We start from the raw sequence: 56110 nt of genomic DNA, 5'->3' as shown, positions 1-56110 counted from the left end.
GAGGGGGTGTGCGCTCCCGCCGCGTGCGTCTTTCGGAGTGCGGCCCGCCACGCCAGGGCGACCGCCGCCTCGGCCAGGCCGAGCAGGACCAGCCACAGGCCGAGCAGCCGGGTCAGGGCACGGGCCGACTCCGCGGGCAGGGCGAGCACCACGATTCCCGCGACGATGCCCAGCATCGCCGCCCCGAGCACGACGCCGCGGTGCGGCAGGTCCTCGGCGACGATGGCCGTGTAGAGGCTGAGAATCCCGGACACCAGCCAGACGACGCCGGTGACCAGCGAGAGCACGGTGATCGTCTGCAGCGGGTTGCGCAGGCACAGCACTCCCGCCAGCACGTACACCACGGCCATCAGCAGCCCCGGCAGCCGTTCGCCGTGCTCCTTGCGGCCGAAGACGGCCACGAACCGGAACATCCCGTTCACCAGCAGATACAGCCCCACGAGGACGGCCAGGACGTGCAGGGTCGCCTCCGGCCAGACGAGGATCAGGACGCCCGGCACCAGGGTCGCGACGGCCGAGCCCATGAGCCAGGTCCATGAACGGCCCAGTCGTTCCAGCCCGTAGGCCGTGCCGTACGCCGGAGCGAGGACTGCCCCGTCGGACCGGTGTTCCTGCCCGGGGAGCGGTGTCGGACCACGCGACATGGTCATGGCTCCTCCTCGCGTGATCGATCGGTTGTCTCGGGACCGCCTGCGGGGCGGTGTCCGAAGGTGTGACAGGGCCTGTGCGCAGCTCCGCCGGCTCCAGACTCCCGCGTGCCGCCGGGTGCCGGGGTCACCCGCCAAGGGTGATCTGCCGGTGAGCCCGCGAGCGCGGCGACGGCGCCGGTCACTCGGAACGGGCGCCGGCCATTGATCTGATGTCCAGTCAGCTTGACTCCGGATCAGGGGAGTTGATGACGCACAGCAGGACGAGAGGGTGCCGGGCCGGTCACGTCACTCGGGCACCGGCCGCATCTCCACGACGCGCAGTCCCAGTGACTGGCAGCGAGCCAGCAGCCCGTACAGGTGCGCTTCGTCCACGACATGGCCGAACAGGACGGTCTGGCCGGCCATCACCACATGGCCCAGCTCCGGAAAGGCCTTCGCCAGCGTTTCCGACAGGTGTCCCTCGACGCGGATCTCATAGCGCACGAGCTTGTCCTCCCACAGAGCACGGGACAGGCGGACGGCGCCCTATGTGTCATCGTCCGCCTCCGTCACGGCACGGACCTCACCCGAAGGAGGTGACCCGCCGGGTGACGAACCCCGGGCTCAGTGCTTCAGCACGATCTTGAAGGCGACGATGAGCAGGCCGAGCAGCAGGTTGACCGACGCGGTGACGGCCATGAGCCGGGGCGAGGCACCGGCACGGCGGGCCGCCGCCACCGACCAGCCGATCTGGCCGACCACGGCGACGCACAGGGCGAGCCAGAGGGCTCCTCGGACGTCCAGCCCCAGGAGCGGGCTGACCGCCACCGCGGCGGCCGGCGGGACCGCGGCCTTGACGATGGGCCACTCGTCACGGCACACGTGCAGCACGAGGCGGCGATCCGGCACCTGTTGTGCCAGGCGCGCCCCGAACAGCTGGGCGTGCACGTGCGCGATCCAGAACGCCACGCCGGTGAGAAGCAGCAGCACGACCAGCTCGGCCCGGGGGAACGAACCGAGCGTTCCGGCACCGGTCACCACGGAGGCCGCGAGCATCGAGCCGTAGACGCCACCCGTGTAGTCAGCGCTGGCCCGGCGCTGCGCGCGGCGTTTGCTGCGGGCGGTGGGGGCGGTTGTGGTCCGGGACATGAGGAGCTCCCTGCGGACTCAGTGGGGAGAGCCGGAGGCCCCGGCCATCGTTTCGGCCCCCTGCTTGCGGGGCCGGTCCTTCCGCGCGGTGGGCAGCTGCGGTGTGACCAGGAAACTCGCCAGAGCGATGCCTCCAGTGGCCAGGATCGCCGCCTTCAGACCCTGCAACTGCGCGGACGCGTAGGAGTCGGCGACGGCGTCGGCCTCGGACGGCGGCAGCCCGGCACGCTCGGCCGCCGAACGCACCTGGTCGGTGGGGACGAAGGTGATTCCGGCTTCCAGGGCGACGCCGACCTGCTCACGGGTCTCCTCCGACAACTGCGCGTTGTCCTCCACCCGCGTGGTGAAGGCATGGGCCAGCGCGCCGATGAGGAGGGACCCGATGAGTGCGGTGCCGAGCGCCGAGCCCAGGTTCTGCGCCGTGAACTGCAGCCCTCCCGCCTCACTGCGTTCCTCCTCCCCGACCCCGGACTGCACGACGTTGCCCAGCTGCGAAGCGAGCAGACCGACCCCCACGCCCAGCAGGGCCATGGCACCGGCGAACTGTGCGTCGTCGATGGCCGGGTCGATCGTGGCCAGCAGCCACACGATGGCAGCCACCAGAGTGGTCAGGGCCAGCCGGACCACCCGGCGCGGCCCCACCACACGCCCCAGTGAGGACGCGCACAGCGAGGTCACGAGCATGGTCGCGGAGACCGGGAGCAGCCGCAGACCCGTCTCGAAGGCGTCGAACCCCTGCACCACCTGCAGGTACAGCGGGATGGCGAAGAACAGGCCCAGCAGGATGAGATTCTGGCTCAGCAGCGTCGACAGGCCCGACCGCAGTACGGGCCGGCCCAGCAGGGACAGGTGCACGAGCGGATCGGCGCCGGTGTGTTCCCGCCGCCGCTCCCACCACCGGAAGACGGCCAGGGCGGCGGCCCCGGCGCCGACGACGAACAGGGTCGGGGCGAAGCCGAGGACGGTGAAGGGAGGGTTGCGCGGCTGCAGCCATCCCCAGGTACTGCTCTGCAGCACGCCGAGGACGCCCAGCCCGAGTCCGGCGGCGGACAGGAGCGCACCGACGCCGTCCAGCCGGGGGCGCGGCCCGCTCGGGGCGGGCGTCGCGATCACCCGGCGGCACAGCAGCACCGCCACGACCACCACGACCTCGCCGGCGAAGACCAGCCGCCACGTCAGATACGTCGTCACCCAGCCGCCGAGCAGCGGGCCGACGGCGATTCCCGCGCCGGCGAGCCCGCCGATGACCGCGTAGGCGATGGCCCGGTCGCGTCCGCGGTAGGACTCCGCGACGAGGGCCGCCATGGCCGGCAGCACCATGGCGGCACCGAGCCCTTCGATGACGGACCAGCCCAGCATGAGGACCCACAGCGTGGGTGACACCGCCGTGAGGGCGGATCCGACGCCGTAGACGACCATGCCGAGCAGGAACATGCGCCGGCGCCCCACGATGTCCCCGAGTCTGCCACCAATGATCATGAAAGCGGCCATGACCAGCGCGTACAGGGTGATGACGGCCTGGATGGCCGTGACCTCCGTGTCGAAGTCCTCGACCAGCTGACTGATGGACACGTTCATCACCGAGGTGTCCAGGACCATCAGGAACTGGGCCGCACCCAGGACGATCAGAGCCCGCCAGCGTTTCACGTGTCCACCTCGCCGAGTCGGCCCGGTACACCGGGGCGGTGCCGGGCATGCGCCGGCGTACCGTGCGCCGGCTGTTCTCATGGCACCCGAGGTGCGCGCCGTGCGCCTCACCCACGAGGGGGGAGTTGCGGGGTCTGCGCCGGGCCGCAAGAGGGGCGCGGCGGAGACTGCGGGAAGCCGCGGCGCTGTTTCAGAGCATCCGGAGGTCGCGTGCGCGGCGGACCGCTTCGCCTCGCCGGTTCACCGCCAGCTTCCGGTAGACGCTTTTCAGGTGGGTCTTCACCGTGTTCACCGACAGGCAGAGATCGGCGGCGATCTCCTCCGTCGACATCATCCGGGCCACACGGTCCAGTACGTCGTGCTCACGCGCGCTCAGCTCCACGGCGACGAGCGGAGCGGCCGGCGACTGCGGCCGGGCGCGATCGCCGTGGCCCGCCGGGGCGGGTGTGAGCCAGCCTGCCGCCAGGTCGTGCAGCGGCCCCGTGGCCAGGAGGGGCCGGATCCAGGCTCCGGCATCCAGGAACGGACGCCGCAACCGCTCACGCCGGGCGTCGAGCAGCGCCTGTGCCACGAGCTTGCGTGCGGTGGCTCCGTCTCCCGCCGCGTTCGCGGCCCGGGCCCTGACCAGGGCTGCCCGCACCGTCACCGCCGGACCGGTGCGTCCCTCGGCGTGGACGCTGTCGAGCAGGTCGAAGGCTGCCGCGGGACGTCGCGCGGCGAGCTGGATCGCCGCGGCCTCCACCGCGCACACGGGCTGGTCACCGGAGACGGCCCGCAGCACCGCCGCGGCTTCGTCCGGCCGGCCCTCGGCCAGATGGGCGGCCGAGGTGACGAGCGCTTCGTGGCTCGTCGCCCAGGGGGAGGCCACGGCGGCCGGGACGGCCGCATCCGCCGCCTCGACAGCGGCTCGCACCTTGCCCTTGGCCAGCAGCAGGCGGGCCGCCGCGAGGGCGTGCCCCGCCGCCAGCACCGGATCACGCGTTCCGGAGGGCGGCCCGGCCGTCTCGTCGATGAGGGCCTGTGCCCGGCCCAGTTCGTCGCGGTCGACCGCGACGGCGGCCAGGACCAGCCGTCCGATTCCGGCGCCCGAGGGCCGGGGCGCACCGGGGCGGTCCGCCTCGGAGACCGCGGCCAGTGCCTTGCGCTCCGCCCGGCCGAGCCAGCCGTTCATGTAGTCGAGCAGGGCCAGGTGCCCCATCGCCTCTTCCCGGGGCAGCTCGGTGGCGGTTCCGCCGGGTGCCGCCACCACGCCGGTCAGGACTGAACGCGCGTCCTCGAAGCGCCCGGCCCACAGCAGCGTCGCACCCACGTGGGTCATCAGGAGGGCGGTCAGTTCGGGATGCCGGTCCAGGAGGTCGACCGGAATCTCCTGCCTGAGGTGCGCGGCCGATTCGGCGGCCTTCTCCACCTCCGGGGGGCAACCGGTCAGCCGGGCGGCCAGGGCATCCAGCAGAGCGCAGCTCAACCGGGCGGCCGCCGCGTCGTGCTCGCCGCCGGCGAGCTGCTCCTCGGCGTGGCGCAGGCTGGCCAGGCCGTGATCGAGGTCGTGCCGGGACAGGTCCTGGGCGGCACGTACGAGAAAGGTGGCGGGGCTCCTCGCATCGGGCCCCATACCGGAGAACAACCGAACGAGGTCGTCCGAGTCGGGCCCGGTGAAGAGCAGGCCGATCGCGAGATCGTCCACCAGTGCTCCGGCGGTGAGGTCCCAGTCACCCGCGGCGGCGCTGTGGGCGAGTGTCTCCGGCAGGAAGCCGTGCCGGTGCAGCCACTGTGCGGCCCGTCGGTGCAGTTCCGCTTCCAGCCCCGGCAGGCGAACGCGCAGATGTGCGCGCAGTATCTCCCCGAACAGCGGGTGAAGCTGGTACCACGAGTGCCCGAGACGCTCGACGAACGCGTTCTCACGGTGCAGCCCGGCCAGGATGGGCTCGGCATCGACACGACCGGTCAGCGCGTTGGCCAGATCGGGACAGAAACGCTCGAGGACGCTCACGCGCAGCAGGAGGTCCTGTGTCTCCTGCGTCTGCCTCTTGAGGACCTCGGCCAGCAGGAAGTCCGCGACCGTGCTGCGGTCCGCCTCGAACTCCTTCAGATAGAGCTCGGGATCGGAACTCTCCCGGGCGGCCAGGGCGGACAGGCTCAGACCGGCGGCCCAGCCCCGGGTGCGCTCGACCAGGGTCCGCGCCGCCTGGACCGGGAGGCTCACACCGTGCAACTCCAGCAGGGCGGCGGCTTCTTCCGGAGTGAAGGCCAGTTCGGCGGAGCGGATCTCCGTCAGCTCACCGGCAGCCCGGTACCGGTGCAACGGGAGCAGTGGTTCGTTGCGCGTGATGAGAACGAGGCGAAGACCGCGGCCGGCGTGGTGCAGGACGAACTCCAGCTGCTCGGCGACCTCCGCGTCGGTCACACGGTCGTACTCGTCGAGCACGAGGACCACCGGCCGCTCCCGCTCGCTCAGCTCACCGGCCAGTGCCGACAGCAGCCTGTGGTCCACACCGGAGGCGTCCGCGGGCGTTCCGACCGCTTCGGAGACCGGGGCACCACCGGCGCGCAGCGCCTGCAGCACGTAGGCCCAGAAGACTCCGGGCCGCCGGTCGCCCACGTCGAAGGTGAGCCAGGCGACCGGATGAGTCAGTCCCGAGGCCCAGTCCGCGGCCAGCAGGGTCTTGCCGGCTCCGGCCGGACCGTTGAGCAGCGTCAACGGCGTGCTCAGAGCCTGGCCGAGGTGATCGACGAGCCGCCGGCGGCGCATGAACGTCCGGGGCCTCGCGGGAATCGCGAACCGTGTGCGCAGAAAGGGATCACCCACGGGGTCGGTGCGCGACAGCGCCGGAACGAGGGGAACCGCCGGTCCTTGACCGCTCTCATGGATCTCCGCCACGGCGCTCATCACCCCTGTCGGTCAGGGCCACGTCACGGGCAGCGCTTCAGGTTCAGCATCCCAGCCTTCCCGCACAGGCGCACGGCAGACCGCTCCGACAGCCCGCTGACCTGCGCTATCGGCGGCAGGTCGGCGGGATCGGGAGCGGTTTCCGGCGGTAGCCGGCCCCACGTCGTCAGCGCGGCGGGCGCGGAGCGGCCGTGGGACGGTAGGTGTCCTCGCGTTCGCGCCACGAACCCTCCTCGGACGGGTCGAGGAGGTTGTCGCGCGGTACGACGCACAGGGCCCAGATGATGAAGCCGGAGAGGGCGATCATCACGACCGACCAGACCGGGTACTGCGGCAGTGAGAGGAAGTTGGCGATGATGACGAGTCCGGCGATGGCCACGCCCAGGACGCGGGCCCACATCGCCGTCCTGAGCAGGCCCAGGCTGACGATCACGGCGAGGACGCCCAGAGCGAGGTGGACCCAGCCCCATCCGGTCAGGTCGAACTCGAACACGTAGTTGCGTGTCGTCACGAAGATGTCGTCCTCGGCGATGGCCATGATGCCCCGGAAGATGTCGAGCAGGCCGACCAGGAAGAGCATCACAGCCGCGAAGGCGGTCAGGCCGGTGGCCCATTCGTCCCTCGCCCTGTGTGACGGTTGAGTGTGTGTCGCGGTCATCTTGCGCCTCGCTTGCGATGCTCAGGGACCGGAAGGAGCGGGAGGGCGCTCGCAGCTCCAGGCTCTCGCTCCGAACCGTTCGATGTCCTCATCAGCGTGCCCAGGGCACGACACGGGCCGCCTCACCCGACGCGGGTGAGTGTGCGGCGGTCACCGCCCCACCACCATCACCGCCCCACCACCCCTCGCCGGCCACAGATCCACTTCCCGGCACGCTTGAGGAAGAGGTGGGCGCGCTCGCCACCGGTGGTGAGCTTCAGGCTGCCGGTCGCGCCGGCGGGCAGGTGTGGCAGCGGCACGGAACGGATCCGGGCGAGGTCGGCGGCGTCCTCGGTGCCGTTGACCTTCTTGTCGGAGCCGTCGTTGCACGCGGCCAGCTCGGCGTCGGACAGCGGCCGGCCACCGGGCCCGGACACCGGGCACCGCTTGGCGTCGTCATCGATGTTGGGCAGGTACACCGCCCCGCGTTCGACCGACCAGCCGTCCTCGCCTGCGGTGTCGCTGCCGGCGGTGACATCGACTCGCCCGTCGCGGTTCACGTCGACCCGCAGGTCGGCGCGCCCACCGGCCTCGGCGGCGAAGGCGGAGCCCGTCGGCCCCGCCAGCACCGATCCCGCGGCGGCCATGGCCAGGACCACCGACCCGGCCGGGTACAGGCGCGGACGCAAACGTCTCCGTGAACGCACAGCAGCTTTCTCTCGGTCAGGGGATTCACCCTGCAAGAGGAAAAGCGGTCGCTGTGCGTTCCCTGTGCGGCGCAGACGACTGCGCAGGAAGCCCCGACGGGCCTGTCAGCGCGCGGGGTTCAGGCGATGGACGCCGAAATGATCGCGGACACGGCGAGGTTGCAGGAAGCCGTCACCCAGACCGCGGGATGCGGCTCCGCCTCGACCAGCGTGGCACCCAGGCGTCCCGGCGTGACCAGGTCCACCACCAGAAAAGCCAGCGCCATCATGACCAGCCCGAGTATCCCGAACGCCGCGGTGGAGACCAGGCCCTTGCCGAAGTCCTCGTACGTCGTCCAGATGGACGTGAACACGATGCCGCCGATACCGAGCAGCGCGGAACTGAGGACGGTGGCGGCGTTGCGGTTGCGCTCCTGCCAGATCTGCCGACCGAGCTTTCCGGGCGTCAGCACGTCGACCAGGACGATGCCGAGGAGCAACAGAACCAGTCCCAGACCGCCGTAGGCAGTGGCCCGTCCGAGTCCGTTGACGATGTCGCTCATGGGGGTGCCAACTCCGAATCCGAAGCGTAGAGATCATCAGTGATCGCGGTCAAGGAGAGGCAAAATGTAGCGCACGGCCGCCGCGCGGTGAACGGCGGCCGCCTCTGCGGGAGATCACCGGCGCGACGAGCTTCGTGCGGTCCGGCCCAGGAAACCGTACGGCGTCGCCCCGCCCACCCCGCCGGCTCGTCCGGGCAGGACATCAGGCACCGTAGGGTCGGTAGTGACCCGGTGGTTCGTCATCGCCCACCGCGGGCGAAGTGCCCTCCACCCGAGCGGGAAGGAACCGACAGGACATGCGCGTCAACGCGGCCCACGGCTCGGGGAAGGCCTTCCGATGAGCGGAACCGTCGAAGAGGAACCCGTTGTCTTCCGCACCAGCGGGCGCGCGGCCCACATCACCCTCAACCGGCCCCGGGCCCTCAACGCGCTCACGCACACCATGGTCCGCCGCATCGACGAGGCCCTCCTCTCGTGGGAGCGGGACCCCGCCGTGGAGACCGTCGTCATCACCGGCGCGGGGGAGCGCGGCCTGTGCGCCGGCGGTGACATCCGTGCCATCCACGACGACGCCCGCGACGGCGACGGCACCGCCTCGGCCGCGTTCTGGCGCGACGAGTACCGCCTCAACGCCCGCATCGCCCGCTACCCCAAGCCGTACGTCGCCGTGATGGACGGCATCGTGATGGGCGGCGGTGTCGGTGTCTCGGCGCACGGCAGCGTCCGCGTCGTCACCGAGCGGTCCCGCATCGCCATGCCGGAGACAGGCATCGGTTTCGTGCCGGACGTGGGGGGCACCCATCTGCTCGCCACCGCCCCGGGGGAGCTGGGCACTCATCTGGCCCTGACGGGAGCTCAGGTCGGCGCGGCCGACGCCTTGCTGTGCGGACTCGCCGACCACTTCGTGCCGGCGGCCTCGCTGCGGGACTTCCTCGACGCCTTGGCCGAACGTCCCGCGGACGAGGCCCTGGCCGACTGCGCGCAGCCACCCCCGCAGGGTGTCCTGGCCGCCCAGCGTGGCTGGATCGACGCCGGCTACCGCGCCGACACCGTCGAGGAGATCGTGCGCCGCCTGCTCGCGCACGGTGATCCTTCCGCCAAGGAGGCCGCGGAGACCCTGCTCGCCAAGTCTCCGACCGCCCTCAAGGTCACCCTCGCCTCCCTGCGCCGCGCCCGGAAGCTCGGCGCGCTGGAGCCGGTGCTGAACCAGGAGTACCGCGTGTCCTGCGCCGCGCTGGCCACACCCGACCTGGTCGAGGGAATCCGCGCCCAGGTCGTCGACAAGGACCGCAGGCCGCGCTGGTCGCCGACGACCCTGGCCGAGGTCGCCGACGCCGACGTCGAGCGCTTCTTCACCCCGCTCGGGGAGCGTGAGCTGGGCCTGTCGCCGGACCTCCCTCACTGAGACAACGGGCGTGCCGGACTCCGGTGACCGGCGTCGGATGGCCCTGCCGGGAGGTAGGCGCAAGCCGTTGGGACGGGGCGCCGGGGACCGGAGAGGCGTCCTCGTCCCGGGCGCGACCTCCGGGCACCCCGTCGGCTCCACGGGATGTCAGAGCATGAGCAGCAGCCGCGTGTTGGCCACGAGCTTCCGGTTGACGCTGGTGCTCTGCACGAAGATGGTGAAGTGGTCGTTGTGGTCGGGCTTGACGCGCACTTCCGTGTCGGGCAGCCCGAGCAGGGCGCGGGCCTGGGGGCCCGTGTACACGCGGTCCGTCTTCTTCTCCAGCACCGCTATCTGCTTGCGCGCCTGGATCTTCTCCGACTTGCTCAGCTCGTAGTACGCGCCACCGGTGGTGTAGGTGTGCCCGCACTCGATGACCCACTCCCGGATCGCCGCGTCGCGGGCGACCGGGATCAGCTGGTACTTCGACGGGTCGGCCGGCGTGAGTCCGGCTGCCTTGATGGTGTCTTCGTTGACGGCGTCCGCGCTCGTGGAGAACACCGCACGCGACCCCCGGATGCCCTGGGTGCGGCCCATCATGAAGTTCTCTGTGGCCTGCCGGATGACCTGCCCGGCCTCCTCCAGGCCCTGCGTGCTGGTGGCGTCCCATATGGCGATGTTGTCCTTGGGGAAGCCGCACTGCATGGCCTCGCGCTTGCCCATCTGGTCGGGCACCAGCACGGCCAGCGTCCAGTTGTCCTGCTGGGTCTGGATCATCTCCGCCACAGCCTGCACCAGTCGACGTGGGTCCCGGGCGGGAGCGTCCGGGCAGCGGTGGCTCGCGTTCTCCTGTCCGTCGGTCAGAACGAACGTCAGGAAACTGTGGTCGCCGTACAGTTGGGCGGTCTGAGCGAGCTCGCGCTGTGACTTCAGCGCGGCTGCCAGGAGGGCCGTCATCCCACCGGTCCGGTACAACTGCTTCAGCGACGGCATGCGCAGCACGTCCTTGTCGTAGATGACGCACTCCACCTTGTCGGCGAAGACGTACACCGTGACGCGGGTTTCCTGGTCCAGTTCCCGCGAGCGGCGGGCGAGATAGGCGATCTGCTGGTCGGCGACTTCGACGACCTTGCGGCTCAGATGCGACATCGACGAGCTGGCATCCAGCACTAGAGCAACGTGGTTGATGTAGTTCTGGCTTTCGGACATCACAGCTCCCCCTCGTTCCGGCTTGGTGTTTCCACCTTCTCACCCACCACTGACAATCGATCTTGGGAGAACCGTGTGGCCGGGGCGGGCGGTCAGCGGGTGCGGTCGGACCAGCCCGGCGGGAGGTCGCCCGGTGCCGTGGCGATGACGGTGTCGTCGTCCGGGCCGACGAACTCGAAGAGGGTGATCTCGGCGAACTCCGGGACCACGTGGATCGGGTACGTGGGGCCTTCGTCGCGGAACCTGCGCATCTCGTCGAGGTGGTCGTTCTGGTAGAGGACCGTGCGCTCGCCGTGCTCCTCGACCCAGCGCGGGAAGAAGATCACGCCGTGCAGGCGGCGCTTGCCGGGCATGACGTTCACGCACACCGATGTGCCGGTGGGCTCGTTCCAGGACACCTTGTAGTGGTCGTCGTCCAGCAGGACCAGGTCGACCTGCTGGTCCTTGACCCATCGGCCGCCCACCATGCCGGAGTGGATCCGGTAGTCGATGGTGGTCGCGTTCTTCACGTACATCTCGTACTGCCAGCCATTGGCATAGGTGTAGATGAAGCGGTGGCCGACGATGCCGGAGAGCTGCTGCGGGGGGACGGGGTTACGGACGGTGGTCTCGTGCGCTTCGCGGCTGTCCATGAGGGGATTTCCTCGTCGTTCGGTGCCGTGCGGCATACCATTTTTGCCACAAAACTATTTTGCGACAAAACAATATCGAGGGCATCATGAACGCATGGACACCGCGACTGATCTCGGCCGCCTCATCGGGCCTCTCCGGCGAGCCGTGCTGCTGCGCACCCGCCGCGCGGAGGACCTGCCGGACCTTCCCGAAGCGCAGATCGAACTCCTGAGGGTCCTGTCCGAGGCCGGACCTCTCGGGCCACGCGACGTCGCGTCCCGCCTGCGCCTGGCCTCCTCGACGGTCAGCAACCTGGTCCGTGCCATGACCGCGTCGGGTCTCGTGGAGCGCAAGCCGTCATCGACCGACCTGCGCACGGTGACTCTCGTGGCCTCCCCGCACGCCCTCGATCTGCTCGACCGGTACGACCGGGTGAGCACGCAGGAACTGAGGCGCGCCCTGGCCGCTCTCACGCCGGACAGCCGACGGGCCATCGAGGGGGCGCTGCCGGCGCTCAGGGAGTTGCAGCACGTCCTGGACGGGCCGACGGTGTGAGGAATGAGGTCCGCATCCCGGGGTAAGCGTTTGCCGCTGGACGGGACGGGCCGCGACACCTGGGGAGGTCGGAGCGGCCCTTCCCTGCAGTCGGCCCACCGGCGGCCTGCGGCGACAGTCCTCAAGCCGCTCCGGCTTCCCGTGGCCGACCCTTGTCACGCCTGGACATGCGCCGACGCCGTCTCGCGGACGATGCACGTCCATGTCCGCCTTCCCGGTGACCGTCCCCCGGTGCAGCCGCTGCTCGACCGGCTTCGGGGACGGATCCCCGACGGCGTGCCCATCGTCGTGGACGACTCCCGTAGGCAGCGTGCCGACGCCGGACGAGTCGGTGACCGAACCGTCCGCCGCAGTGCGGTCCTGCCCGCTCTCCCGCAGGACAGCGCCGCGAAGCACGCGGGTGAAGCCTGAGCCGCCGTCACCTCCCCGGGGCATGCATGAGGATCGCCGCCGCAACCGGCAGGGCCGGCGGCACCGACGCACTGGAGGCGAGAGTGATGAAAGAACGAGCCGGACAGGCGGGCCCCCACACCATCGAAGTCCCGGTCCTCATCGTGGGCGGCTCCCTGGTCGGCCTGGCGACTTCGTTGTTCCTGGGACGGCTGGGCGTACCGCACCTGCTGGTGGAGCGCCACGCGGGCACCTCCATCCACCCGCGGGGCCGGGGCAACAACGTCCGCACCATGGAACTGTTCCGGGTGGCGGGTGTGGAGCAGGCGATCCAGGAGGCGGCCGCCACCCTGTCCGTGAACCACGGCATCCTGCAGGCCCCCACCCTGGCCGGCGACGCGGGCGAGTGGCTGTTCAAGGACATCGACCCGGGCGGCGGCCTGGCCCGCTTCAGCCCCAGCGCCTGGTGCCTGTGCAGCCAGAACGATCTCGAGCCGGTCCTGCTCGACCACGCCCGCAGGCACGGGGGTGACCTGCGCTTCTCCACCGAGCTGATGTCGTTCGACAGCGGCCCCGCCGGGGTGACCGCCGTCGTCAAGAGCCGTGAGACGGGTGAGCACACCACCATCCGCGCGGACTATCTCGTAGCCGCCGACGGCCCCCGCAGTCCCGTGCGTGAGCAGCTCGGCATCGCGCAGAGCGGACCCGGCGACCTGTTCCACAACGTCAGCCTCACCTTCCGCTCCCGCCGTCTCGCCGACGTCGTGGGCGACCGTCACTTCATCGTCTGCTACCTGACGAACCCGGAGGCCGACGGCGCCCTGCTGCCGGTCGACAACCGCGAGAACTGGGTCTTCCACGCCCCCTGGCACCCTGAGCGCGGACAGTCCCTGGAGGAGTTCACGGACGAGTGGTGCGCCGAGCACATCCGCCGGGCGGTCGGCGTCCCCGACCTCGACGTGGAGATCACCGGCAAGGCGCCCTGGCACGCCGCCCAGAGGGTCGCCCGCAGTTACCGGTCGGGCCGTGTGTTCCTCGCCGGTGACTCGGCCCATGAGATGTCCCCGACCGGGGCCTTCGGGTCCAACACCGGTATCCAGGACGCCCACAACCTCGCCTGGAAGCTGGCCGCCGTGCTCGACGGCTGGGCCGGGGAGGAACTGCTGGAGACCTACGACGCCGAGCGCCGTCCCGTGGCCGAGGCCACCAGCGCGCGGGCCGCGGCCCGGTCGGCCGAACACAGCCACCCCGGATTCGCCCCGCCACCCGGTGCCGGAGGCGGCGGTCCACGGCAGGGCATCCTCAACGTCGCCCTCGGCTACCGCTACCCGCAGGGCGCCGTCGTCGGCGCCGACCCGGCCGCCCCGGTGGTGCCGGAGGGCCTCGACCTGACCGGCGGACCCGGCAGCAGGGCGCCGCACCTGTGGGTGCGGCGCGGCGACGAACGGATCTCGACGATCGACCTCTACGAGCGGTCCCTCGTCCTGCTCAGTGACGCCGCGGAGCCGAACGAGTGGCACCCGGCCGCCGTGCGCCTGGCCGGCGAACTGTCCCTCCCGCTCAGGTCGTACCGGCTGGGCACCGGACCCGAGGCCGACCTGGTGCCCGAGGACGCCACCGACTGGGCGGAGCGCCACGGCACGGGACCCGGGGGAGCCCTGCTGGTCCGGCCCGACGGCTTCGTCCTCTGGCGGTCGCCGGGTCCCGAGGCCGACGCCGAGGCCGTACTGCGCGGGGTCCTGCGGACCGCACTGGCAGTCGACTGAGCCCCGCGGGCTCCGCTCGTGTGAGGCGCTCCGCGCGGCCCTGCCCGCGGTCGCACCGTCCGCCTTCGCCCACCGGCGCCCCGACGCCGGTGGGCGAAGGCGGTGCCACGAACGGGGGGACGCCCGCGCGTGGACGCGCACATCACCTGTGCGGGGGACCGCGACCGTCGGGGCCGGGGAGCACGCCGACGGCCGAGGTCTCACTCGCCCGTGGGGGTCCGGACGCCGTCCCCCCTGTCACTCACGTACTACATCCGAGTCGCGCGATGAGCGGGGACGGGCACAGGATCGAGAAACGCTGACGTCGCATCACTGCGGCCAACGTTCACTTTCCCCTCCGCGCGAAGGAGATGTGCGCAGGATGACCACCACATCCGAACGGGTTGCAGGTTCGCGGGCGCGCCAGGCGTCGCACCATGTCTCGCAGTCCGTGTTCGACGGTTCCCGGCTCCGAGTCGTCCTCCTGGTCGACGTCCACGACGGCGCCCAGCAGGAGTTCCTCGACGCCTACGAACAGCTGTGCAACCAGGTCGCGTCCGTCCCCGGGCACGTCAGCGACCAGCTGTGCCAGTCGATCGAGAACCCCTCGCAATGGCTCATCACCAGCGAGTGGGAGAGCGCCCCGCCGTTCCTCGCCTGGGTCAACAGCGAAGAGCACGTGCGGATGGTGGAGCCGCTGCACAGCTGTGTGCGCGACACCCGGTCCCTGCGCTTCCACGTCGTCCGCGAGACCGGCGGCCCGGCGGCGGACGCCGACCCGGCAAAACGGCGGCTCCAGACGGCGCCCAGGATCGGCGACGGTGTGATCCGGCACGCCCTCACCTTCACCGTCAAGCCGGGCAGCGAGGAGATCGTCGCCAAGATCCTCTCCGACTACGCCTCGCCCGAGCCGCAGGTCGACGACACCACCCGGCTGTGCCGCACCTCGCTGTTCATGCACGGCAACCGCGTGGTGCGGGCCATCGAGGTGCGAGGCGATCTGCTGGCCGCGCTGCGCCACGTAGCCCGGCAGCCCGAGGTCCGCGCCGTCGAGGAGGCCATCAACCCCCACCTGGAGCAGGACCGGGACCTCGACGACCCCGAGTCCGCCCGCGTCTTCTTCACCAGGGCCGCGCTGCCGGCCGTCCACCACGTGATGGCGGGGCGGCAGGGCCCCGCGGCCGAGCGGTACGCCCTGTACTACCCGGCCCGGCCGGACCTCGGTATGAAGCTGGCCGAACTCCTCTCCCGCCAGGACGAGGCGGCGGCGGACGACCCGCGCAGCCCGGTCCTGCGCAGCACCATCTTCCAGCGCGACGACGTCGTCGTACGGCTCATCGACGTGCGCGACGGGCTGGACGCCGCCGACCCCGCCCAGATCCTGGGTCTCACCGACCCGGCACAGGTCGCCGAGCTGACGACGCTCCTGGACGAAGCCGGCACGGACGCCACCGCGTCGAAGGACGCCGGCATGGCGCGCCTCCTCGAACTCGCGCGCATGGACCTCGTCACCGACCGCCGGTCGCCGGACGCCTGATCCACCGTCCCGTGGGAGAGGCGGGCACCGCCTCTCCCACGGGTGGTGCAGCACATCAACGGAGGAACGCGTGATCACATCTCGTCCCCACATCGTGAGCATGAGCGACGTCGAGCCCAACCGCCGGCGAGGCGGTGACCTGCGTGCCATGCTCACTCCGGCCGCCGTCGGCGCCACCAGCGGTTTCATGGGTGTGGCCCTCATCGAGCCCGGTGACCGCATCGCCGAGCACTACCACCCGTACTCCGAGGAGTTCGTCTACGTGGTGTGCGGGCAGCTGGAGGTGGACCTCGACGGCGAGCCGCACCCGCTGCAGCCCGAGCAGGGGCTGCTGATCCCCCTCAACGTGCGCCACCGCTTCCGCAACGTCGGAGACGTGGAGGCCCGTATGGTCTTCCACCTCGGCCCGCTGGCGCCGAGCCCGCCGCTGGGCCACGTCGACACCGAGGGAACCGACGCCGAGTCCGCGGCGGTGGGGGCGGAGGCGGCCGCACGACGTCAGGTCCGGTCATGACGCGACGAGTGGTGGTCACCGGCATAGGCATCGTCGCTCCCGGCGGCATAGGCGTACCGGCGTTCTGGAATCTCCTGGCGGAGGGGCGCACGGCGACTCGGGCCATCACGTTCTTCGACCCGTCCGGGCTGCGCTCCCGGATCGCCGCCGAGTGCGACTTCGACCCGGCCGACCACGGTCTGGACGCACAGGACATGGAACGCTGCGACCGCTACATCCAGTTCGCACTGGTCGCGGGCGGCGAAGCGGTACGGGACGCCGGTCTCGACATGAGCGCCGAGGACCCGTGGCGCGTCGGTGTCTCGCTGGGCACCGCGGTCGGCGGCACCACCCGGCTGGAGAACGACTACGTCCTGGTCAGCAGCAGCGGGCAGCACTGGGACGTGGACCACCGCAAGGCGGGCCCGGAGCTGCACCGGGCGTTCTCGCCGAGCACGCTCGCCTCGACGGTGGCGGAGCGCTTCGGGGCGCGCGGTCCGGTGCAGACCGTCTCCACGGGCTGCACCTCCGGGCTCGACGCGGTCGGCTACGCCTTCCACACCGTGCAGGAGGGCCGGGCCGACGTGTGCATCACCGGCGCCTCGGACTCGCCGATCTCCCCGATCACCATGGCCTGCTTCGACGCGATCAAGGCCACCTCCCCGAACAACGACGACCCGGCCCACGCCTCGCGTCCCTTCGACGCCGACCGCGACGGGTTCGTCATGGGCGAGGGCGGCGCCGTGCTCGTCCTGGAGGAGCTCGAGCACGCCAGAGCCCGCGGCGCCCACGTGTACTGCGAGCTCGGCGGGTACGCCACCTTCGGCAACGCCTACCACATGACCGGCCTGACCAGCGAGGGCCTGGAGATGGCGCGGGCCATCGAGGACGCCCTGGACCGCGCACGGCTCGACCCCACCGCGATCGACTACGTCAACGCGCACGGGTCGGGCACCAAGCAGAACGACCGTCACGAGACCGCCGCGGTGAAACGGGTGCTGGGCGCGCACGCCTACGACACCCCCATGAGTTCCATCAAGTCGATGGTGGGCCACTCCCTGGGCGCCATCGGGGCGATCGAACTCGTCGCCTGCGTGCTGGCCCTGACCCACCAGGTGGTACCGCCGACCGCGAACTACGAGACACCCGATCCCGAGTGCGACCTCGACTACGTCCCGCGCGTCGCTCGCGAGCGCAAGCTCGGCAGTGTGCTCTCGGTGGGCAGCGGATTCGGCGGCTTCCAGTCCGCGGTGGTCATGAACCGGCCGAGGGAGAAGACACGATGAGCGAATCCCGTCCCCGGCGCGCGGCCGTCACGGGCATCGGTGTGGTCGCGCCCAACGGAGCCAGTACCGAGACCTTCTGGAAGTCCACCGCGGAGGGCATCAGCGCTCTGGAGCGGATCACCCGGGAGGGCTGCGAACACCTGCCGCTGAGGGTGGCGGGCCAGGTGCGCGACTTCGACCCGTCGGCGGCGATCGAGGAACGCTTCCTGGTCCAGACCGACCGGTTCACGCACTTCGCGATGGCCGCGGCCGACCTCGCGCTGGACGACGCCCGGCTGCACCGGACCGAGACCGACGAGGCGCCGTTCTCCGTGGGCGTGGTCACCGCGGCGGGTTCCGGCGGCGGCGAGTTCGGCCAACGAGAACTCCAGCAGCTGTGGGGCAAGGGCAGTCGATTCGTCGGCCCGTACCAGTCCATCGCATGGTTCTACGCCGCCAGCACCGGCCAGATCTCCATCCGCCGTGGCTTCAAGGGACCCTGCTCGGTCGTCGCCGCCGACGAGGCCGGCGGCCTGGACGCCCTCGCCCACGCGGCACGGGCCGTACGGCGTGGCACCGACGTGATCGTGGCCGGTGCGACCGAGGCGCCGATCGCGCCCTACTCGGTGGTCTGCCAGCTCGGTTACCCAGAGCTCAGCACGGTCGACGACCCGACCCGCGCCTACCGTCCGTTCACTTCCGCGGCCTGCGGGTTCGTGCCCGCTGAGGGCGGTGCCATGGTCGTCGTGGAGGCGGAGGGCACGGCCCGGGACCGGGGGGCGCGCGTGCGGGCCCACCTGGCCGGTCACGCGGCGACCTTCACCGGGGCCTCCCGCTGGGAGGAGTCCCGGCAAGGCCTCGCCCAGGCCATCCGAGGAGCCCTGGCCGAGGCCGGCTGTGCTCCCGAGGAGATCGACGTCGTCTTCGCCGACGCCCTCGGCGTGCCGGAGGCGGACCGTGCCGAGGCTCTGGCCATCGCCGATGCTCTCGGGGCGCACGGCACCCGTGTGCCCGTCACCGCGCCGAAGACCGGGATCGGGCGGGCCTACTGCGCGGCGCCGCTGATGGACGCCGCGACGGCGGTGCTCTCGATGGAGCACGGCCTGATCCCGCCCACCCCCCAGGTCTTCGACATCTGCCACGACCTCGACCTCGTGACCGGCCGGGCCCGTACCGCCGAGGTACGCACGGCGCTGCTGCTGAGCCGGGGACTCATGGGTTCGAACTCGGCGCTCGTGCTGCGGCACGCCGCCGGCGACGCCTCGTGGTGAGGCGCCGCGGAGCAGGAGAGGAAGGGAAGGACATGACCGACCGCATCACCGTGGAAGAGCTGGCCGAACTCATGAAGAAGTGCACCGGTGTCACCGTCACGCCGGAGGAACTAGGCCGCGACGACACGGCCTTCGAAGGTCTCGGCGTCGACTCGCTGGGCCTGCTGGGCATCGTGGGCGAGCTGGAGAACCGGTACGGCACACCGATGCCGACCGACGCCGAACGCTCCAAGTCACCCCGGCAGTTCCTCGATCTCGTCAACAGCGCACTGCTGACAGGAGCATGAGATGACCGGACACACACAGAACGAGATCACCATCGCGGCGCCCCTGGACCTGGTCTGGGAGGTGACCAACGACCTGGAGAACTGGCCGCGGTTGTTCAGCGAGTACGCCTCCGTCGAGATCCTCTCCCGGGAGGGCCACCGGACGACCTTCCGGCTGACCATGCACCCGGACGAGAACGGCACCGTATGGAGCTGGGTCTCGGAGCGCGAGCCGGACCGCGAGACCCTCACGGTCAAGGCCCGCCGGGTCGAGACGGGCCCCTTCGCCCACATGGACATCCACTGGCGGTACGAGGAGGTACCGGCCGGCACACGCATGGTCTGGACCCAGGACTTCGCGATGAAGCCGGACGCGCCGGTCGACGACGCGTGGATGACGGACAACATCAACCGGAACTCCAAGGTGCAGATGGCCCTGATCCGCGACCGCATCGAGAAGATCGCAGCGGAGCGCGGTGCGGCGCACCGTCTGAACGACTGAGCCGGACGGAGAACCACCCCATGCACCAAGCTCTGATCGTCGCCCGGATGGCCCCCGGATCGGCGCCCGACATCGCCAAGGTGTTCGAGGAGTCCGACCGGGGGGAGCTTCCGCGGCTCGTCGGGGTGACCCGGCGCAGCCTCTTCCAGTTCGGCGATGTGTACATGCACCTGATCGAGGCCGAGCGCGATCCCGGCCCCGCCATCGCCGAGGTCGCCGGGCATCCCGAGTTCCGGGACGTCAGCGAGCGGCTGGCCGCGTACGTCAGCGCGTACGACCCCGAGACCTGGCGTTCCCCCAAGGACGCCATGGCGCGGCGCTTCTACGTGTGGGAGCGCGAGCCGGCGGGCTGACAGCCGCCCGTGACGACCGGTCGCCGGGTCCGCGACGCCGCGGACCCGGCGACCGGCGGTCTGCGGCGCCGCGGCCGGATCAGCCGGGAACGTGGCAGTCGAACGCGTGGAGGTAGGGGTTGACCGGCCTGACGTCGTCGATGACCAGGCCCGCCTCGGTCAGCCGGTCCACCATGCTCTGCGTGGTGTGCTTCGCCCCGCCCACGTTGAGGAGCAGCAGCAGGTCCATCGCCGTGCTGAACCGCATCGAGGGCGTGTCGTCGACGAGGTTCTCGATGACCACGACCCGCGTCCCGGGGCCACCGGCCTCACGGACGTTGCGCAGCGTGCGGGCCGTGCTCTCGTCGTCCCACTCCAGGATGTTCTTGATGACGTAGACGTCGGCCTTCGCCGGGACGGCCGTGCGGACGTCGCCGGGCACCACACGCGCACGGTCCGCGAGGTCGCCGCCCGCGCGCAGCCTCGGCAGGGCGTTCTCCACCACCCGGGGGAGGTCGAGCAGCGTCCCGAGCATCGCGGGGTACTTGTCCAGCAGGCTCGCGACCACGTGCCCCTGGCCGCCGCCGATGTCGGCGACCGACGCGCACCCCGACAGGTCGAGGAACTCTGCGACATCGCGCGCCGACTGCACGCTGGAGGTCGTCATCGCGCGGTTGAAGACGTCGGCCGACTCCGGGGCGTCCTCGTTGAGGTAGGGGAAGAACTCCTTGCCGTACAGGCCCTCCACCACGTTGCGGCCGGTGCGCACCGCCTCGTCGAGCTTCGGCCAGGCGTCCCAGGTCCACGGCTCGGTGCACCACAGCGTGATGGCGCGCAGACTGTTCGGGTCGTCCTCGCGCAGCAGCCGGGAGACGTCGGTGTGCGCGAACGCCCCGTCCGGCTGCTCGGCGAAGACGCCGTAACAGGACAGGGCCCGCAGGAGCCGTCGCAGCGGGCGGGGTTCGGTCTTCACCGCGGCCGCGATGTCCTCCACGGCCATGGGGGTGTCACCGAGGGCGTCGGCGACGCCCAGCCGGGCGGCCGCGCGCAGGGCGGCGGCACATGCCGCCCCGAATGCGAGTTCCCGCAGCCGCATGGACGGCGCGGGGGCAGGCTGAGTGGTCGTCATGTGCCGCCTTCCTTCCTTCTCGGGTCGTGTGAAACACGAGGATCACGGGGCATGCGTGCGAGCCCCGGGTTGACGAAGAGCGAGGCGGGCGGTCAGCACAGGCCGGTGGGCCGGGACGAACCGCAGGAGTTGTCCTGGAAGGTGTTGCCCTGACCGGGGTCGGCGTTGACCAGGTCTGCGGGGGAGTTGCCCTGCAGCAGGTTGGCGTCGATCCGGTTCCGCTCGCTGGGGGTGCCCACCAGGCTCTTGTACAGGACGATGCCTCCCGACAGGGAGGAGCTGCCGACGTTGTCCTTGATCACGTTGTGCGTGATCAGGTTGTCGTCGGCACCCGTCACCACGATGCCGGATCCCTGCAGGGCGTCCAGCCGGGCGGTCTTCGGGCAGGACTTGTTGTTGCGCTCGATGCGGTTGTTGCGCACGGTCACGAACCCGGCCTTGGGCTTGTTCTCGTCGCCGACGACGAAGACCGCGGCGCAGTTACCCGTGATCTGGTTGCCGTCGACGGTCAGGTTGCGCAGCCGGCGGACCGTGACGCCGATCCGGTTGCCCTCCAGCCGGTTGTGCTCCACCACGGTGCCCTCGGTGTCCACGGCGCCCTGTTCCTCCTTGACCGTGTTGGCGAGGAGCAGACCCGCGTCGCCGTTGTCGCGGGCCGTGTTGCCGCGGAACACGCCACGGAGCGAGTACTCGGTGGCGATGCCCCACACCCCGTTCCTGACCGCGGTGACGTCCCGCACGGTCAGGCCGTCGGCCTCATGGGCGTAGACGCCGGTCTTGGCGAAGCCGGTCACCGTCAGGGAGGCGATGGTGACGTCGTCGACGCCGTGGTCCTTCGTGCCCGTCACGCAGATGCCGTTGCCGGCCGCGGCACAGCTGCCGGGGGCCTTCGCGCGGGGTGACGCGGTGCCCGGGGCGGTGGTGGCGGTGCTCGTACCCGCCGCCGGGCGGAGCACCGTACCGCGGCCCATGCCGTGCAGGGTGAGACCGGGCGTGGTCACGTCGACGCTCCCGTAGTGGGTGCCGTGCGCGAGCAGCACGGTGTCGCCCGGCCGGGCGGAGTCCACCGCCTTCTGGATCGATTCCCCGGGCCTGACGACATGGACCGTGTGGGCGGCGGTGGGCGGAGCGGCGCCGAGCCCCGTCCCGGCCAACGCCGCCAGGCACGCCAGAGGTGCGATATGGCATTTCTTCATACCGCGCAGGTTATGTCCTGTATATGCAGAATCAGCGTGTTGGTCCATCCGGCGGCGTGGCACCGCCGGTCACCCGGGACACGTCAGGAGATCCACGCGTCGGTGTGCCGATGCCGGTCCAGACGCACGGCCGAGAACTCGTCCTGGCCGGCGCTCGTCACGACTCCCAGCCGTCGCAGCGCTTGGGAGACAGGGCTGCCGGACGGTGGGAAGGGCTCGCCCTCCTCCACTCGGAGCGGTCCGAGGACGATGTGGCCGCCGTGCCACACGGCAGCCCGCTGCTCGCCCGCGCCGCCGAAGTATTCGACCTCCACGTAGGCCACAGGCGCACCGGCCGACCACTCGGAAAGGACCTTGCTGAACCCGGACGGGAGGCCCCGGAAGCCGAACGCGACTTCCTCGCCGCTGTATGCGACGGCTTCGCGCAGCACGCCCGTCAACGGCATCAGTGACAACCCCTGCCCGATCGACGCCGTCCGTGCGGCAGCCAGGCCCCGTACGGCCACACGCAGTGTTTCCTCCGCCGCGATCACTGCTTGCAGGTCGTAACTCATGCAGGCTCCTCCTCGTTCGAGTCCCCATCATCTCCAACGACGGCACAACATCGTCGAGTTGTCCCGCGCCGCACCGTTCATGGCCGGCAGCCGTCCAATGGACACATGTGGCGATGCCGCCTCACCCCCGGGGCAGGAGGAGCCGGGCGAGGACGGCGGTCGCGAGGAGGAGGGCGGCGACCGTGAGGAGGCCGGTCTGCATGCCCGGAAGGGCGAAGCCCCCGCCGGGGCCCGAGAGCAGACCGCCGAAGAGGGCGACGGCGAGCGCACCGCCGGTCTGGCGGACGGAGTTGAGGAGCCCGGAGGCGGTTCCCGCGCGCTCCTGGGGGACGACGTCCATCAGCAGCGCGGTCACGGCGGGCACCGCGAGCGCACCGCCGACGCTGAGCGGCAGCAGCAGGACGAGCACGAGCCACAGCGGGGTGTGCACGGCGAGCGGCAGCATGGCCAGCATCGCCCCGGTGAAGACGACCTGCCCCGTGACGATGACCGCGCGTCGCCCGACACGCTCGGCGAGGCGCGGCGACACCAGATTGGTCGCCGTCACGACCGCCGACATCGGCACGAACATCAACCCGGCCGCGGCGGCCGACATGCCGCGCAGCTGCTGGTAGTACAGCCCGAGCAGGAAGATCCCGCCGTAGAAGGCGGCGTTGACGGCGAAACCGACGGCGAGCGGGACGGCCACCCGGCGGTCCCTCAGCATGGCGGGCGGAACCATCGGCCGGGGGTGCCGGGCCTCCACCGCGCGGAAGGCGCATCCGGAGACGAGGGCGAGCGCGGCAGCGCCCAGGACGGGTCCACTGGTCCAGCCCAGGTGGCCGCCCTCGATCACGGCGAACGCCAGTCCCGCCAGAGCCAGCACGGCGGTGAGCTGACCGGCGAGGTCCAGCGCGGCGGGCCGGCGCGGGGAGCGCGGCACCCGGATCAGCAGGCCCAGGACGACCGCGCCCACGGGGAGGTTCAGCAGGAAGACCGCCCGCCAGCCGGCCGTGTCGGTGAGCAGCCCGCCCAGCACCGGCCCCGCTGCCATCGCCACCGAGCCGCCGACCGTCCACAGGGCGATGGCCCGGGCCCGCGCCCGCGCGTCCTCGTAGGCCTGCCGGATCAGTGCCAGCGAGGCCGGCATGACGATCGCTGCGGCAGCGCCCTGCGCAACGCGCGAGGCGACCAGCACCCCGATGCCGGGTGCCAGCGCGCAGGCGAGGGAAGCAAGGGTGAACAGGGAGATGCCCCAGCCGTAGGCGCGACGGGCGCCGGTGCGGTCGGCGAGCGCGCCCGCCGAGAGCATCAGAGCGGCGAACATCAGGGTGTAGGCGTCAACGACCCACTGAAGTCCCGACATTCCGCTGTCGAGGGAGCTCCGGATCGAGGGCAGCGCGATGTTCACCGCCGAGACGTCGACGGTGATCAGCGTGAAGCCGAGAAGCGAGGCGACCAGGGCGGCGCCGCCTCGCCGCGGCGCGGTGACGGTCCCGGGGGACGGTACGCGGGGCCGGGCCCCGTCCGGCGTACGTTGCCCCGGCCCGGGCGTCGGCGGCTCTGCCTCGTGCCCGGGAGCGGAGGTGGTGGAGGAGGGCAGGGAAGGGGTGGCCGGCATGGTGAGCTCCTGAAATCCGTGAGGACGGCTGGGGAAGGGACCGGAGAAAGGGGCGGGCGGCTGCGGCGCGCCGGGCCGCGGTCCGGTGTCGTGCACCCCCTGGGCCCCGGCGGCCGGGCCGCCCGCTCCAACACCGACTCTCCGCCCCACCCGCGGTCGGCAACAGACCGCGCTCTGCCCCGGGTGTGGCGTTCCTGGCCCTGACACGGCCCCCCACACCTCTTGACCGCCTGCGACAATGAGCGGATGACAGCAGCAGCGGATGCGAGGGGCACTGAGCTCGGCCGATACCTGAAGGCCCGCAGAGCGCAGGTGCGCCCGGAGGATGTCGGACTCCCGGCCGGCGCGGGTCTGCGCCGCACACCCGGACTGCGCCGCGAGGAGCTGGCCGCGCTGGCCGGAGTCAGCGTCGACTACTACATCCGCCTGGAACGCGGCCGGGAGACCAACCCCTCACCGGCCGTCGTGGACGCCCTCGGCCGCACCCTCCGGCTGCGCGGCGACGGCTTCGAGCGCCTGCACGAGCTCGCGGAGCTGGCCTCCGGACGCACCACCGAGCTGCCGGCCTGTTCGGACCACGAGGTGCGCGACTCGGTGCTGCGGATGCTGGAGTCGGTGCGTCCGCTGCCCGCCTATGTCGTGAGCCGGTACAACCGCGTCCTGGCCGCGAACCCGCCCGGCCGGCGCCTGATGCCCGGGCTCTGGGACTGGCCCGAGGACCAGCGGAACCTCACCCGCTACGTCTTCCTCCACCCGGTCGGCCGGACGCTCTACGAGCCGTGGGAGGAGACCGTCGCGCTGTCGGTCGCTCATCTGCGGGCGGTCGGCGGGGCCGACCCGGACAGCCCCGAGCTCACCGCACTCGTCGGCGAACTGATGCTGAAGTCACCGCACTTCGCACGCCTCTGGGAGCGATACGACGTCTGCGAACGCGGCGGCGGCCAGAAGTCGTTCCGGCACCCCAAGGCCGGCCCGATGACACTGACCTACGAGGTCATGCGTCTGGCCAGGACGGGCGGCCAGCGCATGGTCGTCTACCAGGCGGCCCGCGGCACCCCGGACGAGGCAGCCATGCTCCGCCTGGACTCCGAGCACACCCGCCCGGAGCCGGCAGCACGCGGACACGCGCTGTCGGCGGACGGCCCGGCCACGGCGGAAGCCGCGACCCTCTAGTTCAGCAACGGGCCACGCCCGCTTGGGTGTTGCCGGTGGAGGCGAAGGGCGCTGGGCACGTACGCTCACCGCGTGGTGCACACTCATCTGACCTTCGAGAACCCTCCCGCGCTGCCTCACGAGGTCGTGGTCGAGACGCTGGAGCGGGCTCTGCGTGACCGCGCGGCCGAGGGGGAGGCTGCGAGCGTCCTGGTCGGAAGCGCGTTGAACGATGACGACATGGAGTTCGTCGAGTACTGGTGCGTGCAGGTCGGGACACGGGCGGTGCCGGGCAGTCCGCTGCTCGGGCTGGCCGGTCTGTGCCTGGGACACACCGCCCGACGCTTCGGGCGCCTCAGCGAGGAAGCGCTCGCCCTCGTGAAGTCGCTGGCGGAGCGCGCCGAGGCCGACCCCTCGGACGTGGACGGCCGGGCCGTCGACGGGTACGACGACGTCCGGGACTTCCTGCACCTGTGGTGAGGCGCGGCGCGCGGTCGGGCGATGCCGGGTGTCCTGCGCAGCCCATACGCCGCGGCACGCTCACTGCCGACCGGACAGGGATCCACACCTGCACCGCCGACGCACAGCTCGGCTCGGAGTCCCTTCCCGCCGCTGGAAACAGTCACTTCACTGTTCCTCCTCGGGCAGCGGCCGCTCAACCGGAAGGAGTGCCCGGAGCCCGCACGCCGAACCACTGCTCGGCGCCGTAGTCCTCGAACCGCCCCGCCTCGGTGAACCCCAGCTTCGCCGCCAAGGCCATCGCCCGTTCGTTGGCGGTCCGGGTGGAGATCACCACCGGCTCGCCGGGATGCGCGTCGGCGAACCAGCCGAGCACCGCCGCGCACGCCTCGGCGGCATAGCCGCATCCCCAGACTTCGGGCAGCAGCATGTAACCCAGTTCGGCTTCATCGGCCTCCGGCCGGACGTGACCTGGACGCTCCGGGCCACGCCGATCAAGGGTGACCATACCGACCATCGCTCCGTCGAGATCGATCACGAAGAGGCCGAAGCGACGCCCGGGCACCTCGGGGATCGCACGCTCGAGCTCATCACGGGGCCGGGCACCACCGACGTAGGTGCCCACCTCCGGCGACGCGAACAGCTCGATGAACGCCGCCCGGTCCTGTGCCTCGGACGCGCGGAGAACGAGTCGCTCGGTCCGTAAGGGGGCGGGCGGCCAGCCGGGCCCGAGTTCAGTCATGGCGGGCAATGTAGCGCACCAGGCGAGCGTCCTCGCCGCGACCTCGGATCGCGGGCGACGGCCGCTGCCGAACGGGGCCGAGGACCCAAGCCCGGGCGCTGCCCCCGGCGTTCTGCCGGCCCGTCGGGCCGGCGCCTGCTGCCGTCAGCCGTCCGTGGGCTCGGGCTGCGCCCCGCCGTCGGGTGCAGCCTTCCCGCTCTGCGCGGGCGCGCTGTAGAAGACGGACCTGCCCTGCTTGGAACGCTCGGCCCCGCTCTTGGCCACGAGGCTCTCGAGCGTGACGCGTACGACCTTGGGAGAGATGTCGCGGTCGGGGTGGGCCTGGCCGAGCGCCGTGGCGATCTCGGCGGCGGAGCGCGGCTCCTTCTGCTCGGCGAGGTGGCGGCGGATGAGCTCGACCAGGGTCAGCTCGGCGGCCTGGGCGGTGCTCGCCTTCCTGGCCGCGGACTTCCGGGCTGTCTTCTTCGCGGGGGCGGTGGTCGACTTGCGTGCCTTCTGCTTCCCGCCGGCCGCGGCGTCGGCCTTCTTCCGCCGCGGGGAGGGCACAGTGGCGCTGTCGGACTCGACCGCGGACCCCGCCCGGGCCTGAGTGATGCCGAGTGCCTGCTGCATGCTGACCAGCACGCCGTGGTCATGCTGCAGAGCGGCGAGCCGTTCCTGCAGGGAGGCGATGTCCGCGCTGATGCGCTCCTGTTCCTTGAGGTTCGCCTCAAGGTCGCCCGTCACCTGGGCGATGTACTGCGATGCCAGTTCGGTGGCGGGAGTTGCTGTCTCGGGCATGGCGCTGACCCTTCCTGTGTACCGCACGTGGTCCTGGTGGGAGATGGTACGGACAAGAGCACGTGCTTGTTCCCGGTGAGCAGCGTCCTTTTCCTCGGTGTCAGCCTCCGGTCCGCGATGCCGAGTGTCAACGGGACGACAGGCAGGCCGAGTTGTCGTTCAAGGTGAGAGCGGCAGCCGGCGGAAGACTTCATCGGCGCCCGCACAGGCGGGCGAACATTGCGGTGTCTGCGGGCGTGCAGGCGGGGCATACGGGCTGCATCCCCTTCGAGAGGAGCTCGTCATGCTCGGCATAGTCGCGGCAGTGCTGTTCTTCCTGGCGTTCCTGATCAACGCGGCTGAGATCAGCACCAACGATGTGTTCTCTTCGACGAACGTCATGTTGCTGGGATTGATGTGCTTGGCGCTGCAGGTGGCCGGCGTCGGAGGAGGCTGGGCCCGCCGACGCTGACCTGACGCTCCAGCAGGTCCGGTGACGTCTGGCCACCGGACCTGCGTCGACGTGAGGATGGCCGGACGGTCCCGAGGGACATGCGGCTGCTACCTCCCGGCGCTCCTCAGCCCGGCACGCGCCAGGTAGCTGCCGAGGTGCTCAGGGCTGTCAGCGGCCAGACCGATGTGCTGGTCCGGGCGGATGAGGAACAACCCGGTGCCCAGTTCCTGCGCGAGCGGCCCGCCGGTCACCTGGTGGATACGCAGACCCGCCGCCTCGGGGGGCGGAGCACAGTTCACCGCGAGCAGAGTGAAGTCCGGGCCCCTCAACAGCTCGAAGAGGTTGCGGCCGGAGCCCTCGGTGGTGACGCAGGGGAGGTCGGGCGCGCGGTCGCCGGCCTGGAAACCGGTCGGAGAACGGCGCTTCCGCGCGTCGGTCGAGAGCTCACTGTCGCGGTAATGCACCGACAGCAGGTGGCAGACCCGCCCCCGGTAACGCGCCTGCTCGTCGGCGTCCTGGGGTGTGCGGCCGGCCCGGTACAGGCGCGTGCTCAGGTCCAGCGTGTCCGCCGCGGCAGCCTGGCGCTCGGCTTCGTAACTGTCCAGCAGCGCGTCCGGGGCACCGCGACCGATGACCTGGCCCAGCTTCCAGCCGAGGTTGTAGGCGTCCTGTACGCCGATGTTCAGCCCCTGGCCCCCGCCGGGCGGGTGCACGTGCGCGGCGTCCCCGGCGAGGAAGACGCGCCCTTGACGGAAGCGTTCGGCCATCGCGGTACGAGGCCGGTAGAACGAGAACCACCGCACGTCCGTGACGGCGTCGGAGGGCAGATGGGTTCGGGCGGCGACCAGACCGCGCACGGTCTCGGGCGTCGCGGTGAACTCCGCACCGGTGATCTTGGCGTTCAGCTGGAAGTCGGTGGTCCCGGGCAGCGGGCACAGCAGCAGTTCACCCGCCGGATCGGGCCAGATGTGCCAGTGATCGCGATCCAGTCCCGCGACCCGGACGTCCGCCACCGCGGCCGAGCGCAGCCCGCTCTCCTCACCCTTCATGACGATGCCCAGGGACTCACGCACCGTGCTGTGGCTGCCGTCGGCGCCCACCACGTAGAGCGCCGACATCCGGCGACGGTCACCGTCCGAGCGCGTCACCTCGGCCGTCACCTCCGTGTCCGTCTGCGTGAGGGACGTGAGCCGGGCACCGCACTCCAGCGTCCCGCCCAGGTCGAGCAGCCGATCGCGCAGGATCTCCTGCGTGCGCCACTGAGGGACCAGCCACGGCCGCGGGTGCCGTGACACCGGAGCCTCGGGGTCCGGCCGGATCAGCTGCCACTCTCCCCGGCGTTCGCCGTCGCGCCAGGTCTGCATCGGCGGGAAGGGGGAGCCGGCGGCCGTGAGAGCCTCGACGACACCGAGGTCGTCGAAGGCCTCCAGGGTGCGTGACTGCAGGCTCTTGCCGCGGGACCCGGGGAGGAGCCGGTCGCCGGCCTCGACGACATGGGTCCGCACACCACGCCTGGCCAGGTCGCAGGCGAGAGTGAGACCAGTGGGGCCGCCGCCGACGACCAGCACGTCCACGTCCGGCTGCCGCGGTGGCTGAGGGGTGGGATCGGGCACGTCTCCCCGCTTTCTGCCGTTTGACCCGGCACTGGGTGCATGGAGCGGCGCTCTGCCGCACTATGCGAAATGTCCCCCGTGGGCCGGGCGGCCGCGCCCCGGGCCCGCCCGGTTCCGCCCACATGGCGGCACCTCCGCACGCGCTCAGGAGTACACATGGCTCACGTCGCCGCCTGCCCGTTCGACTTCAGTGAGCGACTGACCTTCGACCCGTCACTCGGAAGGCTCATGGCCGGCGGCCCGGTCAGCCGTATCCGGCTGCCCTACGGCGAAGCCGACGCGTGGTTGGTCACCGGCTTCGAGGGGGTACGTCAGGTGACGACCGATCCGAGGTTCAGCCGGGCCGGCATCGTCGGCCGCGACTACCCCCGGATGACCCCCGAGCCGATCGTCTCGCCGGAGTCGCTCAACGTCATGGACCCGCCGCGCAGCACCCGACTCCGGCATGCCGCCGCCCGGGCCTTCACACAGAGCGGCGTGAAGCGGATGACGCCGGCCATCGAACAAGTGGCCCATCGCCTCGTGGACGAGATGGTCGAGCACGGCCCGCCGGCCGACCTGGCCCTCGGTCTGTCCGCGCAGCTGCCCAACCACACGATCTGCGCCTTGCTGGACGTACCCGCCGCGGACCGGCCCCTCATGCTGCGCCACACCCAGCAGATGCTCACGACCGCCCCCGAAGCCCGACAGGAGGCGGCCGAGGCCAAGCGGTTCCTGCGCGCCTACTTCACCGAGCTCGTCGCCGAACGCCGGGGGAAAGGGGGCGACGACCTCATCAACACCATGGCGGCCTGCGAGAAGGGGGAGGAGCCCCTGAGCGACGACGAGCTGGCCGTTCTGGCGCTCACTCTCATCCTCAGCGGCAACGACACGGCGACCTGCCAGATCAGCAACATCGCCTTCACTCTGCTCACCCGTCCTGATCTGCTGGATCTGCTGAGGCGCAGTCCCGGGCAGCTGCCCCGGCTGCTGGACGAACTCCTGCGGCACATCCCCTTCCGCAAGGGCGTCGGCATCCCGCGCATCGCCCTGGAGGACGTCGAGGTGGCGGGCGTGCTGATCCGCGCCGGCGACTTCGTCCACGTCTCCTACCTCGCGGCCAACCGGGACCCCGCGGTGTTCGAGGACCCTGACGCCCTGGACGTCGACCGTTCGCCCCACCCCCACATGACGTTCGGATGGGGCAACCATCACTGCATCGCCAGCACGCTCGCCATCGCGGAACTCAGCACCGCGATCGGGGTCCTGTTCACCCGCCTGCCCGCCCTGCGCCTGGCGGTTCCGGCCGAGGCCGTGCGCTGGGACACCCGGACCATCCGGCGCTTCCCGATGGAACTGCCCGTGGCGTGGTGAGACCTCGACCCGGCGAATGAGGCAGTACGCCGTCACGACAGCAGCATGCGCGTCCATACGACGGCCAGGAAGGTGCAGGCGAGCGTGAACAGGCCCTGGACCACAGCCGTGACGGGCATCCTCAGGCGGGCGTGCACGACGGCGCCGACCGCCGCCACCGCCGGCACGCCCCAGACGACGAGCAGTGCCAGGACCGGGATGTCGGAGGAGCGTGCGGTCGACGGGGCGTCAGGCGAGTGCATCCTGCTCAAGCCGACCACGACGTGCAGCGCCACGGCGACGACGACGATGACCGCGTCCGCGACCAGGAGCAGCAGGGCGACGGCGACGTCGATCAGCCGGGAAGGACGCTCGCGCAGAGGAGGCGCGAGAGCGTCCTGCTCGTCCGCATGCGGTGGGGTCATGACATGACTGCAGCACGGAATGAAGCATTCGACACCTCCCAGGCTCGGGGAGGACCCGACTGTGACGTCGCGGACCGACAGCGGCTGCGTCCCGATCACCGCCGATTGATGGGATGAGTAGGGGCTGAAAGTGCGGATTCCTCCATTGAAATCCGGTGTTTCGCTCTATCCATCCCATCAATCGCGTGCACACCCGTTGACATGAACGGGTCGCATGGTTGACCTTCGTCCCTGGTACCAGGGCGCTCCGGAGTCTCGTCTCCGAGCGCACCCCCCTTCCCCTTCGTCGCAGGGACGCCCATGACGAGTCGGACCAACAGACGTCAGTTCCTCGCGGCGGCCACGGTGGTGGCTGCCGCGACCACCGCAGGAGGCCTGTTCGGCGCCCGGGGCGCGCAGGCGGCACCCCGCACCCGCGGCACCTACACGCCCGACTGGGAGTCGGTCGACCGGCATACGCCGGCCCCGGAGTGGTTCAAGGACGCCAAGTTCGGGATCTACTTCCACTGGGGCGCCTTCAGCGTCCCCGCCTACGAGAGCGAGTGGTACCCGCGCCACATGTACATCGAGGGCAGCGCGGCAAACAAGCACCACGTCGCCACCTACGGCTCGCCTTCGGACTGGCCCTACCGCAACTTCATCGACGGAGGGAAGGATCTGGCAGGCAGCACCGTGCAGTTCGCGCCCAAGTTGAAGTCGGCGGGCGGCGGCTTCGACCCGAAGGAATGGGTGCAGTTGTTCGTCGACGCCGGTGCCCGGTTCGCCGGACCCGTCGCCGAGCATCACGACGGCTTCTCGATGTGGGACAGCAAGGTCAGTGAGTGGAACTCGGTCGCCAAGGGCCCGAAGCTCGACCTGCTGCGGCTCTTCACCGACGCCATCCGCGCCAGGGGACTCAAACTCCTGGTCGCCATGCACCACGCGTACCACTTCAACGGCTTCTTCGACCATGTGCCCGCGCAGACCGACCCCGGCCTCAAGAAGCTGTACGGGCAGTTGAGCCCGGCCGAGGAGAACCAACTCTGGTACGACAAGCTCAAGGAAGTCATCGACCGCGCCCGCCCCGACGTCCTCTGGCAGGACTTCAAGCTCGACGCCGTCGACGAGAAGCAGCGGCTCGACTTCCTGGCGTACTACTACAACCAGGCCGAAGCGTGGGGCACGGAAGTCGTCGCCACCTACAAGGACGGCATGAGCGACCGCGGTCAGGTCTTCGACTACGAGCGCGGCGGACCGGGCGACCTCACCGCCCCGTACTGGCTCACCGACGACAGCATCTCCAGCTCCAGCTGGTGCTACACGGAGGGCATCGGCTACTACAGCATCCAGCAGATGCTGCACTCGTTCATCGACCGGGTGAGCAAGAACGGCAACATGCTGCTCAACATCGCGCCCAAGATGGACGGCACCATCCCGCAGGCGCAGAAGGACATCCTGCTGGGCATGGGCGACTACCTGAAGCGGTTCGGGGAGTCCGTGTACTCGACCCGCGCCTGGACCGCGTACGGCGAAGGCCCGACGAAGATGGGCGGCGGTGCCTTCACCAACCCGACCGCCGGCACGGCACAGGACATCAGGTTCACCCGGAACAAGGCCAACACCATCCTGTACGCCACCGTCCTGGGCTGGCCCGGGAGTTCGCTGACGATCGGGACGCTCAACTCCGACCGGATCGACCTGACCTCGCTACGGTCGGTGAAGCTGCTCGACGACGAGGCCGGTCACTACATCACCCTGCCCAGGCCGGTCCAGGGCGCGACCGGCCTGCGGGTGACCCTGCCGACGACAGCGCCGTTCCCTGCCCACGCGTACGTCCTGAAGCTCGAGTTCTCCGGTCGGATTCCCGCTCTGCGCCCCCTGATCGGTGCCGTGGTCTTCCCGGACTCCGGCTACCACGGGCCGGCCGCGGTCCTCGCCGTCGGCGACTACGACGGTGAGCAACTGCGCCTCGCAGGTCTTAGGCCCCGCAGTCTTTCCTCCCTGCGGCTGGCCCCCGGCTACCAGGTGACCGCCTACTCCGGAGAGGACTTCACCGGGACCTCGTGGACCTTCACCACCGATCTCCCCGACCTGCGGGGCACGGGCGGCAACGACAAGGTCGCCTCGCTCAGGGTCCAGTTCGCGCCGTCCTCGTACTTCCGGATCACCAACGTCACCGACGGCCTGGCCCTGGACTCCGGCGGTGACGTCGTCGCCGGCTCCGACCTCAAGCAGTGGAACTGGGACAACGGCCCCAACCTGCACTGGCAGGCGGTCGAAGTCGGCGGCGGCTACTACAAGCTGGTCAACCGCGCCAACGGCATGGTGGCCGACGGCTGGGGTGCCGCCGCCGACGGCTCCACCGCCCGGCAGGCCGCCTGGAACGGGGGCAGCAACCAGCAGTGGCGCATCACGCACCGGGGCGACGGCCGCTACTCGATCGCCAACCGCACCACCGGCCTGGTCCTCGACGGCGGCGGCAACGTGCCCTCCGGCTCCGTCACCAAGCAGTGGACCTACGACGGCAGCACCAACCTGATGTGGACCTTCACGGCTCTGTGAGGCCCGCCGGCGGTCGGTATGCCGAGGAGGAAGGTGCCCGTGCGCTCGCCGGGAGCGACGCGGCGGCGGGGGAGAGGTGGGTCCACCCCCGGTCCTCCCCCGCGGCCCGCGACCGAAGAGGACCTCCCGGTGAGCGAGGGCCCCGCCCTTGCACTCGCGGTCAGTGGGCGCCGAACAGCGACCGGTTGGCGATGTCGAGGATGAACGGGCCGACGTGGGCGGGGTAGCGGTCCACGATCGCCTTCTTGTACGCGTCACCGTCGTCGCCGAGCAGCTCGCGGGCGTCGGTGAGGTAACGGCGCACGTCCGCATAGATCTCGGGCCCGGTGGGCAGGCCGTGGCCCGCCAGGATCGTGTCGTAGCCGGACTCGGCGGCCAGCGCGTCGACCGCCTGCTGCCAGCCGGTGATGTCGTTGTTGCCCAGGTAGAGGTGGACGTCGTTGTACACGAGGTCCTGAGCGACCAGGACGCCCTGCTCGGGCAGCTTGATGAGCAGTTCGTCGGCGGCCTCGCCACCCGAGAGGGCCTCGAAGACGAACGGGACGCCGTCGATGAGTTCGGTGCCGGGGGTGAGATCCACGGTCGGGGTGAAGTCGCCGACGGGGATGACCAGTCCGGTCGGGAGCCGACTGTCGCCCCGCGCGATGATCTGCTCACGCACCACGGCCAGAGCGTGGACGGGGACGCCGAACCGGGCGGCACCGTTGTAGTGGTCGGGGTGGGCGTGGGTGACGATGAGCCGGTCCAGCGGTTTGCCCAGCCCCTTGGCGTAGGCGATCGCCTCGTCCGCGTAGGCGGGGATCAGCTGGGCGTCGATCGCGATGATGCGCGCCGGGGTCTCGATCAGCTGGGTGGTGGTGTGGAAGCTGTCCGCCGGGGACATGTAGCTGTGGATGCGCACCGCACCCTTGTCGAGGACCGTGACCGTGCCGTTCATGGGGTGCTCCCTGAGGGTGAGGGCGGCCTTGCGTCGCCCTTGATGTCCTCCACTCTCGACGCGAAAGCGCAGGCAGGCGAGATACGCTGGAGACCCGGCATGGTAGATCGAGGACATTCGGAGAGTGCGATGATCGCCCCCGCCCGTGGCGCGGACGACCCTTTGCGGGGCGGCGCCATCCCCCGGTTCGACTTCAACCCGCCCGAGGAGCGGATCCCCGGCTTCGAGATCATCGACCTGTCCACCCTGCACGAGCGACGGCGACGCCGGCGGAGTCGCCCGGACGCGGTCCACCGGGTCGACTTCCACACCCTCACCCTCATCACCGAGGGCAGCGGCGAGCACACCGTCGACTTCGTGACCTACCCCATCCGCCCGGGCACCCTGCTGTGGGTCCGCCCCGGACAGGTGCAGAGCTTCATGCGGCCGGGCACCGCGAACGGCACGCACCTGCTGTTCACTTCGGCCTTCCTGCCGCACGCCGGCAGTGCCGACCGGCTGGTCGGCGACTGGTACGGGGCCACATGCCGTCAGTTGGGCGCAAGCCCCGAGTACGCCGTGCTGTCCACCCTGCTGGGCCAGTTGCGGGCCGAGTACGGCCGGCCGCTGCAGGAGGTGTCCTCGGAGATCCTGCAACTCCTGCTGGCAACCGTGCTGTTGCAGGTCGACCGGTTGCCCCGCCCGGAGGGCGGCGGCGACCCGCACGCGGGCGGGGATGTCTACGCCCGCTTCCGCGCCGAGCTGGAGCGCTCCTACGCCACCACCCGGCGCGCAGCCGACTACGCCCAGCGTCTCGGCTACACCGTCAAGACCCTCACCCGCGCCTGCGCGGCCGCCACCGGACAGCCCGTCAAGCACGTCATCGACGGCCGTGTCGCCCTGGAGGCCCGGCGCCTGCTCGCCCACACCGACGAGCCCGTGGCGACCATCGCACGCCGCCTCGGCTTCCCCGAACCCACCAACTTCGGCAAGTTCTTCAGCCGTCACACGGGCGTGCCGCCGGGTACGTTCCGGCAGGCGCATCAAAGCCTCCAGGTGGCGCCCGGCGGGAGTGCGGCATGATCGGGAGGGATGGCTGCGAGGAGGAAAGGGGTGTCGGAGCCGTGAACGAGCAGGCGGAGATCTCCACGCCGGGGGAAGCGGCGAACGACGCCCTGGTGCTGGCCTTCGGCCGGTTGCAGGGGGCTGCGAACCGGCTGGAGTACATCCTGGGCCGGGCGCTGGAGGCGGAGTGCGGCGTCAGCCACCTGATGTTCGAGGTGCTGCTGATTCTGGGGCGGGCGGGGGAACCCGGGCTGTCGATGGGCGCCATCGCCCAGGAGCAGGTGCTGACCACGGGAGGGGCCACCCGCCTGGTGGACCGCATGGTGGCGGCCGGCCTGGTCGAGCGGGTCGAGGACCCCGCTGACCGGCGTGCGCGCCTGGTGCGCCTGACCGCAAGGGGGGAGGAGACGACGGTCGCCGCGGCTCGCGCGCACGTGGAGAACATCAAGCGCTACTTCCTGGCGCCCCTGCCGGCAGAGGACCGGGAACGGTTCTTCGAGAACCTCCGCGTTCTCAGCCACAGCGCGCGGGACATGCTGCCCCGCCTGCCCTGACGGCGCCGCCAGGGCAGGCGGCGAGCGCACCCCGGCCTGCCGTCGGCGGCCCGCGCGGTCGTGGGGGAGGGGCGGCGGACGGCTCCGTCTCGCAGGACGGCGGCGACAGCCGGAGAGGCCGTCGCCGCATGTGTGCCGACGTCGGCCAGGAAGCCGGTCAGCGCTTCGTGTAGATGAGGCCCAGCTTGTCGACCTCTGCACCGGCGCGCCCGTGGAACCCGGCGATCTGCCACCCCGCCGGCGCGGTGCGCGTCACGCAGTCGGACGTGGTGGTTCCGCCGGACAGGGTCCTGCCGAGGTTCGTGGTGAACGTGGCGGAGAAGATCCGTGTGCGGCCGTCCTTCTCGCCCCGGCACAGCTGGGCGGAGCTGAGGAACTCCCCGCTGCCCAGGTTCAGGGTCGACACCGTGCCGCCGGTTCCGCCGTGGCCGAGGGCCTTGCCGTTGCCGAGTGTCAGGCCGATGGCGTCCACGCGGGTGCCGCTGCGCAGCGAGAGGCTGACCGGACGCGCGCCCGCCGGCACGGCGTCGATGTCGTTGAAGTAGTCGCCGTGCGGCCCGCCGAACTGGTCGCTGAACTGGAAGTCCGCGGCGCGCGACCAGGAGAAGTCCACCTTGATCGGGTCGTGGTCGGACAGCATGAGCCCGTCCTCGGTGAGGAACCTGGAGTGCTCGTTGTTGTAGGAGGTGGCGTCGAGCGAGACCAGTTTGCTGTTGCGGTACAGGACCTTGTCCACGACTTCGCAGGTGTTGGGCACGGTCGGGCCGGTCTGGTCGCAGACCAGGGCGTCGCTGCCCTTGGCGGGCGGGGTGCCGCCGCGGATGAGCTGGACCCAGGGATCCGTCAGGCCGTTCGCTGCGGCGAACTCGGCGATGGTGTCGCCGGAGCGCGTGTAGCGGGTGTTGGTGTCACCCATGACGACGACGGCGTTCCCGGCCGAGTGGCTCTTGATGAAGGCGGTCAGCTGGTTGAGGTTGTCCGCCCGCGCGGCCAGGTCGCCGGGGTTCGTCCCGGCGTTGGTGTGCAGGTTGTAGAAGTCCACGTACACGCCCTCGGCGAGCCGCTGCCGGCTGAAGGTGAATCCCTTGGGTGTGAGGCAGTCACCGGAGTCGAACTGGCAGGACTTCCAGCGCACCCGCTCGAAGTCGTCGGTGTCGTAGGGGAGTTGCGCCAGGGTGTTGAGGCCGCTGCCGATCCCCGCGCCGCCGCTGGTGGGGGTGCGGTAGGCGTGCGCGGTGTCGCCGGCGTAGAGGAAGGCGTGGTAGTTGAAGTCCTCCTGGACGTTGACGATGTCGTACGGCGCGATCCGCCGGCCGATCTCCGTGGTGGCGGGCTCGCGCGGGGTGGGAGCACTGGAGATGCTCTCCGGCAGGCCCGCGACGTTGTAGGCGAGGACGCTGAAGGAACCGGACGCGGGATCGGCGGCAGCGGCGGGGGGAGTGTTTATGATTAACCCGCCCATGTGCATTGTAACCACCCCGATGGGGGGTGGGAAAAGGGGCCGTCGCCGAGCCCCCCGGACGGGAACCCGCCCTCGGGGGTTTTTTTGATGTTGATGAACCCGCCGATGGCCATGGTCACCACCGCGATGGCGGCTGGAAGTCGGCGCATGAGAACCGGGGCTCCTGACAACGGGGAGTGGGGAAGCGGAACTTACCGTGGGTAACGCATCTGCTTGCCGACTACTCGGTGAAGCGAGACCGAATCTTGACCGACGGGTCCGGACCAGGCGGACGGCCGGGCCGGGCAGCGGTGCCGACTGTCAACAGATGACAGGCCGTCCCTTACGATGGGTCTCCCCGGAGCCTGAAGGAGGCCTCGTCCGTGACCGGTCCGACGTTTTCCAGTCTGGCCCGCTCGACGACCCTGCGGGAGCAGGCGCTCCTGACGCTGCGAGCGGCGATCACCAGTGGCCGGTACCGGCCCGGTGACCATCTGGGCGAGGTGGAGATCGCGGAGCGGCTGGCCGTGAGTCGAGGGACCGTGCGGGAGGCGCTGCGTCACCTCCAGCAGGAGGGGCTCGTCACCGCCGGCGCCCGGGGCATGCTGCGGGTGTCCCAGCTGTCGCCGGCCGAGGTCCGGGAGTTGTTCCAGGTCCGCGAAGTGCTCGAAGGCCTGGCGATCACGCAGATCATCGAGTCGTCGCCAGGGCCCGAGGTGCTTCGGTCCCTGCGGGAGGCTGTGGCGCGGCTCCACGCCGCCGTGGAGTCGGGTGCGGACCTGAGCGTCAAGGTGGAGGCCGACCTCGCCTTCCACCTTCTGCTGTGTGAACTGTCGGGCAACTCCGTCCTCCTGAAGACCTGGCGCGGGCTCGAGGGGCCGATCCGGGTGGTCGTCATGAGCGCGGCGGCTGAGCGGCGTGAGGTGGCCATGGCGGCGTCGGCGCACCTGCCCCTCGTGGAGGCCATAGAGCGCGGGGACGCGGCCGCGGCGCAAGCAGTTCTGCGCGCCCACATGGCCGCCGCCGTCGAGCAGCTCGGCGCCGCGGACGCGGACGCGGGTGAGGACCAGGCCGTTCGCTGATTCTTCCGTCCTTTTCGACAGGCCCACCGGCGACCGCTGGTGGGCTTTTTCGTGGCCAGGGGTTGACACATGCGGGCGCACTCCCCAGAGTCGACTCTCGACTGTTAACTGTTAACAGTCAACAGCCAACAGGTGACGGTTCAGGGACGGACCGTCCCGTCAGCGATCAAGGAGGATCGGCATGGCTGCTTCCCCGCACCCCGGGCCGTCGGCCCAGGGCTCCCCCGAGCGCATGAGAGTCGCCATCGGCTGCGGTGTCGGCGCGACCATCGAGACCTACGACTTCATCGGCTTCGGCACGGCCGCGGCGCTCTACTTCGGAGACGTGTTCTTCCCGGACTCCGACCCGCTGTCCGCCACTCTGCTGTCCTTCGCCACGCTGGGCATCGGCTTCGCCGCCCGCCCCCTCGGCGGTGTGATCGCCGGACACCTGGGAGACCGCATCGGACGCAAGCCGGTACTGGTCGGATCGCTGCTGCTGATGGGCGTCGCGACCGTCCTGATCGGCTGTCTGCCCACCTATCAGATGGTCGGCGTCTGGGCCCCGGTGCTGCTCGTGGCCGTCCGCGTCGTCCAGGGACTCGCCTTCGGCGCGGAGTGGGGCGGCGCCATCCTGATGACCTTCGAGCACGCGCCGTGGCGACGACGCGGTCTGTACACGGGGATCACCCAGGCGGGCTTCCCCGTCGGTCTGCTCCTGGCCAACCTGGCCTTTCTCCTCAGCAGGCACACCCTGGACGACAGCTGGGCCTGGCGCGTGCCGTTCCTCCTCAGTGCCGTACTGATCGCGGTCGGCATCTTCATCCGGCTCAAGATCGACGAATCCCCGCAGTTCGAGGAGCTGAAGGAGTCCGGCGACGTCGCCAAGAACCCCCTCGGGGAGGTGCTCCGCAAGGACTGGCGGGGTCTGTTGCGGGCCTTCTGCCTCAGGACCACGGAAACGGCCGGGTACGCGGTCTCGATCACCTTCGTCCTCTCCTACCTGAACGACGACCGTGCCCCCGACGTCACCAGCGCGGTCAGCCTCTCCGCGCTGGTGACCGCCGCGGCCCTGGGCATCTTCACCACGACGGGGTGGGGACTGCTGTCCGACCGGGTCGGACGCCGACCGGTGTACCTGCTGGGCTGCGCCGTGACCCTGCTGTGGGGCTTCCCGCTGTTCCTCCTGGTCAACACGGGCACCGCCGCGCTCGTCCTGGTCGCCTTCGTCATCAGTTACACGATCTGCCAGAACTCCCTGGCGGGCGTCCAGGGGGCGTGGTTCTGCGAACTGTTCGCCACCCGGACTCGCACGGCGGGCACCTCGCTCGCCTACCAGCTCTCCGCCGTCGTCTCCGGGTTCACGCCCATGATCGCGACCGCGCTGTACTCCGCCGTCGGCTGGACCGGCCCGGCCGTCCTCTTCAGCTTCTACGGGCTTCTCGGCCTCGTCGCCACCGTGCTGACCCGCGAGACCTGGGGAGCGCCAGAGCGACGGCAGGCCGACCTGGCAGCCCGGACAGCGCGCGAGACCACCGCTCCCGCCGCCCTCTCCCACTGACTCGCACCCCGAAGAAGGAGCAGACGTGGCCTCCACCGCCACCACCACGCCGGCCGCCGGTCCGCTGACCGACCCACCCGCGTCGCACTCCGAGCGACTGCGTGCCCTGCGCGAGTCCGCGTACCGCATCCGCACCCACGCCCTGAACATGGCCGAGGTCCAGGGCCAGGGCTACGTCGGACAGGCACTCGGTGTGGCCGACATCCTCGCCGTCGTCTACAAGGACGTGCTCAACCACCGTCCGGAGGACCCCGAGTGGCCTGGGCGGGACAGGCTGCTGCTGTCGATCGGGCACTACGCCATCGCCCTGTACGCGGCGCTCGCGGAGGCAGGGATCCTCGACGTCGCGGAACTGGACACGTACGGAAGCGACGACTCCCGCCTGCCCATGTCGGGCATGGCCTCCTACACCCCCGGTATGGAGATCTCAGGCGGCTCGCTCGGCCACGGCCTGGGCATCGCCGCCGGACTGGGGCTCGGCCTGCGCCACCAGGGCAGCCGCGCACACGTGTACAACCTCCTCTCCGACGGCGAACTGGACGAGGGTTCCACCTGGGAGGCCGCCCTGGCCTGCGCCCACCACGGCCTCGACAACGTCACCGCCATCGTCGACGTCAATGCCCTGCAGGCCGACGGGCCGACGAACGGCGTGCTGCGCACCGAGCCCGTCACCGACAAGTGGGAGGCGTTCGGCTGGCACGCGGTCCGGGTGGACGGCAACGACGTCGCCGCCCTCGTCGCGGCCTTCGACGCCCTGCGCACCCACCGTGGCTCGCCGTCCGTGCTCATCTGCGACACCCGCGTCGGCCGTGGGGTGCCGATGCTCGAGACGCGGGAGAAGGCGCACTTCCTGCGGGTCGAGGAGCACGAGTGGCAGATCGCCCGCGACCAGCTGACCGCGGGATTCCACGCCGAGTGCGCCGACCGGAACACAACGAACGCACACGAGGAGCACACCGCATGAACGCCGCCGGCGCCCCCGCAACCGGCACTCGCCGGCTCACCACCTCCGCCATGATCGCCTCCATCGCGGAGGAGGGGCAGCGCACCACCAAGGCCCCCTTCGGGCACGCTCTCGCCCGGCTCGCCGGCGAACGGCCGGACATCGTCGGCCTGTCGGCGGACCTCGCCAAGTACACCGACATGCACGTCTTCCGCGAGGCGTACCCCGCACGCTTCTTCCAGATGGGCATGGCGGAACAGGCGATGCTCGGCGCGGCCGCGGGGCTCGCCAAGTCGGGCCTGACCCCGTTCGCCTCCACCTACTCCGTGTTCGCCACCCGCCGTGCCTACGACTTCCTGTGCCTGGACATCGCAGAACCGGGACTGAACGTCAACGTCGTCGGCGCCCTCCCCGGATTGACCACCGGCTACGGCCCCAGCCACCAGGCCACCGAGGACCTCGCGATCCTGCGCGCCATGCCCGGTCTGACCATCGTGGATCCGGCGGACTCGGTCGACATCGAGCAGGCCGTACCCGTCCTGGCCGCGCACCCCGGCCCCACCTATCTGCGGCTGCTGCGCGGCGCGGTCCCCACCGTGCTCGATGAGTACGACTACACCTTCCGGCTGGGACGCGCCGCCGAACTGCGCGGCGGGCGGGACGTGTTGTTCATCTCCACCGGCCTGATGACGGTACGCGCCCTGTCGGCGGCCCGGGAACTGGAACGCGACCACGTCGACGCCGCGGTCCTGCACGTGCCGACCATCAAGCCGTTCGACCACGAGGCCGTCGTCCGGGAAGCGGCGAAGGACCGGCTCGTCGTCACCCTCGAGAACCACAGTGTGATCGGGGGCCTGGCGGAGTCCGTGGCCTCCAGTCTGGCCTTCGCCCGGGTGACGGCACACCTCGTCCCGGTGGGCCTGCCGGACGAGTTCCTCGCGGCCGGCGCCCTGCCCACGCTGCACGACCGGTACGGCCTGTCGGTGGCGGCGATCAAGGACCTCGTCCGCCGTGAACTGTGACACCGAGAGCCACTGACTCGACGACCGTGAACTCACCGCCCCGTCAGGAGCCCGCATGACCCCCCAGAACACCCCGCGCACCGCTCTCGTCACCGGAGCCGGGTCCCGCCGCGGCATCGGCCGCGCCACCGCTCACGCGCTCGCGGCCGACGGCTATGCCGTCGCCGTACTCGATCTCGACAAGGAATCCGCCGAGGAAGCGGCCCGCGAGATCGCCGCCCGCCACGGGGTCGAGACCCTCGCCCTCGCGGCGGACGTCACCGACGCCGATGCCGTCGACGCGGCCGTCGCCCAGGCGGAAGCGGCTCTGCCACCCATCGGCGCGCTCGTCAACAACGCGGGCATCACCTCGCCCGTGCCGTTCCTGGAGGTCTCGCCCGCCGAATGGGACAGGATCTTCGACGTCAACGTGCGTGGCGGCTTCCTGATCACCCAGCGCGTGGCGGCAGGCATGGCGGAACGAGGATTCGGGCGCATCGTCTTCCTCTCCTCCGTCTCCGCCGAACGCGGGGGAGGGGTCTTCGGCGGGGTGGCCTACTCCGCGGCCAAGGCAGGACTCCTCGGCTTCGCCCGGGCGCTGGCCCGCGAGCTGGGCCCGTCGGGCGTGACGGTCAACTGCGTGGCGCCCGGGCTCATCGACACCGACATCACGCAGGGCAAGCTGGACGAGGACCGCAAGGCGGCCATGGTCGCGGACATCCCCGTGCGCCGCATCGGGGGTGTCGACGACGTCGCCGAGGTCGTCGCGTTCCTGGCGCGGCCCGGCTCCGGATACGTCACCGGCGCCACGTACGACGTCAACGGCGGGTCCCACATCCACTGAGATGAACCGAGACCAGGGGCCCGCTGTATCAGCGGGTCCCTTCTCGCGGCCGGGAACGTCCGTGCGGCGGTCGCATCCTCGGGGACCAATGTGACCTGCGCCGCAGGGCTACCGGAAATATCTGACGCCTCAGGTACTGTTGAGTCAGGAGAATCGCCCGCACGAGGCGGGTGCCCTACCGTTCTGCCGAGGTTCCCGATGAAGATCGTCTACGTTTTCGATGCCTACTGCGGCTGGTCCCACGGGTTCTCCGGGACACTGCGTGAGGTGGTCGCGCTGCATCCCGAGCTCGACGTCGACGTGGTTTCCGGCGGCCTCTTCACCGGGCCCCGCCGGGTACCGATCCGCGAGTTCGGATACGTCCAGGGCGCCAACGCCAAGATCGCCGAGCTGACCGGCGCCGAGTTCGGCGCGGCGTACGACCGGTTGATCGCCGACGGTTCGTTCGTGATGGACTCCGAGGCCGCCGCGCGCGGCGTCGCCGCCCTGCGCCAGGTCGCGCCCGCGCGAGAAGTCGAGCTGGCCACCGCACTCCAGCGGGCCTTCTACGTCGACGGTCTCAGCCTCTCCGAAGCGGCGACGTACCGAAAGGTCGCCGAGGAGGCCGGACTGGACGCCGATGCCGTGGTCGCCGCCTTCGAGGCACCCCTCGCCCACGAGGCGGCCGAGGCCGACTTCCGCCGGGCTGCAGCCCTGGGCGTCACCGGCTTCCCCACGCTCCTCGCCGTCGACGGTGACCGGGTCACCCCGCTGGCCTACGGAAACGCCACCGCCACCGAGGTCGCGCAGCGGCTTGTGTCCCTCACCGCCCACTGAGCCTTCCTGCAGTTCCCAGCCTTCCCCCCGTCCCACGCCACCGCACACCGCAAGGAACCCGCCATGAGCGCTCTCGCCTTCAAGGTCCTCGACCTCGACTTCCCCGTCGGCAGCAAGAACAAGACCGCCACCCTCGTGACCGGTGAGAACGAGGCCCTCCTCGTGGACGCCGCCTTCACACGCGCCGACGGTCACCGCCTGGCCGCCGAGGTGCTCGACTCCGGCAAGAAGCTGACCACCGTCTTCGTCAGCCACGGCGACCCCGACTTCTACTTCGGCGCCGAGGTCCTCGCCGACGCCTTCCCGGAGGCCAGGTTCGTCGCCACCCCGCTCGTCATCGAGCACATCAGGCACTCCTACGAGGGCAAGCTCAAGGCATGGGCGGCTCTGGGTCAGAACCTGCCGACCCGCCTCGTCGACCTGGAGCCGCTGACCGGCGACCTCACCCTCGAAGGAAACCGTTTCGAGCTCAAGGGCGGCCCGGCCGACCTCCCCGACCGGCACTACCTGTGGCAGGCCGGACACCGCGCGATCCTGGGCGGCGTGCTGCTCTTCCAGCAGGAGCACATCTGGGTGGCCGACACCCCCACTCCCGGTGACCGTTCCGCGTGGATCGGGCTGCTCGACGAGATGGCCGCCCTGCAGCCGGAGCTCGTCGTCCCCGGGCACCGCCTGCCCGGCGCCCCCGCCGACGCCTCCGCCATCACCGCCACCCGCGAGTATCTCGTCGCCTTCGAGGACGAGCTCGGCAAGGCGGCCGACGGTGCCGCGCTGACCGACGCCCTCGTCCAGCGCTACCCCGGCAACGGCATGCTGATCGCCGCCCAGATCGGCGCGAAGGTCGCCACGGGCGAAATGCAGTGGGGCTGACGATGAGCGAGTTCACCACCTCCACCGCACCCGCCGACGTGGTACGCCGCCAGTACCTGGCCTCCGCGGCCGGCGACCTGGCCGCCCTGCGCGCGACGCTCGCCCCCGACGTGGAGTGGACGGAGATGGCCGGCTTCCCCCTCGCCGGCACCTACCGCACCCCCGAGGGCGTCACGTCCCACGTGATGGAGAAGCTCGGCCAGGACTGGGACGGCTGGGCGGCCCACGACGACACCTACGTCGTCGACGGCGAGAACGTCGTCGTCCTCGCCCGCTACACCGCGACCCACAAGGGCACGGGCAAGCCGATCGACGTCCGGGTGGCCCATCACTTCGTGGTGCGCGGCGGCCTGATCGTCCGCTTCGAACAGTTCACCGACACCGCGCTCGTCCGCGCTGCGATGACCGAGTGAGGCCCCTCCGATGAACCCGACCGTCGTGCTGGTCCACGGTGCCATGCACACCCCGTGGATCTTCAACCCGTTGCGCGAGCGGCTCACGGCCCGCGGCATCGGCTCCCTCGCCGTGCAGCTCCCCAGCAGCAACCCCTTGAGCGCCGCCGCCCAGGGGCTGACCGAGGACGTCGCGGTGGTCCGCGCCGCCGTGGAGGGCGTCGAGGGGCCTGTCGTACTCGCCGCCCACTCCTACGGCGGTGTTCCCGCCACCTGGGTCGCCGCCGAAGCGGACCAAGTCGTCGAACTGGTCTACATCGCCGCGTTCGCCCTGGAGCCGGGCACCTCGATGATGGAGTGGATGGGCGGAGACTTTCCGCCCACTTGGAATCACTCACCGGACGGGCTCGCCGTCAAGGCGGGCGACGCGGAGAAGTCCGTCTTCAGCGGCGTCGACCCCCTCCTCACCGCCGAGGCCGTCAAGCGCCTCAACTGGCAGGGCATGCGTGCCTTCACCGAGAAGCTGGGCGCGGCGCCGACGGACGTCCCGCTGACGTACGTGGTTGCCACCGAGGACCCGGCGCTGCCGCCCCCTGTCCAGGAGCAGTGGGCCGACCGCGCCGCGCATACCCTGCGCGTGCCCTCGGGGCACTCACCGCACCTGTCCCACACCGATGAGGTCGCCGGTGTCATCGCGCAAGCGGTGACACGAACCGCGGCGGGCGACTGACGCCTTCCGGCTCCTACGGCAGGCTCCCGGCGTTCCCGGACGCCGGAGCCTGCCGTCGCTGCTGCGTCCGGACGGGAGCGGTCAGCCGGTCAGGGGGTGCTCACGGTGCCTCGGTCAGGCTTGCCGCCAGCCACTGCTCGACGGCGGTGATGTGCACCGTCGCGGCCGATGCGGCCAGCAGGGCGTCGCGGGACCGGAGCGCGCCGAGGATCTGCTGGTGGTCCCGGTACGCGTGGGCCACCGCACGGCGGGCCTGGCTGGCCCGGACGATGCGTACCCGCTGGGTGCTGGTGGACAGCACGCGCAGCAGCATGGACAACACCGGGTTGCCGACCGCCTCCACGATCCTCGCGTGGAAGGCGATGTCGTGCGCCACGAAGTCCTCGACCGTGGCCGACGACGTGGACCTCTCCAGGATGTCGCCGAGGTCACGCAGGTCATCGGGCGTCAGTGAGGTGGCGGCCAGCCCCGTCGCCGCCGGTTCCAGAAGCCTGCGGATCTGGAACAGCTGCAGAGCGGTGTGCCCCTGGGAGACGTCCGAGGCGAAGGAGAGCGACTCGAGAAGGAGCTGGGGCTCCAGGCTGGACACGTAGGTGCCGTCGCCCTGCCGCGCCACGAGGATGCGCATCGCGGTGAGCGCGCGGACGGCCTCGCGCAACGGGTTACGGGACAGGCCCAGCTGAGAGGCGAGCAGTTCCTCCTTCGGCAGGCGCGCACCCGGCGCCAGCTCGCCGGCGACGATCATCGCCTTGATCTTGTCCATCGCCTCGTCGGTGAGTGCCACGCGCGTGCCTTCCTGTGCCGGGGGACGGTGCGGGCGCCGCCCCGCGTCGCTGCGGCGCGAACGGTGCCTGCCACGGCACTAGTCCTGCTTCTCGCCGGAGGCGAAGCGGGAGATGATGAGGGCGACGATGATGATGGCGCCGTTCAGGAACTGGTTCCACAGCGCCGGTACGCCCGCCAGCGTCATGACGTTGACGACGAGCTGCAGCGTCAGGACACCTGTGAGGGCGCCGAACACCGAGCCCTTGCCCCCGTTGAGGCTGACCCCGCCGATGACGGTCGCGGCGAACACCTGGAAGATCCAGCCGCTGCCCTGGGTCGCCGAGATCGAGCCGTAGTGGCCGCTGTAGAGGATGCCGGCGAACGCCGCGAGCAGGCTGCCGATGACGAGGACGACCCACACGATCCGGTCGACGCGGATGCCGGCGGTGCGTGCCGCCTCGGCGTTGCCGCCGATGGCGTACAGCGCCCGGCCGTGCCGCAGCCAGGCCAGTGCGCTGCCGCCCGCCGTGAACAGCAGCGCGCAGATCCAGATGGCCGCCGGTACGCCGAGCCAGGACGCCCTGCCCAGGTAGGTGAACGAGGACGGCAGGTCCACGATCGACTGCCCCTCGGAGAGGGCGACCTGGAGACCGCGCAGCATCGTCAGCCCGCCGAGGGTGACGATGAACCCGTTGAGCCGCAGCTTGAGGATGAGGAAGCCGTTCAGGACGCCGATCGCCACGCCGACCAGGAGGCACAGCGGGATGGCCGTCCACTCGGGGAAGAGGCCGAGGCCGTTGAACCGACCGCCGGTGGAGGGCAGGACGAGCCACACGGCGATGACCGGGGCCACGCCGATGGTGGACTCCAGGGAGAGGTCCATCCGTCCGCAGATGAGGATGAGGGCGGCGGCGAGGACGAGCAGGCTCAGTTCGGTGGACTGCTGCAGCACACCGATGAGGTTGTCGGCGGTCAGGAAGGCCGGCGAGACGATGAAGCCGATCAGGCCCAGCACCAGGATGGCCGGGATCAGGGACAGTTCACGGAAACGGCCGAGGTCGAGCCGGCTCCGGGCGGTGTCCACCGCGGCCGGCGCCGTCGTGCCCGGTGCGGGCTCCGTGACATCTGTGGTGGCGGACATGTCTACCTTCCGTGCTGAGTGCCGGACGCCGTCGACGCGGCGGGTGGGGTGGTGGTGCCGGTGACGCCCTCGATGGCGGCGACGAGCTGCTCGTCCTTCCAGCCGCGGGTGAACTCGCCGGCCACCCGTCCGTGGAACATGACCACGACCCGGTCGCAGGCCCTGAGGTCGTCCAGTTCGTCGGAGACGATCAGCGCGGCCTTGCCCTCGCCGGCGGCCCGCCGGATCCTGCCGAGCAGGAACTCCTTGGACTTGACGTCGACGCCGTTGGTGGGACGGATGGCCACCAGCACACGGGGGTCGGTGGCCAGGGCGCGGGCGACCACCACCTTCTGCTGGTTGCCGCCGGAAAGGGCGGAGACCGGGGTGGCCGCCGCCGGGGTCTTGATGTCGAGGTCGCGGATCATGTGCTGGGCGAAGGTACGGGTGCGGGCGGGCAGCACGACTCCGAACGGACCGAGCTGGTCGGTGACGGTGAGCGTCGCGTTCTCCGCCACACTGCGGCTGTTGACCAGCCCCTGCAGATGCCGGTCCTCGGGGACGAAACCCACGCCTGCGGCCAGCGCGGACGGGACGTCTCCGGTGCGCACCGCCCTGCCACCGACCGAGATCCCGCCGGCCTCGGCACGGTGCAGCCCGGCGATCGCCTCGCCCACCTGTACGTTGCCGCTGGCCGCCGCTCCGGCGAGCCCGACCACTTCGCCGGAGCGCACCGACAGGGAGAGGTCCTCGCAGGCGCCGGGCACGGTCAGGGCATCGATGCGCAGCAGCTCCGCGCCCTCCACCGGTGCCACCGGAGACTCGTTCACGAGGGTTTGTGCCGCCGGGGCCTCGCCGGTCATGGCCTCCACCAGGGAGTGGTGATCGAGTCCGGCCACGGGTGCGGTCAGGATGTGGGCCGCGTCGCGGTAGACGGTGACGGTGGTGCAGAGGTCGTACACCTCCTGCAGGTGGTGGGAGATGAAGAGGAAGGCGACGCCCTGCTCCTGAAGGTCCCGGAGTTTGGCGAAGAGCCGGCCGATGCCGCGGGCGTCGAGCTTCGCGGTGGGCTCGTCCAGGATGATGAATCGGGCTCCGAAGGACAGTGCTCGGGCGATCTCCACGAACTGCCGCTGCTCGACGGTCAGATCCTTGGCCCGCGCGGCGGGGTCGACGGCCACGCCGTACTCGGCGAGGAGTTCCCCCGCCCGCTGCCTGAGCTGCTTCCACCGGATGGGGCGTACTGCTGTGGGGCTCTGCCGGTTCAGGTAGAGGTTCTCGGCGACGGTCAGGTCACCGATGATCGTGGACCGCTGATAGACGCAGGCGACCTTGGAGCGCCAGGCGTCGATGTCGCCGAAGGCGGGGGCCGGTTCGCCGGAGAAGCGAAGGGAACCGGTGTCGGGCTGCTGGAGACCGGTGAGGATGGACACCAGCGTCGACTTGCCGGCGCCGTTGCGCCCCACCAGGGCGTGCGATTCGCCCTCGGCGATGTTGATACGGGCGTCGCGCAACGCGACGGTGGCGCCGAACCGTTTGCCGATGCCGGTCGCCTCGGCGACCGGGGACCGCGGTCCGGAGCCGGTTGCCGGGGTGGTGGCGGTGTCCGCCATGGTGGGTACCGTCCTTCGGGTACGGAGGGTGGGAACCGCGGAGCGGGGAGTGGACCCGGGCCCCGGGTGGAGGCCACGGCCGGGGAGACGGATGGCGAGGCCGCCGGCGCCGACGTGGCCGCCTGCCGTCAGTGCCCGACGTTGTTGCCCCACAGGGCCTTGTCGTCCACGTTGTCCTTGGTCACCAGTGGGGCGGGCAGCTGGTCCTCCAGGCCGTTGGGCAGCTTGATGATGGTGGAGTCGTGGTCGGTCTTGCCCGGCTCGAAGGTCCTGCCCTCCGCGGCGGCCTTGGCGTAGTAGAGGGCGTACCTGGCGTAGAGATCGGCGGGCTGGGAGATCGTGGCGTCGATCTGCCCCTTGCGGATGGCGTCGAACTCCTGCGGGATGCCGTCGTTGGAGACGATGCTGATGTGGCCCTTCTGCCCGGCGGGCTTCAGCAGGCCCTTCTGCTCCAGCAGCGCGAGCGTGGGCTGCAGGAAGACGCCGCCGGCCTGCATGTAGATGCCGTTCAGGTCCGGGTGCTGGGCGAGCAGCGACTGCAGCTTGGCGGAGGCCACGTCGCCCTTCCAGCCGGTGGGCAGCTCGAAGACCTTGATCTTGGGGAACTTGGTCTTCATGCACTGCGCGAACGCCTCGGAGCGGTCGCGTCCGTTGATGGAGTCCAGGGATCCCTGGAACTCGGCGACCTTGCCCTTGCCGCCGAGCTGCTTGCCGAGGAAATCGCAGGCCTTGGTGCCGTACGCCCGGTTGTCGGCGCGTACCACCATGTAGACGTCGCCCTTGTCGGGCCGGGTGTCGACGCTGATCACGGGGATCTTCTTGGACGCGAGCGATTCGAGGGTCGAGGCGATGGCACCGGTGTCCTGGGGTGCCATGACGACGGCCTTGGCGCCGGTGTTCTCGAAGACCTGGACGTTGGCGACGAGCTTGGTGACGTCGTTCTGGGAGTTGCTGATCGGCAGGGCCTTGATGCCGTCGGTCTTGATGTCCTTCTTGACGTACTGGGCGTAGGAGTTCCAGAAGTCCGAGTCCGAGCGCGGCAGGTCGATGCCGATGGAGGGCTTGTCGCCGCCGCCCGAGGCGGCTGTGGAGGCGCTCTCGCGGTTGCATGCGGTGGCGAGGGCGAGGACGGCGAGGACAGCGGTGGCGGCCGCGGTGGTGGAGCGAGTGCGAGTGAGCGTCATGGCCGTGTTGTCTCCTTTGGCGGGGCGATGGACCGCGGGGCGTCGGTGGGGAGGTGCGTACCGGCCTGCCGGATGCCGGGAAGTACGCAGCCGGGCGAAGGGCGGCCCGGCACGGGGCAGTGCGGCCCGCGCCCGAGCGCCTGCCGGCCGGTGCGGCCGACGGGAAGGGGCAGCTGGAAAGCAGAGGGTTGTGATTCCTCCGATGTATCTCGGACGTCGAGGACGTTACGACGGTGTTGTCGGCGTTGACAAGACTCCGTACCCGCATTTGCGCCCCAAGAGGGCCAGGCTCCTCACTCGCGCGTGGGTAAATACATCCGAGGTGTTCGTTGCCAGTGCGTTCTCTTGCGCTTACAGTCGCGTGTAGTCATACATCCGATGACTGGGAGAGCGCGGACACCGGCCGTCGCCTCCCTCCGTGAACCGCCGCAGCAAGGGAAGACCACGAGTGAAACTGCTGAGAGTCGGCGCCACCGGCGAAGAGCGCCCAGCTGTCCGCACCGACGAGGGCCGGCTGCTGGACCTGTCCTCCGTGACCGCCGACATCGACGGCGCGTTCCTCGCCTCGGACGGAATCGACCGCGCCCGCGCCGCGATCGCGGCCGGGACCCTCCCCGCGCTGGACGCCGAGGGGCTGCGGATCGGCCCGCCCCTCGCACGCCCCGGCAAGATCGTCTGCATCGGCCTGAACTACCGCGACCACGCCGCCGAGACCGGTGCCGCGATCCCCGGGCGGCCGGTGGTGTTCATGAAGGACCCGGGTACCGTCGTCGGACCCTACGACCAGGTGCTCGTCCCGCGCGGCTCGGTGAAGACCGACTGGGAAGTCGAACTCGCGGTCGTCATCGGCCGCCGGGCCCGCTACCTGGACGGCCCGCCAGCCGCCCGGGCCGTCATCGCCGGGTACGCGATCAGCCATGACGTCTCGGAGCGGGAGTTCCAGCTGGAGTACTCCTCGCAGTGGGACCTCGGCAAGTCCTGCGAGACCTTCAATCCGCTCGGGCCGTGGCTGGTCACCGCGGACGAGGTCGGCGACCCGCAGAACCTCGGGCTGCACCTCAGCGTCAACGGCGTGAAGCGGCAGGACGGACACACCCGGGACATGATCTTCCCGGTCGACCACATCGTCGCGTACCTGAGTCAGTACATGGTCCTGGAACCGGGGGACGTGATCAACACGGGTACGCCGGCGGGCGTGGCCCTCGGTCTGCCCGGCACTCCCTACCTCCGCCCGGGCGACACCGTCGAACTCTCCGTCGACGGCCTCGGCAGCCAGGCCCAGACCTTCCGCCAAGCGTGAAAGGGTCGCCCGTGACCGCCACCCCAGTCCGGATCACCACGCTCGACACGTACGACATCCGCTTCCCCACCTCGCGGGAACTGGACGGCTCCGACGCGATGAACCCGGATCCCGACTACTCCGCCGCCTACGTGGTGCTGCGTACCGACGCCGCGGACGGTCCGGAAGGCCACGGTTTCACCTTCACCATCGGACGCGGCAACGACGTGCAGGTCGCCGCGATCGACGCCCTGAAGCACCATGTCGTGGGACGTTCCGTCGCGGAGCTCTGCGACGACCCGGGCTCACTCAGCCGCGACCTGATCGGCGACAGCCAGCTGCGCTGGCTCGGCCCCGAGAAGGGCGTGATGCACATGGCCATCGGCGCCGTGGTCAACGCCGTGTGGGACCTGGCCGCCAAGCGCGCCGGGCAGCCGCTGTGGCGCCTGCTCGCCCACGCCGAACCCGAATGGCTCGTCTCCCAGGTCGACTTCCGGTACCTCACCGACGTCCTCACCCCCGAGGAGGCCCTCGCCCTCCTGCGCAAGGGCCGCACCGGCCTCGCCGATCGCGAGGTGACGCTGCTGGAGCGCGGCTACCCGGGCTACACCACGTCCCCGGGCTGGCTCGGATACTCGGACGACAAGCTCACCCGGCTGGCGGAGCAGGCGGTCGACGACGGGTTCACCCAGATCAAGCTCAAGGTCGGGGCCGACCTCGGTGACGACATCCGGCGCCTGCGCACCGCCCGTACGGCCGTCGGCGACGGCATCCGCATCGCCATCGACGCCAACCAGCGGTGGGGCGTGGACGAGGCGATCGAATGGATCAACGCGCTCGCCGAGTTCAGGCCCTACTGGATCGAGGAACCCACCAGCCCCGACGACATCCTCGGACACGCCGCCGTGCGCCGGGCCGTCGGCCCCGTCAAGGTCGCCACCGGCGAACACGTGCAGAACCGCGTCGTCTTCAAACAGCTCCTCCAGGCCGGTGCCATCGACGTGCTGCAGATCGACGCGGCCCGGGTCGGCGGGGTGAACGAGAACCTGGCGATCCTGCTGCTCGCCGCCAAGTTCGGTGTGCCGGTGTGTCCGCACGCGGGCGGCGTGGGACTGTGCGAACTGGTACAGCACCTTTCCATGTTCGACTACCTGGCCCTGTCCGGCACCACAGAGGACCGGGCCATCGAGTACGTCGACCACCTCCACCAGCACTTCGACGCGCCCGTGGTGATGCGGGACGGGCACTACACCGCCCCCCTCGGCCCGGGCTTCTCCGCCACCATGAGCGAGCAGTCCATCGCCGCCTACCACTTCCCGGACGGAACTTTCTGGGTCGCCGACCGCGCCCGGCAGGAGAGTGACACATGAGCGAACTGTCAGGACTCGGGGCCCTCGTCACCGGCGGCGCGTCGGGCATCGGGCTCGCCACCGCACGCGCGCTGGCCGAGCGGGGCGCGAGGGTGGCCGTGCTCGACCTCGAACCGTCCGGGGTGCCCGGACCGCTGTACCCCGTCAAGGCCGACGTCCGGGACGACGCGTCGGTGCGCCTCGCCGTGGAGGAAGCGGCCACACATCTCGGCGGTCTCGACATCCTCGTCAACAACGCCGGCATCGGGGCCATCGGCACCATCGAGGACAACCCCGACGAGGACTGGCACCGCGTGATGGACGTCAACGTCCTCGGCATCGTGCGCACCACCCGCGCGGCCCTGCCGCATCTGCGGGCCTCGGCGCACGCGGCGATCGTCAACACCTGCTCGATCGGCGCCACCGCGGGCCTGCCGCAGCGCGCGCTCTACTGCGCCAGCAAGGGCGCGGTCCTGTCGCTGACCCTCGCCATGGCCGCCGACCACGTCCGCGAAGGCATCCGCGTCAACTGCGTCAACCCCGGGACCGCCGACACTCCCTGGGTGGCGCGGCTCCTGGACGCCGCCGACGATCCCCAGGCCGAACGCGCCGCGCTGAACGCCCGTCAGCCGATGGGACGCCTGGTCACACCGGAGGAGGTCGCCGCGGCCATCGTCTACCTGGCGTCACCGGCCGCCGCTTCCGTGACCGGGACGGCCCTCGCCGTCGACGGCGGCATGCAGGGGCTCAGGCTCCGCCCGGCGGCCGGCTCATGAGGACGGCGGCACTGGGCAGCACCGGTGTCCGGGTCACCGAGCTGTCGTTCGGAGCCGCAGGCATCGGCAACCTCTACCGACCGATCACCGACGAGGCGGCCTTCGCCGCAGTGGACGCCGCCTGGGACGCGGGCATCCGCACCTTCGACACCGCGCCCCACTACGGACTGGGCCTGTCCGAACGCCGCCTCGGCGCGGCACTGCGCGACCGCCCCCGGGATGCGTACACCGTGTCCACCAAGGTCGGGCGGCTGCTGGAGCCCAACCCACAGGGCGGCAGGGCCGACGACCTGGCGCACGGCTTCGCCGTGTCCGACACCCACCGGCGCGTCTGGGACTTCAGCGCCCAGGGGGTGCTGCGCTCCCTGGAGGCGAGCCTGGAGCGCCTCGGCCTCGACCGTGTCGACGTGGCCCTGCTGCACGACCCCGACGACCACGCCGACCAGGCGTTGCGCGAGGCGTACCCGGCGTTGGAGCGGCTGCGCGGCGAAGGTGTGATCGGGGCGATCGGCGCCGGGATGAACCAGTGCGCGCTGCCCGCCCGTTTCCTGCGGGAGACCGACATCGACGTCGTCCTGCTCGCCGGCCGTTACACCCTGCTCGAACAGGAGGGCCTCGCCGAGGTGCTGCCGGAGGCCTCCGTTCGCGGCAGGAGCGTCATCATCGGCGGGGTGTTCAACTCGGGGCTGCTGACCGCCCCGCAACCCGGCGCGATGTACGACTACGCGCCCGCCCCGCAACCGGTGCTCGACCGCGCGCTGCGGCTGAAGACTGTCGCCGAACGTCACGGCGTGCCACTGCGCAGCGCCGCCCTGCACTTCCCCCACGGCCACCCCGCGGTCGCGAGCGTCCTGACCGGTGCCCGCTCCGCCGAGGAGGTGCGCGACACCGTGGCCCAGCTGCGGCACCCGGTCCCGGCCGCCCTCTGGGACGAGCTGCGCGCCGAGGGACTGCTGGCCCCGGACACACCGACCCCCGCCGGCGTGCCGTCGGAGAAGTCACCCTGAGGGCCGCCCCGCACGCCGGAACCTGTGCCGTCCCCCGGCCCCTGCCTCGACGCCGTGGCCATAATCGTCATCACCTCCCTGTCAGCCCCACCCTCGGATTCCGCACATGCTGAAGCTCTGGTACCGCCGCCCCGCCGACGGCTTCCCGCAGTCGCTGCCCCTGGGCAACGGCTCCCTCGGCGCCATGGTGCCCGGCCGCCCCGCCCACGAGCGCGTCGACCTCAACGTAGACACGCTGTGGTCGGGCGGCCCGGCGGACCACAACGATCACGACGCCGCGCAGCACCTCGGTCCACTGCGCCGCGCAGTGCTCCACGACCGGGACCACCTGCGCGCCGAGGAACTCGCCGAGCGCATGCAGGGCCCCGACACCCAGGCGTACCAGCCCCTGGGCGCCCTGCTCCTCGACCTCGGGCATGATGACGAAGTCGCCGGCTACCGACGGGAACTGGACCTCGCGGAGGCGCTCTGCTCGGTGACCTACAGCGCCGACGGCGTGCGCCACACCCGCGAGCTGTTCGTCTCCGCCGTCGCCGGCGTCCTCGTCGTCCGGCTGACGTGTGACACACCCGGCGCGCTGTCCTTCACCGCCCGCCTGGAATCCGCACACCCCGGCGCGGAACCGGGCGCCATGGTCTCAGGGCGGGCCCCCGCCGACGTCGCGTTCCAGGCGACCGGCCCCGATGCCGTCCGTTACGCCGTCGACGCGGGAACCGGGTTCGCGGCGGCCCTGCGCATCGTCCCCGACGACGGCACCGTCATTCCCGAACCGGAGACCGGTGGCCTGCGACTGACCGGGGCGACCGGCGCCACCGTCCTGGTCGCCGCCGCCACCGGCTTCCGGGGGTGGGACACCGAGCCCGCCGGTCCGCAAGCCGGCCCCGAGGCCGAGGTGGCAAGGCTCCTCGACTCCGCCGCCGAGGTTCCGTACGACCGTCTGCGGGCCGAGCACATCGCGGACCACCGCACGCTGCACGACCGGACCGTCCTCAGCCTCGGCCACGACCGGGCGCTCGACGCCCTGCCCACCGACGAACGCCTCGCCGCCGTCCGCTCGGGCGCGGACGACCCTGGCCTGACCGCCCTGTTCTTCGCCTACGGCCGCTAC

55 protein-coding genes (2 of these 55 running past the window's edge) are annotated in these 56110 nt (G+C 70.9%); 31 read left to right on the top strand and 24 right to left on the bottom strand.

The annotated features are described in order from the left end of the window. The 8 genes from ADK65_RS09020 to ADK65_RS08985 all read right to left on the bottom strand — a co-directional run. Window positions 1-650, bottom strand: partial view of an HdeD family acid-resistance protein gene (locus tag ADK65_RS09020; protein WP_053669429.1) — the 5' portion only. It extends 13 nt beyond the left edge of the window; 650 of the gene's 663 nt are visible here — the first part of the coding sequence; its start codon is at window positions 648-650; its stop codon lies beyond the left edge, outside the window. Between the two features lie 285 nt (window positions 651-935). Then, window positions 936-1133 carry a hypothetical protein gene (locus tag ADK65_RS09015; RefSeq protein WP_053669428.1) on the bottom strand — a complete coding sequence of 66 codons (198 nt, stop codon included), beginning with the start codon at window positions 1131-1133 and terminating at the stop codon, window positions 936-938. 120 nt (window positions 1134-1253) lie between these two features. Continuing rightward, on the bottom strand, window positions 1254-1778 hold the full coding sequence (locus tag ADK65_RS09010) for a hypothetical protein (RefSeq protein WP_053669427.1): 525 nt from the start codon (window positions 1776-1778) through the stop codon (window positions 1254-1256). 18 nt (window positions 1779-1796) lie between these two features. Further along, a complete protein-coding gene (locus ADK65_RS09005; protein ID WP_053669426.1) occupies window positions 1797-3425 on the bottom strand; it encodes an MFS transporter in 1629 nt (542 codons plus the stop codon). Between the two features lie 190 nt (window positions 3426-3615). Then, the gene (locus ADK65_RS09000; RefSeq protein ID WP_053669488.1) at window positions 3616-6312 is read right to left on the bottom strand and encodes a helix-turn-helix transcriptional regulator; all 2697 of its coding nucleotides are present in this window, start codon (window positions 6310-6312) and stop codon (window positions 3616-3618) included. Window positions 6313-6478: 166 nt separating this feature from the next. Next, window positions 6479-6970, bottom strand: a complete 492-nt coding sequence (locus tag ADK65_RS08995; RefSeq protein ID WP_053669425.1) for a DUF7144 family membrane protein — start codon at window positions 6968-6970, stop codon at window positions 6479-6481. Window positions 6971-7137: 167 nt separating this feature from the next. After that, window positions 7138-7638 carry a hypothetical protein gene (locus ADK65_RS08990; RefSeq protein ID WP_053669424.1) on the bottom strand — a complete coding sequence of 167 codons (501 nt, stop codon included), beginning with the start codon at window positions 7636-7638 and terminating at the stop codon, window positions 7138-7140. 137 nt (window positions 7639-7775) lie between these two features. Further along, window positions 7776-8198, bottom strand: coding sequence for a DUF350 domain-containing protein (locus tag ADK65_RS08985; RefSeq protein ID WP_053669423.1), 423 nt, complete (start codon window positions 8196-8198; stop codon window positions 7776-7778). A 337-nt stretch (window positions 8199-8535) separates the two neighbouring features. On the opposite strand from ADK65_RS08985, the gene ADK65_RS08980 reads away from it, so the two are divergent. Further along, window positions 8536-9603: an enoyl-CoA hydratase/isomerase family protein gene (locus tag ADK65_RS08980; RefSeq protein ID WP_053669422.1), complete on the top strand. Its 1068-nt coding sequence runs from the start codon at window positions 8536-8538 to the stop codon at window positions 9601-9603. A gap of 147 nt (window positions 9604-9750) precedes the next feature. Here ADK65_RS08980 and ADK65_RS08975 read toward each other — a convergent pair whose 3' ends face one another. Both ADK65_RS08975 and ADK65_RS08970 read right to left on the bottom strand, forming a co-directional pair. Next, window positions 9751-10791, bottom strand: a complete 1041-nt coding sequence (locus ADK65_RS08975; RefSeq protein WP_053669421.1) for a vWA domain-containing protein — start codon at window positions 10789-10791, stop codon at window positions 9751-9753. Between the two features lie 92 nt (window positions 10792-10883). Beyond that, complete coding sequence (locus ADK65_RS08970; RefSeq protein ID WP_053669420.1) at window positions 10884-11423, bottom strand: phenolic acid decarboxylase; 540 nt, start codon at window positions 11421-11423, stop codon at window positions 10884-10886. Window positions 11424-11517: 94 nt separating this feature from the next. Here ADK65_RS08970 and ADK65_RS08965 point away from each other — a divergent pair, with 94 nt between their 5' ends. From ADK65_RS08965 to ADK65_RS08920, 9 genes are all read left to right on the top strand, one after another. Then, the gene (locus ADK65_RS08965) at window positions 11518-11958 is read left to right on the top strand and encodes a MarR family winged helix-turn-helix transcriptional regulator (RefSeq protein WP_053669419.1); all 441 of its coding nucleotides are present in this window, start codon (window positions 11518-11520) and stop codon (window positions 11956-11958) included. 497 nt (window positions 11959-12455) lie between these two features. Then, window positions 12456-14114: an FAD-dependent oxidoreductase gene (locus tag ADK65_RS08955; protein ID WP_053669487.1), complete on the top strand. Its 1659-nt coding sequence runs from the start codon at window positions 12456-12458 to the stop codon at window positions 14112-14114. A 361-nt stretch (window positions 14115-14475) separates the two neighbouring features. Then, window positions 14476-15630 (top strand): SchA/CurD-like domain-containing protein, encoded by a 1155-nt coding sequence (locus ADK65_RS08950; protein ID WP_053669417.1) that lies wholly within the window; start codon window positions 14476-14478, stop codon window positions 15628-15630. Window positions 15631-15700: 70 nt separating this feature from the next. Further along, the gene (locus tag ADK65_RS08945; protein WP_053669416.1) at window positions 15701-16144 is read left to right on the top strand and encodes a cupin domain-containing protein; all 444 of its coding nucleotides are present in this window, start codon (window positions 15701-15703) and stop codon (window positions 16142-16144) included. Beyond that, a complete protein-coding gene (locus tag ADK65_RS08940) occupies window positions 16141-17409 on the top strand; it encodes a beta-ketoacyl-[acyl-carrier-protein] synthase family protein (protein ID WP_053669415.1) in 1269 nt (422 codons plus the stop codon). Before ADK65_RS08945 ends, ADK65_RS08940 begins: the two co-directional genes overlap by 4 nt. Further along, window positions 17406-18659: a ketosynthase chain-length factor gene (locus ADK65_RS08935; protein ID WP_053669414.1), complete on the top strand. Its 1254-nt coding sequence runs from the start codon at window positions 17406-17408 to the stop codon at window positions 18657-18659. The genes ADK65_RS08940 and ADK65_RS08935 overlap by 4 nt, the downstream gene beginning before the upstream one ends. A 32-nt stretch (window positions 18660-18691) precedes the next feature. After that, a complete protein-coding gene (locus tag ADK65_RS08930; RefSeq protein WP_053669413.1) occupies window positions 18692-18946 on the top strand; it encodes an acyl carrier protein in 255 nt (84 codons plus the stop codon). 1 nt (window position 18947) lies between these two features. Beyond that, window positions 18948-19427 (top strand): SRPBCC family protein, encoded by a 480-nt coding sequence (locus tag ADK65_RS08925; protein WP_053669412.1) that lies wholly within the window; start codon window positions 18948-18950, stop codon window positions 19425-19427. Window positions 19428-19447: 20 nt separating this feature from the next. Next, the gene (locus ADK65_RS08920; protein WP_053669411.1) at window positions 19448-19780 is read left to right on the top strand and encodes a TcmI family type II polyketide cyclase; all 333 of its coding nucleotides are present in this window, start codon (window positions 19448-19450) and stop codon (window positions 19778-19780) included. Window positions 19781-19859: 79 nt separating this feature from the next. On the opposite strand, the gene ADK65_RS08915 is transcribed toward ADK65_RS08920, so the two are convergent. The 4 genes from ADK65_RS08915 to ADK65_RS08900 all read right to left on the bottom strand — a co-directional run bounded on the left by ADK65_RS08915 (window position 19860) and on the right by ADK65_RS08900 (window position 24238). Beyond that, the gene (locus tag ADK65_RS08915) at window positions 19860-20888 is read right to left on the bottom strand and encodes a methyltransferase (protein WP_053669410.1); all 1029 of its coding nucleotides are present in this window, start codon (window positions 20886-20888) and stop codon (window positions 19860-19862) included. A 92-nt stretch (window positions 20889-20980) separates the two neighbouring features. Beyond that, on the bottom strand, window positions 20981-22084 hold the full coding sequence (locus ADK65_RS08910; protein ID WP_053669409.1) for a right-handed parallel beta-helix repeat-containing protein: 1104 nt from the start codon (window positions 22082-22084) through the stop codon (window positions 20981-20983). 83 nt (window positions 22085-22167) lie between these two features. Next, the gene (locus ADK65_RS08905) at window positions 22168-22638 is read right to left on the bottom strand and encodes a hypothetical protein (RefSeq protein ID WP_053669408.1); all 471 of its coding nucleotides are present in this window, start codon (window positions 22636-22638) and stop codon (window positions 22168-22170) included. A 121-nt stretch (window positions 22639-22759) separates the two neighbouring features. Further along, window positions 22760-24238: an MFS transporter gene (locus ADK65_RS08900; RefSeq protein ID WP_078955872.1), complete on the bottom strand. Its 1479-nt coding sequence runs from the start codon at window positions 24236-24238 to the stop codon at window positions 22760-22762. A gap of 246 nt (window positions 24239-24484) precedes the next feature. Between ADK65_RS08900 and ADK65_RS08895 the strand changes: the two genes are divergently transcribed. Both ADK65_RS08895 and ADK65_RS08890 read left to right on the top strand, forming a co-directional pair. Then, complete coding sequence (locus ADK65_RS08895; RefSeq protein ID WP_053669407.1) at window positions 24485-25411, top strand: helix-turn-helix domain-containing protein; 927 nt, start codon at window positions 24485-24487, stop codon at window positions 25409-25411. A 72-nt stretch (window positions 25412-25483) separates the two neighbouring features. Then, the gene (locus ADK65_RS08890) at window positions 25484-25870 is read left to right on the top strand and encodes a hypothetical protein (protein ID WP_053669406.1); all 387 of its coding nucleotides are present in this window, start codon (window positions 25484-25486) and stop codon (window positions 25868-25870) included. A 175-nt stretch (window positions 25871-26045) separates the two neighbouring features. Here the strand turns inward: ADK65_RS08890 and ADK65_RS08885 are convergent, their stop codons facing one another. Further along, a complete protein-coding gene (locus ADK65_RS08885; protein WP_053669405.1) occupies window positions 26046-26591 on the bottom strand; it encodes a GNAT family N-acetyltransferase in 546 nt (181 codons plus the stop codon). Window positions 26592-26735: 144 nt separating this feature from the next. Next, window positions 26736-27371 (bottom strand): hypothetical protein, encoded by a 636-nt coding sequence (locus ADK65_RS08880; protein ID WP_053669404.1) that lies wholly within the window; start codon window positions 27369-27371, stop codon window positions 26736-26738. 283 nt (window positions 27372-27654) lie between these two features. Here ADK65_RS08880 and ADK65_RS38775 point away from each other — a divergent pair, with 283 nt between their 5' ends. Continuing rightward, a complete protein-coding gene (locus ADK65_RS38775) occupies window positions 27655-27822 on the top strand; it encodes a hypothetical protein (RefSeq protein WP_199825594.1) in 168 nt (55 codons plus the stop codon). Between the two features lie 89 nt (window positions 27823-27911). Here the strand turns inward: ADK65_RS38775 and ADK65_RS08875 are convergent, their stop codons facing one another. Then, window positions 27912-29417 (bottom strand): FAD-dependent oxidoreductase, encoded by a 1506-nt coding sequence (locus ADK65_RS08875; protein ID WP_053669403.1) that lies wholly within the window; start codon window positions 29415-29417, stop codon window positions 27912-27914. 156 nt (window positions 29418-29573) lie between these two features. On the opposite strand from ADK65_RS08875, the gene ADK65_RS08870 reads away from it, so the two are divergent. Next, window positions 29574-30770, top strand: coding sequence for a cytochrome P450 (locus tag ADK65_RS08870; RefSeq protein ID WP_053669402.1), 1197 nt, complete (start codon window positions 29574-29576; stop codon window positions 30768-30770). Between the two features lie 32 nt (window positions 30771-30802). Here the strand turns inward: ADK65_RS08870 and ADK65_RS08865 are convergent, their stop codons facing one another. Then, window positions 30803-31174 (bottom strand): hypothetical protein, encoded by a 372-nt coding sequence (locus ADK65_RS08865; protein WP_053669401.1) that lies wholly within the window; start codon window positions 31172-31174, stop codon window positions 30803-30805. Window positions 31175-31474: 300 nt separating this feature from the next. On the opposite strand from ADK65_RS08865, the gene ADK65_RS08860 reads away from it, so the two are divergent. Further along, window positions 31475-33715, top strand: a complete 2241-nt coding sequence (locus ADK65_RS08860; RefSeq protein ID WP_053669400.1) for an alpha-L-fucosidase — start codon at window positions 31475-31477, stop codon at window positions 33713-33715. Window positions 33716-33875: 160 nt separating this feature from the next. Here the strand turns inward: ADK65_RS08860 and ADK65_RS08855 are convergent, their stop codons facing one another. Next, the gene (locus ADK65_RS08855; protein WP_053669399.1) at window positions 33876-34652 is read right to left on the bottom strand and encodes an MBL fold metallo-hydrolase; all 777 of its coding nucleotides are present in this window, start codon (window positions 34650-34652) and stop codon (window positions 33876-33878) included. 129 nt (window positions 34653-34781) lie between these two features. Here ADK65_RS08855 and ADK65_RS08850 point away from each other — a divergent pair, with 129 nt between their 5' ends. Beyond that, entirely contained in the window at window positions 34782-35714 is a 933-nt protein-coding gene (locus tag ADK65_RS08850; protein ID WP_053669398.1) for a helix-turn-helix domain-containing protein, read from the top strand. A gap of 41 nt (window positions 35715-35755) precedes the next feature. Beyond that, window positions 35756-36250 (top strand): MarR family winged helix-turn-helix transcriptional regulator, encoded by a 495-nt coding sequence (locus ADK65_RS08845; protein WP_053669397.1) that lies wholly within the window; start codon window positions 35756-35758, stop codon window positions 36248-36250. Window positions 36251-36407: 157 nt separating this feature from the next. Here the strand turns inward: ADK65_RS08845 and ADK65_RS08840 are convergent, their stop codons facing one another. Then, a complete protein-coding gene (locus ADK65_RS08840) occupies window positions 36408-37718 on the bottom strand; it encodes a jacalin-like lectin (protein ID WP_053669396.1) in 1311 nt (436 codons plus the stop codon). A gap of 356 nt (window positions 37719-38074) precedes the next feature. Here ADK65_RS08840 and ADK65_RS08835 point away from each other — a divergent pair, with 356 nt between their 5' ends. The 9 genes from ADK65_RS08835 to ADK65_RS08795 all read left to right on the top strand — a co-directional run bounded on the left by ADK65_RS08835 (window position 38075) and on the right by ADK65_RS08795 (window position 45909). Then, window positions 38075-38773 (top strand): GntR family transcriptional regulator, encoded by a 699-nt coding sequence (locus tag ADK65_RS08835; protein ID WP_053669395.1) that lies wholly within the window; start codon window positions 38075-38077, stop codon window positions 38771-38773. Between the two features lie 181 nt (window positions 38774-38954). Beyond that, on the top strand, window positions 38955-40313 hold the full coding sequence (locus tag ADK65_RS08830) for an MFS transporter (protein WP_053669394.1): 1359 nt from the start codon (window positions 38955-38957) through the stop codon (window positions 40311-40313). A 25-nt stretch (window positions 40314-40338) separates the two neighbouring features. Continuing rightward, window positions 40339-41277 (top strand): transketolase, encoded by a 939-nt coding sequence (locus tag ADK65_RS08825; RefSeq protein WP_234352829.1) that lies wholly within the window; start codon window positions 40339-40341, stop codon window positions 41275-41277. Next, on the top strand, window positions 41274-42278 hold the full coding sequence (locus tag ADK65_RS08820; protein WP_053669393.1) for a transketolase family protein: 1005 nt from the start codon (window positions 41274-41276) through the stop codon (window positions 42276-42278). Before ADK65_RS08825 ends, ADK65_RS08820 begins: the two co-directional genes overlap by 4 nt. Before the next feature lie 55 nt (window positions 42279-42333). Next, entirely contained in the window at window positions 42334-43101 is a 768-nt protein-coding gene (locus ADK65_RS08815) for an SDR family NAD(P)-dependent oxidoreductase (RefSeq protein ID WP_053669392.1), read from the top strand. Between the two features lie 198 nt (window positions 43102-43299). Then, window positions 43300-43917, top strand: a complete 618-nt coding sequence (locus tag ADK65_RS08810; protein ID WP_053669391.1) for a DsbA family protein — start codon at window positions 43300-43302, stop codon at window positions 43915-43917. Window positions 43918-43980: 63 nt separating this feature from the next. Further along, window positions 43981-44787, top strand: coding sequence for an MBL fold metallo-hydrolase (locus tag ADK65_RS08805; protein ID WP_053669390.1), 807 nt, complete (start codon window positions 43981-43983; stop codon window positions 44785-44787). 2 nt (window positions 44788-44789) lie between these two features. Further along, entirely contained in the window at window positions 44790-45200 is a 411-nt protein-coding gene (locus ADK65_RS08800) for a nuclear transport factor 2 family protein (protein ID WP_199825593.1), read from the top strand. 10 nt (window positions 45201-45210) lie between these two features. Further along, window positions 45211-45909 (top strand): alpha/beta fold hydrolase, encoded by a 699-nt coding sequence (locus tag ADK65_RS08795; RefSeq protein WP_053669388.1) that lies wholly within the window; start codon window positions 45211-45213, stop codon window positions 45907-45909. A 100-nt stretch (window positions 45910-46009) separates the two neighbouring features. Here ADK65_RS08795 and ADK65_RS08790 read toward each other — a convergent pair whose 3' ends face one another. The 4 genes from ADK65_RS08790 to ADK65_RS08775 all read right to left on the bottom strand — a co-directional run bounded on the left by ADK65_RS08790 (window position 46010) and on the right by ADK65_RS08775 (window position 50591). Next, complete coding sequence (locus ADK65_RS08790) at window positions 46010-46693, bottom strand: FadR/GntR family transcriptional regulator (RefSeq protein ID WP_053669387.1); 684 nt, start codon at window positions 46691-46693, stop codon at window positions 46010-46012. Between the two features lie 78 nt (window positions 46694-46771). Next, window positions 46772-47815 carry an ABC transporter permease gene (locus tag ADK65_RS08785; RefSeq protein ID WP_053669386.1) on the bottom strand — a complete coding sequence of 348 codons (1044 nt, stop codon included), beginning with the start codon at window positions 47813-47815 and terminating at the stop codon, window positions 46772-46774. Window positions 47816-47817: 2 nt separating this feature from the next. Further along, window positions 47818-49407 carry a sugar ABC transporter ATP-binding protein gene (locus ADK65_RS08780; protein ID WP_053669385.1) on the bottom strand — a complete coding sequence of 530 codons (1590 nt, stop codon included), beginning with the start codon at window positions 49405-49407 and terminating at the stop codon, window positions 47818-47820. A 128-nt stretch (window positions 49408-49535) separates the two neighbouring features. Then, window positions 49536-50591: a sugar ABC transporter substrate-binding protein gene (locus ADK65_RS08775; RefSeq protein ID WP_053669384.1), complete on the bottom strand. Its 1056-nt coding sequence runs from the start codon at window positions 50589-50591 to the stop codon at window positions 49536-49538. Between the two features lie 448 nt (window positions 50592-51039). On the opposite strand from ADK65_RS08775, the gene ADK65_RS08770 reads away from it, so the two are divergent. The 5 genes from ADK65_RS08770 to ADK65_RS08750 all read left to right on the top strand — a co-directional run. Next, window positions 51040-51891 (top strand): fumarylacetoacetate hydrolase family protein, encoded by an 852-nt coding sequence (locus tag ADK65_RS08770; RefSeq protein WP_053669383.1) that lies wholly within the window; start codon window positions 51040-51042, stop codon window positions 51889-51891. Window positions 51892-51902: 11 nt separating this feature from the next. Beyond that, window positions 51903-53240: an L-fuconate dehydratase gene (locus ADK65_RS08765; protein WP_053669382.1), complete on the top strand. Its 1338-nt coding sequence runs from the start codon at window positions 51903-51905 to the stop codon at window positions 53238-53240. Beyond that, a complete protein-coding gene (locus ADK65_RS08760) occupies window positions 53237-53995 on the top strand; it encodes an SDR family NAD(P)-dependent oxidoreductase (protein ID WP_053669381.1) in 759 nt (252 codons plus the stop codon). Before ADK65_RS08765 ends, ADK65_RS08760 begins: the two co-directional genes overlap by 4 nt. Then, on the top strand, window positions 53992-55002 hold the full coding sequence (locus ADK65_RS08755; protein ID WP_053669380.1) for an aldo/keto reductase: 1011 nt from the start codon (window positions 53992-53994) through the stop codon (window positions 55000-55002). Before ADK65_RS08760 ends, ADK65_RS08755 begins: the two co-directional genes overlap by 4 nt. Before the next feature lie 106 nt (window positions 55003-55108). Beyond that, window positions 55109-56110 carry the 5' end (the start) of a glycosyl hydrolase family 95 catalytic domain-containing protein gene (locus tag ADK65_RS08750; RefSeq protein WP_053669379.1) on the top strand. It continues 1368 nt past the right edge of the window, so only the first 1002 of its 2370 coding nucleotides appear in the window; its start codon is at window positions 55109-55111; its stop codon lies beyond the right edge, outside the window.

Origin of the sequence: Streptomyces sp. NRRL B-1140 (genome assembly GCF_001280065.1) — a bacterium.
GTDB lineage: Bacteria > Actinomycetota > Actinomycetes > Streptomycetales > Streptomycetaceae > Streptomyces.
Note: the sequence above shows the minus strand (reverse complement) of the source record. Positions and strands in the feature narration are given on the sequence as shown.

Bases quoted from the DNA above. Each gene is read 5' to 3' on its own strand.
- ADK65_RS09000 (WP_053669488.1), bottom strand. From the start codon at position 6,312: ATGAGCGCCGTGGCGGAGATCCATGAGAGCGGTCAAGGACCGGCGGTT.
- ADK65_RS08965 (WP_053669419.1), top strand. From the start codon at position 11,518: ATGGACACCGCGACTGATCTCGGCCGCCTCATCGGGCCTCTCCGGCGA.
- ADK65_RS08885 (WP_053669405.1), bottom strand. From the start codon at position 26,591: ATGACTGAACTCGGGCCCGGCTGGCCGCCCGCCCCCTTACGGACCGAG.
- ADK65_RS08930 (WP_053669413.1), top strand. From the start codon at position 18,692: ATGACCGACCGCATCACCGTGGAAGAGCTGGCCGAACTCATGAAGAAG.
- ADK65_RS08775 (WP_053669384.1), bottom strand. From the start codon at position 50,591: ATGACGCTCACTCGCACTCGCTCCACCACCGCGGCCGCCACCGCTGTC.
- ADK65_RS08810 (WP_053669391.1), top strand. From the start codon at position 43,300: ATGAAGATCGTCTACGTTTTCGATGCCTACTGCGGCTGGTCCCACGGG.
- ADK65_RS08915 (WP_053669410.1), bottom strand. From the start codon at position 20,888: ATGACGACCACTCAGCCTGCCCCCGCGCCGTCCATGCGGCTGCGGGAA.
- ADK65_RS08815 (WP_053669392.1), top strand. From the start codon at position 42,334: ATGACCCCCCAGAACACCCCGCGCACCGCTCTCGTCACCGGAGCCGGG.
- ADK65_RS08995 (WP_053669425.1), bottom strand. From the start codon at position 6,970: ATGACCGCGACACACACTCAACCGTCACACAGGGCGAGGGACGAATGG.
- ADK65_RS08800 (WP_199825593.1), top strand. From the start codon at position 44,790: ATGAGCGAGTTCACCACCTCCACCGCACCCGCCGACGTGGTACGCCGC.
- ADK65_RS08785 (WP_053669386.1), bottom strand. From the start codon at position 47,815: ATGTCCGCCACCACAGATGTCACGGAGCCCGCACCGGGCACGACGGCG.
- ADK65_RS08975 (WP_053669421.1), bottom strand. From the start codon at position 10,791: ATGTCCGAAAGCCAGAACTACATCAACCACGTTGCTCTAGTGCTGGAT.
- ADK65_RS08780 (WP_053669385.1), bottom strand. From the start codon at position 49,407: ATGGCGGACACCGCCACCACCCCGGCAACCGGCTCCGGACCGCGGTCC.
- ADK65_RS08925 (WP_053669412.1), top strand. From the start codon at position 18,948: ATGACCGGACACACACAGAACGAGATCACCATCGCGGCGCCCCTGGAC.
- ADK65_RS08895 (WP_053669407.1), top strand. From the start codon at position 24,485: ATGACAGCAGCAGCGGATGCGAGGGGCACTGAGCTCGGCCGATACCTG.
- ADK65_RS08950 (WP_053669417.1), top strand. From the start codon at position 14,476: ATGACCACCACATCCGAACGGGTTGCAGGTTCGCGGGCGCGCCAGGCG.
- ADK65_RS08830 (WP_053669394.1), top strand. From the start codon at position 38,955: ATGGCTGCTTCCCCGCACCCCGGGCCGTCGGCCCAGGGCTCCCCCGAG.
- ADK65_RS08920 (WP_053669411.1), top strand. From the start codon at position 19,448: ATGCACCAAGCTCTGATCGTCGCCCGGATGGCCCCCGGATCGGCGCCC.
- ADK65_RS08900 (WP_078955872.1), bottom strand. From the start codon at position 24,238: ATGCCGGCCACCCCTTCCCTGCCCTCCTCCACCACCTCCGCTCCCGGG.
- ADK65_RS08855 (WP_053669399.1), bottom strand. From the start codon at position 34,652: ATGAACGGCACGGTCACGGTCCTCGACAAGGGTGCGGTGCGCATCCAC.
- ADK65_RS08870 (WP_053669402.1), top strand. From the start codon at position 29,574: ATGGCTCACGTCGCCGCCTGCCCGTTCGACTTCAGTGAGCGACTGACC.
- ADK65_RS08980 (WP_053669422.1), top strand. From the start codon at position 8,536: ATGAGCGGAACCGTCGAAGAGGAACCCGTTGTCTTCCGCACCAGCGGG.
- ADK65_RS08940 (WP_053669415.1), top strand. From the start codon at position 16,141: ATGACGCGACGAGTGGTGGTCACCGGCATAGGCATCGTCGCTCCCGGC.
- ADK65_RS08865 (WP_053669401.1), bottom strand. From the start codon at position 31,174: ATGACCCCACCGCATGCGGACGAGCAGGACGCTCTCGCGCCTCCTCTG.
- ADK65_RS08985 (WP_053669423.1), bottom strand. From the start codon at position 8,198: ATGAGCGACATCGTCAACGGACTCGGACGGGCCACTGCCTACGGCGGT.
- ADK65_RS08905 (WP_053669408.1), bottom strand. From the start codon at position 22,638: ATGAGTTACGACCTGCAAGCAGTGATCGCGGCGGAGGAAACACTGCGT.
- ADK65_RS09010 (WP_053669427.1), bottom strand. From the start codon at position 1,778: ATGTCCCGGACCACAACCGCCCCCACCGCCCGCAGCAAACGCCGCGCG.
- ADK65_RS08860 (WP_053669400.1), top strand. From the start codon at position 31,475: ATGACGAGTCGGACCAACAGACGTCAGTTCCTCGCGGCGGCCACGGTG.
- ADK65_RS08880 (WP_053669404.1), bottom strand. From the start codon at position 27,371: ATGCCCGAGACAGCAACTCCCGCCACCGAACTGGCATCGCAGTACATC.
- ADK65_RS08955 (WP_053669487.1), top strand. From the start codon at position 12,456: ATGAAAGAACGAGCCGGACAGGCGGGCCCCCACACCATCGAAGTCCCG.
- ADK65_RS08760 (WP_053669381.1), top strand. From the start codon at position 53,237: ATGAGCGAACTGTCAGGACTCGGGGCCCTCGTCACCGGCGGCGCGTCG.
- ADK65_RS38775 (WP_199825594.1), top strand. From the start codon at position 27,655: ATGCTCGGCATAGTCGCGGCAGTGCTGTTCTTCCTGGCGTTCCTGATC.
- ADK65_RS08840 (WP_053669396.1), bottom strand. From the start codon at position 37,718: ATGCACATGGGCGGGTTAATCATAAACACTCCCCCCGCCGCTGCCGCC.
- ADK65_RS08850 (WP_053669398.1), top strand. From the start codon at position 34,782: ATGATCGCCCCCGCCCGTGGCGCGGACGACCCTTTGCGGGGCGGCGCC.
- ADK65_RS08755 (WP_053669380.1), top strand. From the start codon at position 53,992: ATGAGGACGGCGGCACTGGGCAGCACCGGTGTCCGGGTCACCGAGCTG.
- ADK65_RS08970 (WP_053669420.1), bottom strand. From the start codon at position 11,423: ATGGACAGCCGCGAAGCGCACGAGACCACCGTCCGTAACCCCGTCCCC.
- ADK65_RS08805 (WP_053669390.1), top strand. From the start codon at position 43,981: ATGAGCGCTCTCGCCTTCAAGGTCCTCGACCTCGACTTCCCCGTCGGC.
- ADK65_RS08935 (WP_053669414.1), top strand. From the start codon at position 17,406: ATGAGCGAATCCCGTCCCCGGCGCGCGGCCGTCACGGGCATCGGTGTG.
- ADK65_RS08910 (WP_053669409.1), bottom strand. From the start codon at position 22,084: ATGAAGAAATGCCATATCGCACCTCTGGCGTGCCTGGCGGCGTTGGCC.
- ADK65_RS08795 (WP_053669388.1), top strand. From the start codon at position 45,211: ATGAACCCGACCGTCGTGCTGGTCCACGGTGCCATGCACACCCCGTGG.
- ADK65_RS08820 (WP_053669393.1), top strand. From the start codon at position 41,274: ATGAACGCCGCCGGCGCCCCCGCAACCGGCACTCGCCGGCTCACCACC.